This is a genomic window from Baekduia sp. (genome assembly GCF_035996765.1).
GTDB lineage: Bacteria > Actinomycetota > Thermoleophilia > Solirubrobacterales > Solirubrobacteraceae > Baekduia.
On the sequence record NZ_DASYJG010000009.1, the window covers coordinates 54,876 to 105,710 of the forward strand.

Here is a 50,835-nt window from a genome sequence, read left to right on the forward strand (position 1 = left end):
CTCGGCGTCGTCTGGCGCTGGCTCCCAACCGACGGCCTTGATGACCGCGATGGCGTCGCTGAAGATGTCGGCCAGCGCTTCCTGGCCGACCGGGGTGAAGTCCGAGAAGTCCTCGAACGTCTCGTGGTTGAAGACCAAGACCAGCTTGGACTCCTCGCGCAGGACGTCGGCCGTCTGGCGGTCGACGGTAATACGGCAGGCGTAGCTACCCTGGTGGGCACTCATGGGAGATCGGTTCTCCTTGGGTCATGCCCCCGGGCCGTTAGCGCGGTCGCGGGGGTCTTGTTGTTAAGGAAATTGCGCGCGAATGATATCGGATGAGGCGGCGGCGTTGTCAAGTTCCACTGGCTCGCAGGCGAGCTAGCGAGCAACATGTACGTCTAGCTTGCGAGCAAGTCATCGAAGAAGTCCGCCTCCCCCATGCCGGCGTCGACCAGATGCACGTACTGATGGAGCGTGAACGCCGCCGAGTGGTGGCCGAGCCACGCTTGGACCTGCTTGACGTTCTTGCCTCCTCCCCCGCGCTCGGCCGGTGCGAACAACAGCGAAGCGCAGGTGTGGCGGAAGGTGTGGAGGGTCACCCACGGCAGGCCAGCTCGCTTCGCCGCCGGCCCGAAGACGTTGTTGTAGATGTTGCGCCGGTCTACGCGGGTCCCGACGCTGCTGGTGAACACCAGCTCGCCGTCGACCGGCTCGCCGCCCGCGGCAGCAACGAGCCGCGCCACCAAGCGCGGCGACATCGGATATCTCGCTTGCCGTAGCGCGTCTTGGGCTCGCGCACCTGGCCGTCGGCGAACTGCCAGCGCACCCGCAACACGGGCTCGTCGCCGACGACGAGGTCCCGGCCCCAGCGCACTTCGATCATCTCGCCGATGCGCAGCCCGGTGTGGGCCATGAACTCGAAGAACAGCCGCCATTCCGACGGGACCTCCTCCAACAGCGCCCGAAGCTGCACGACCGTCATCGCCTTCTTGCCCTCCACGAGCGGCCGACCCGTGCCCTCGCCCTCTGGCACCGAGACGCGGACGCCGCTCGCCGGGTTCGAGCGGATGACGTCCTCCTCGGTCGCGTCGGCGAGCAGGGCACGGAGCACCGCGACGTGGTGGCGGATCGACTCCTTCGCGAGTTTGCGGCCGGGCCGGCGCGGGTCCTCCTGCTCCAACAGCCAGACGATGAACGCCTTGACGTCGCGCGGGCGGATGTCGCCGAGGCAGATCCGATGCGAGTCGAAGTACGGGATGATCCGCTGCTCCAGCACCTGGCGGTACCAGCGGCGGGTCGACTCGCGGAAGCCGCTCGACGTACGCCCCTGGTAGGTCAGGATCCAGTGCCGAGCGTAGTCGCCGAACTTGATGTTCTCGACGTCCACGATCAGCCCGCGGTCGGCGTCGGCCTCCGCCTGGCGCTTCGCCTTCCGGGCAGCGGCGAGCGTCGGCGCGCTACCCCATTTCTGCCGCCCTTCGACGCGAGAGACGTAGGCATACATCTTGCCTCGCCGATACACACCCGGCGCGTCGGTACGGACCAGCGTGGACTTGCTCTTAGCCATCTCGATCTCCTGGGTTGGAGTCGAGACGAGCCGAAGGTGCCTCACCGGCGCGGCGGCGCGAGCCATGCGTCGATCTCAGACAACCGGAACAACAACCGCGAGCCGTCCTTGCGAAACGGGATGGCACCGTGACCACGTCGGGAGACGAGGTCGTAGATCCGCTGCCGCCGGCACCCGAGGTGCGCGGCGACCGCTTCGACGCCGACCCAGGGCTCAGCCGCCGGTCGAGCGAGTCGCTCAGCGACGCGCGCCACCAGCACTTCGACGAGCGCTTCGGGCACGGCGATGACCAGACCGTCGGGAGCAGGCATGTGCTCCCGACGGCGCGGCACTTCGCGGCGTCCGGCAGGCGCGTCGTGTTTGCACCCCCGTTTGCAGCGGGGCAATTTCGGGCGTCGCGAGACGCCTCGAAAAGCGCCAAAAGCCCTGCAAACGAGCTATATAGCTGGGCGGGGACTCGAACCCCGGACCTCACGATTATGAGCGGCTATTCCATGGCCACGGTGGCCGCGTTCCACTCGAAGTTGCCCAATACCGGTGTACATCACAACGACAACACATGCACCACGGGCAACAACATCGAGTCGTACAACCGCGTCAACGGCACAGGCGGTCTTCCCCTGTGCTCGTACTGCGCTAACAAGTAGACGTTGACGAGGCGCCGCCGGGAGAATCCCTCCCGGCGGCGCCTCGCCCGCAATCGATTGGCCGAGAGGAAAATTCCAAAGATCATTTTTTCCTTGACTTGACATTTCCAACTGCTCTTGCTATCTTCCTTGCAGCTATTTATTACCAAATGTAAGGAATATTGACAATGGCCGAAGACAACATCACTCCTGACCAACTGGTTGAGCGAGTAGATGATGCTCCAGGAAAAGTTGCGCTCGCAACGCTCCGAGAACTTCGCTCTGCCTACAAGCGCGGGCGTATCACGATCGGCGTGCTAGACGACATCAAGTCTCGACTTGAATCCGACCACCGAATTGGAGTTATCCATGACGGTGCTGAACCTGAGCAGACACAGGAGGTCTACCTCTATAGGCAAGATGCTCCAATCGGTGCCCTCCTTCACGCGGGACACCATCCGTCTGATCCGGGACTCCGTCGACTTCGCGACGTCACAGCGCCCGCGAAAGATGCTGCAGAGGCCGATGAGCGCCTCGCCACGCTGAAGTCCGCTCTGCTCGACGCGACGGTTGCGCTCAACGACTACCTCGGCAAAGACGCCGCGTAACCGACGGCGCAAGGGCGCGACAAGGGCGTTTCGATCGTCGAAGTGTCTTGCCCCGAAAGAGAAAGACCCGCGATTTGCGGGTCTTTCGGCCTATAGCTGGGCGGGGACTCGAACCCCGGACCTCACGATTATGAGTCGTGCGCTCTAACCAGCTGAGCTACCCAGCCGAGGGTGGCGGATTCTAGCGGCCGGTGATGGTGGGCACGCGGCTGGCCTGGCGTGATCAGACCGGTGGGCCCGTACCGCGGTCGCGCCGTGCCGCCTCGTCCGCCGCCCGCTCGCGGTCCTCGGACTGCCCCACCGCGTAGAACGCCGCCGAGATCACGCCGACGAGGCCGATGCCGCCGACGGTGATGCCGATGGAGTCCAGCCACGTCGTCGTCCCGAGCCAGGCGATCAGGCAGCCGAGCACGATCGCGCCGGTGGAGGTGATCGCGATCTGCTTGGGCGTCATCGCCCCGGAGCTTACGCGCGCGAGACGGACGCGATCGGCGGGTAGCGTCCCGGAGGTGACCGCCGACGCGTTGGACCTCTCTCTGCAGCGCCTGCGCGCTGACGGTGCCGGCGAGTCGGTCCTCGCTGCCTTCGCGCGCCGCTTCGCGCAGTTGCAGGACCCCGAAGCCGGTCTGCTCCCCGGCGATGCGCTCGAGCCGGTCGCCGACGTCCCGGCACTCGAGGAGCTCGACGTGGGCGACGACCCGACCGCCATCCTCGACCGTCTCGCGGTCATCAAGCTCAATGGCGGGCTCGGGACGTCCATGGGCCTGCACGGCCCGAAGTCGCTGATCGAGGTCAAGCCCGGCCACACGTTCCTCGACGTGATCGCCCGTCAGGTCCTCGCGCTGCGAACGCGCCACGCCGCTCGGCTGCCCCTCGTCCACCTCGACTCCTTCTCCACGCGCGCACGAACCTTGGAAGCTCTTCCCGCGGCGCTCGCCGTTCCCGGCATCCCGCCGGACTTCCTGCAGTCCCGCGAGCCCAAGCTCCGCGCCGACACGCTCGCGCCCGTCGACTGGCCGGCCGACCCCGAGCTGCAGTGGTGCCCGCCCGGCCACGGCGACCTGTATGTGTCGCTGCACGCCTCCGGCATGCTCGCGACGCTGCTCGGCACCGGGATCGACTGGGCGTTCGTGAGCAACAGCGACAACTTGGGCGCCGAGGTCGACGCGCGCGTTCCGGCCTGGGCCGATGCCCATGGCGTCCCGTTCGTGATGGAGGTCGTGCGCGGGACGGCCGCCGATCGCAAGGGCGGCCACATCGCTCGCCGCGATGGACGGCTCATCCTGCGTGAGACGGCCCAGGCGCCGCCCGGCGACGCGTCGTTCACCGACGTCGACCGCTGGCGTTTCTACAACACCAACAACCTCTGGGTCGATCTCCGGGCTCTGCAACAGCTCCTCAAGAAGGACCCCGCAGGCCCCGCGCTCCCGCTGATCGTCAACCGCAAGACCGTCGACCCGCGCGATGCTTCGAGCCCTTCCGTGCTCCAACTTGAGACCGCGATGGGCGCCGCGATCGGCGCGATCGAGGGCGCCCGCGCCGTGCTCGTGCCCCGCACGCGCTTTGCGCCGGTCAAGACGACCGACGACCTGTTGCTCATCCGCTCCGACGCCTATGCCTTAGACGACGACGGCCACGTCTCTCCCGCCTTTGACGGCCCGCCGCCGGTCGTCGCGCTCGACCCCAAGTACTACAAGACGCTCGCGGATCTCGAACGGCGCTTCCCCGACGGCGCGCCGTCGCTACGCGCCGCGCACAGCCTCACCGTGCACGGCGATGTCACGTTCGGCGCGAGCGTGCAAATTGTCGGTGACGGAAGTGTCACAGGGCCAGCGATCGTGCCGGACGGCTGCATTATCGAGCCATGACCCGCATCAGCGCCTTCGGCCCCGGCCGCGTGAACCTCATCGGCGAGCACACCGACTACAACGGCGGCCTCAGCCTGCCGTTTTCCATCGAGGACGGCGTCATGGTCACCGCCACGGCGATCGCCGGCGATCGCATCGAGGCGATCGCCTATGACATCGACGACGGTGCTCAGGACGCCTTCCCCATGGCCCACCCGCCGCGCGACGGCGACGATGGCTGGCGCGCGTTCGTCCGCGGCGTCGTCGCCGAGCTGACCGCGGCCGGGCACACGCTCGTCCCCGCCCGCTTGGAGATCGCCGGAACGCTGGCGCAGGGCTCGGGCCTGTCGTCGTCGGCTGCGCTGGAGGTCGCGCTCGCGCTGGCGCTGCTCGGTCTCGCCGGCGAGACCGAGCCCGATCGGCTCGCGCTGGCCCGCCTGTGCTCGAAGGTCGAGAACGACTGGGTCGGGGCCCAGACCGGCTTGCTCGACCAGACCGCGTCGCTGCTGGGGAGCGATGGCAATGCGCTGCGGATCGACTTCGCCACCATGGCCACGACGTCTGTCCGGCTCGATCTCGGCGAATGGCGCCTTGCGACCGTGGACTCCGGCGAGACGCACTCGCTGGCCGCCAGCGGCTACAACCAGCGTCGCTCGGAGTGTGACGAGGCCGCATGGCGGCTCGACGTCCACCGGCTCAGCGACGCGACGGCCGAGCAGGTCGCAACGCTCCCGGACCTCCTGCGGCGTCGCGCGGAGCACGTGCTCTCTGAGAACGCACGGGTGGACGAGATGGTGGCGGCGTTGCGCGCGCGAGACCCCGAGGAGGTCGGGCGTCTGCTCGACGCCTCGCACGCCAGCCTGCGTGACTGCTACGACGCCTCGACCAAGGCCGTGGAGCGGACGGTCCGTCGTTGTCTGGACGCCGGCGCGGTTGGGGCGCGGATGGTCGGTGGCGGCTTCGGCGGACACGTGCTCGCGCTCTTCCCGCCGGAGATGAGGTTGCCCAAGGGCGCCTATGAGGTCGCGCCGTCGCCGGGGGCGAGCCTGGTGGAGGAGTAGGGCGACGCGGACGCGCGGCTGCACGGCCGGCGGAGCCGTGAGGCGCCCGCGCCCGCGCGCGGCGCCAGGCCTAGGGCCCGCCCCGCTCCGCCCGCTTGCGCTCCTCTTCCTGCAGTTGCTTGCCCAGCGGACGCAGCAGCGCCCAAGCGATGAAGAAGATCCCCAACGCCAGCATGCCCAGCCCGGCGATCAAGTTGATGTGGACACCCGCGGCCTTCGCGATCTCCTGGTCGGAGTCGCCCAGGCCGACGATCGTCAGCACGATGCCGTAGAGCACGAACAACCCGCCGATGATCCGCCGCAGGTCAAAGAGGTTGGCGGCCTGCGCCTCGCGCGTGCCGGTGCTCTGCTCCGGCGTCTCTCCTGCTCGCTGATCGCTCATCGCGTCACGCTCCTAGAAGAAGATGATGGTCAGGATGACGCCCAGGGCGATTGCCCCGAAGCCCAGCAACTTGGGCGACTCCCACCACTTGTCGTGGGCCGTGGCGGTCGCGGCGTCCTCCTCGTTGGCCATGCCCCACACCAGCCCCTGGAGCTCCTCGACCGGTTTGGGCTTGGTCACCAGGGTCACCGCGACTGTCACGACGGCGTCGACGACGAACGCCGCGCCTGCGCCCCAGAACGACTCGTCGAGGTCGGAGCCGAACGTGAACCAGCCGGCCCACTTGTACCCCACGTAGGTCACCAGCGCCGCGATCGTCCCGGCCACCAGCCCCCACAGGCCCGCCGCCGAGGTCACCCGCTTCCAGAACATCCCGATGATGAACGTGGCAAACAGCGGCGCGTTGAAGATCGAGAAGAGCGCCTGCAGGTAGTTCATCAAGTTCTGGTAGCCCGAGGCGATCAGCGCCGTGCCGATCGCCACCACGACTCCGCCGACCGTCACGTACCGACCGACCCTGATGTAGAACGCGTCATCGCGATCCTTGGCGATGTAGGGCTCGATGATGTCGGTCGTCACCACCGTGTTGAACGCGCTGACGTTCGCCGCCACACCGGCCATGAACGACGCCATCAACCCCGTCAGCGCGATGCCGAGCATGCCGTTGGGCAAGTACTCGTTCATCAACAGCGGGATCGCGTTGTTGTAGGCCAGGTCCGCGTCACCGCCACCCAGGTTCGGGATCTTCCACAGCGCGATCATCCCCGGGATCACGACGACCGCCGGGATCAGCAGCTTGGGATAGGCGCCGATCAGCGGCGTGCGCTGCCCGGCGCTCAGGTCGCGCGCCGACAGCGCCCGCTGGACCTCGGCGAAGTTCGTGGTCCAATAGCCGAAGGACAGGATGAACCCGAGGCCGAAGACGATGCCGATCCAGGTCGCGCCGATGGGGTTGGTCACATGCCCGGGATCGGTCCCCTGGAGCGCATGCAGCCCGGCCTCACCGAGCTTGCTCTGGCCGATCTTGTCCTTCAGCCCGCCCCAGCCGCCGGCGTCGTGCAGGCCGACGATCGTCAGCGGGATCAGCGCGGCCATGATCACGAAGAACTGCAGGACCTCGTTGTAGATCGCCGAGGAGAGGCCGCCGAGCGTGATGTAGGCCAACACAATCCCGGCCGCGATCACGATGCCGAGCAGGATCGGCCAGCCGAGCAGCAGCTTCAACACCAAGGCCAACGCGAACAGGTTGACGCCCGCGATCAGCACGGTCGCCAGCGCGAAGGTCCACGAGTTGAACAGGTGCGAGCGCTTGTCGAAGCGCATCAGCAGGTACTCGGGCACCGACCGCACGCGGGCGCCGTAGTAGAACGGCATCATCACCAGGCCGAGGAAGACCATCGCCGGCACGGCGCCGATCCAGTAGTAGTTGACCGTCGCGACCCCGTACTGCGCGCCGTTGGCGCCCATGCCCAGGATCTCGGTCGCGCCGAGGTTGGCCGACACGAACGCCAGGCCCGTGATCCAGGCGGGCAGGCTCCGACCACTCAGGAAATAGTCCAGGCTCGTCTTGACGTAGCGGCGTGCGATGAAGCCCACGCCGAGAACGACGACGAAATAGACGCCGAGGATCGCGAAGTCCAGCGCGTTCGTGTCCAGGCGCACCTCGGAGGCGGCGAGCATGGCCGATCAGTTCCCGGGCAACGCACGGCCTAAGCATCGGTAGCTTGCGCGAGGTGACCGACGCGCCCGGCCGCCTGCACGCCCGGATCGCCGAGCTGGCGACCTACAACGACGATCCCGCCGCCGGCGGGATCACGCGCGAGATCTACACGCGGACCTACGCCGCCGCGCTCGAGCGCGTCATGGCGTGGATGCGTGAAGCGGGGCTCGAGCCGCGGCTCGACGCCGTCGGCAACCTCTTCGGGACGTGGGCAGGAGCGGAAGGCGACGCGCCGCGCGTGCTCACCGGTTCCCACGTCGACACCACGCTGAACGCCGGCGCCTACGATGGTGTCTTGGGCGTGCTCGGCGCCATCGAGGCGGTCGAGTCGCTGCGCACCTCCGGGTTCGCGCCGCGCCGCACCATCGAGGTCATCGCCTGGGCCGGCGAGGAGCCGCGCTTCGGGACCGGCTGCGTCGGCTCACGCGCCGCGGCCGGCGAGCTGACCCGCGCCGACCTCGACCGGCTGGTCGATCGCGATGGCGTGTCGATGGCCTCGGCGCTGCGGCTGGCGGGCTTCGATCCCGACCGGCTCGCCGACGCGACCATCGACCCGGTCAGCGTGCATGCGCTGATCGAGCTCCACATCGAGCAGGCGATCGTGCTCGAAACCCACGGCGAGCCGATCGGCATCGTCGAGGCGATCGCCGCGCCTCACGACTTCCGGCTGACCTACGAAGGCGCCGCGACGCACGCGGGTGCGACCCCGATGGCCCTGCGCCACGACGCGTTGGTCGGCGCGGCCGAGGCGATCGTCGCCATCGAGCGGCTCGCGACCGGCTCGCCGAGCGGCTCGACCGTCGGCACCGTTGGCGTCGTGCGCGCATGGCCGGGCGCGATCAACGTCGTGCCGGGCACGGTGACGCTCGACGTCGACGTGCGCGACAGCGACGCGCACGCGCGTGAAGCGATTGTCGACGAGATCGTCGCGACGGCGCACGCGATCGCCGCCGCACGTCGCCTCACGGTCACCGTCGACGAGATCGTCGTCGACACACCCGTGGCATGCGACCCCACGATCATCGACGCCTCGGTCGCCGCCTGCGAGGCGCTCGACCTCAGCTTCCGCCGCATGATCTCCGGCGCCTACCACGACGCCATGATCATGGGCCGCCGCATCCCCGTCGGGATGATCTTCGTCCCGTCGCGCGACGGCGTCAGCCACCATCCTGACGAGTACACCTCGCCGGATGATCTCGACCGCGGCGTCGCGGTGCTGGCGGAAGCGCTGGAACGGCTGGCGCGCTGAGGGACCTAGCCCAGGTAGTCCTCGACGGTCCCCTCAGAGCGGAGCTGCGCGGTGTCGGGATCCTCCCCGGCGCGACGTTTGGCCTCGCGCTGGCGCAGAAGGTCCCAGAGCTGGTCGAGCTCGACCTTGATCGCGGCCAGCCGCTCGGCGTCGCGCGCGATGAGGTCGTCGTGGCCGGTCTCGGCGGCCGCGCCCTCTTCGGCGCGCAGCTTGCGCTCCTCGTCCTCGAGGGCCTCGATGCGGGTGCGGATCTGATCGTCGTCCATGGATCCGAGCCTACCCTCGTGCGCGACCGAGGCCGCGAGTTTCGCCCCCTGGGCGAACACTCGCCAAAGGAACCTCGCCCTCTGGGCGAGTGTTCCTCAGAAGCCGTCCCGCCAGGTGTCCTTGTACAACAGGTACTCGGCCGGACCGTCGGCGCTCGCCGTGAAGCCCTGCGGACAGTACGGCGCCATGTAGATGAAGTCCTCGGCGCGGACCTCGTGCTCATCGGCGCCGAGCACGTACGTCCCAGCGCCTTCGGTCATCCAGAGGCCATGCTCCTCGTCGTGGACCTCGATCTTGTCGAGGCCGACGCCGGCGTCGAAGCGCAACAAGGACATGACGAAGTCGAAGGACGGGTCGTCGACGGGCAGCAGCTCCCGCCGGGTGAAGCCGGGCACGGCCGTCTCGGCAAACGACTCGTCATCGCGGTGGCCCGACAGCGCCGCCGGCGCGTCGTGGGCCGCGTGACTCTCGTAAATGCGCTTGACGATCAGCAGACGCGCCTGGCCACCGTCGCCGGCCTGCAACTCATAGGCCATGTCCGACGGCAAATAGGCGAAGCCACCCGCGTTCAGCACCCGCCGCTCGCTCGCCGCGGTGCTCAGCGTGACCGTGCCGTCCAAGACGTAGAAGAACCGCTCGTAGCCCGCACCAACGCGGCGCGCCGTCCCACCACCGGCATCCAACACCACCAAGTACTCCCCGATCCGCGACGGCGCCAGCCGCGGTGTCACGAGCTTGACGACCGGCTGGTCACCGAACTCCGGCAGCCGGCTCGGGTAGTGGTTGGCCGGTGTCACCACCGTGTAGCCGCGGCCCAGCGCACCGCGTGAGCGCTCGGTCATCGCGCCTCCTCCTCATGGACGACAAGATCCTCCGGCCGCACCGGCGCCCGCGTCAGCGCATGGCCCGTGGCCGCCCGCAGGGCAGCGAGGATCGCCGGCGTCGACGAGATCGACGGCAGCTCCCCCACCCCGCGCAGTCCGTACGGCGTGGCCGGATCGCCGAGCTCCAGCACGATCGACGGCACGGGTGCGGCGTCGACAATCGTCGGGATTCGGTAGCTGCCGAACGAGCGCGTCTGCACGAGTCCATCCTCGCCGAGCAGCAACTCCTCGCTCAGGGCAAGGCCAAGTCCTTGGATCGACCCGCCCTCCAGCTGCCCTTCCAAGGCCATGGGGTTGACCACCTTGCCGACGTCCTGCGCACAGGTCAGCTCGACGACGCGCGCGAGCCCCAGCTCGACGTCGACGTCGACAACCGCGCGATGGGCGACGAAGGCAAAGCCGGCATGCGAGTCGCCCTGGCCGGTCTCGGGATCGAGCGCCTCGGTCAGCCCGTGGCGATAGGTGCGGGTGCACGCGATCGGCTCGCCACCAACCACCGCGACCAGCTCCAGGACGCGATCGCCGCCAGACCAGATCGCGCCGTTGCGCAGCGTCAGCGCCGTCTCGCGGTCGCCGAGCACCGCCGCCGCGCGCTCCAGCACCGCGGTCTGCACCGCGGCACAGGCGAGCTTGACCGCTCCGCCGATCATCCACGTCAGGCGCGAGGCCGAGGCCGAGCCGGCGGAGGCGATCGCCGTGTCGGCGGGCAGGACCGTGACCTCCTCGACACCCAACTCGGTGCGCGCGATCTGCTCCTGAACCCCGAGCACGCCCTGGCCGACCTCGGCGGCCGCGGTGGAGACCTCGGCCAGCACGCGGCCCTCGCGCACGAGCAACCGGACGCGCGCGGTGGCGGGATCATCGACGCCCTCCGAGAAGGCGATGTTCTTGAAGCCGGCCGCATAGCCGACACCGCGGCGCACGCCCTCGCCGAGCGTCGCGCCGAAGCTGCTTCCCGGGAGGTCGCGCACGTCAGCCACCGGGCCCGGGAGCGCCCGCGCCTCCAGCGCATCGAGCAACGCCACGGTCGCGACGGGCCCGCGCACCGCCTGCCCCGTCGGCAAGGTCCCGCCCTGCGGCAGCGCGTTCAGCCGCCGTACCGCCAGTGGGTCACGCCCGACCGCCGCCGCCAGCCGGTCCATCTGGGCCTCGTAGGCCACGGCAACCTGCACGGCACCGAAGCCGCGCATCGCCCCGCTCGGGGTGTTGTTGGTGTAGGCGACGATGCCGAGGAGATCGGCGTTGTCGACCGCGTAGGGGCCGACGGCCAAGGTGGTGGCGTTGGCGATGACGGCCGGAGAGGTGGAGGCATAGGCGCCCCCGTCCAGCCAGATCCGAGCGTGCACAGCGATCAGCCGCCCATCGTGATCGGCGTGGTGCTCGTACTCCATCCAGGCGGGATGGCGATGGACATGGCCACCCGCGAACGACTCCTCGCGCCGGTAAGCCATCTTCACCGGCGCGCCGCAGTGCAGCGCGAGCATGCAGGCGTGCAGCTGCATCGAGAGGTCCTCGCGGGCGCCGAACGCACCACCGACGCCGGCCAGGACCACGTGCACGCGCTCGCTCGGCAGACCCAGGCCCGCCGCGATCTGGTCGCGGTCGACATGCAGCCATTGGGTCGCGACGTGGAGCTTGACGCCGCCCTCGCCGTCGGGGATGGCCAACCCGGACTCCGGCCCGAGGAACGCCTGGTCCTGGATGCCGACCTCGTAGCGGCCGCGGATGACCACGTCGCCGCTGGCCTGCGGATCGCCGCGCAGAATCGGGACGCTGCGCAGGCAGTTGCCGCCAGGATGCAGCGCGGGCGCGTCGTCGGCCAGCGCCCGCGGCACGCTGACCAGCGGCTCCAGCCGCTCGTATGCGACAGCGACCAGCGCGGCGGCGCGACGCGCGGTCACTGGATCCTCGGCAGCGACGATCGCGACCGGCTCGCCGTGGTGGCGGACGCGATCGATCGCCAGCACTGGCTGGTCAGGGATGATCGTGCCGACGAGCTTGTCGCCGGGGACGTCCTCGTGGGTCAGAACCGCCCGGACGCCGGGCAGCGCGCACGCCGCGCGCGTGTCGATCGCCCGGACGAGCGCCGATGCGTGCGGGCTGCGGACGGTCACGCCATGGAGCATCCCCGGGACGTGGAGGTCCGAGGAGTACAAGAACTCGCCCGCCACCTTGGCGGGGCCGTCGCTGCGAGGCAGCCGCGCGCCGAAGCGGCCCGTGCTCATCGTGGCGCCACCGCCCGCAGCCGCGCACTCTCACGCCGCAGGTCGGCCGCCAGCGTCAGCGGGTCAGCCGTGCGCAGCTCGCCGTCCTGCACGACGACCTCGCCGCCCACCAGCAGCGTGTCCACGGGACGCGTCGGACCGAAGACGAGCGCCGCGACGGGATCATCGATGCCGGCGAAGCCGACCTCATCGAGATCCCAGAGCGCGACGTCGGCCAGCGCGCCGACGCTCAAGTGCCCCAACTCGTCCTCCCGGCCCAGACAGCACGCGCCGTGGCGGGTGGCCATCGTCAGCGCCTGGCGCGCGGTCAGCGCCGTCGGTCCCGCTTTGGCGCGCGCCAGCACCATCGCGGCGCGCAGCTCGTCGACCAGCTCCCCGCACTCGTTGGAGGCGGCGCCGTCCACCCCCAGGCCAACGGGCACGCCCGCGGCCAGCAGTCCCGGCACCGGCGCGATGCCGGCACCCAGCCGACCGTTGGAGGTCGGGCAGTGCGCGACGCCGGTGCCGGTCGCGCCCATCCGCGCGGTCTCATCGTCGTTGAGATGCACGCAGTGCGCAAGCCAGACGTCATCGCCGAGCCAGCCCAAGTTGTCCAAGTACTGCAGCGGCCGCACGCCGAAGCGCTCCAGGCAGAAGCGCTCCTCGTCGTCGGTCTCGGCCAGATGCGTGTGGAGCCGCACGCGGCGGGCGCGCGCGAGCTCGGCGGTCTCGCGCATCAGCTCCTCGGTGACGCTGAAGGGCGAGGTGGGCGCGAGCGCGATCCGCACGCGCGCCCCCGGCTTCGGATCGTGATGGCGGTCAATCGCCTCGGCACAAGCGGTGAGGATCGCATCGCGGTCCTCGACGACGTCGTCGGGCGGCAGGCCACCGGCGCTCACGCCAAGGTCCATCGCCCCGCGACACGGATGGAAGCGCAGCCCGATCGCGCGCGCCGCGTCGATCTCGACGGCAAGTAGATCGCCCGCCTGGCGCGGGAAGATGTAGTGGTGATCGGTCGTGGTCGTGCAGCCCGAGCGGGCCAGCGACGCGAGCCCTGCCCGCGCAGCGGCGGCGACGACCGCGCCGTCGATGTGCTGCCAGACCGGGTAGAGCGCGACCAACCACTCGAACAACGTGGCCTCCTGCGCGTAGCCGCGCGTGGCCCACTGATAGAGGTGGTGGTGGCAGTTGATGAGGCCCGGCGTGGCGAGCTTGCCGGTCGCGTCGATGCGGCGCGTCGCGCGCTCGCGTTCGTCCGCCGGCGCCGGCCCCGGACCGACCGCGACAAGTCGGTCGCCGTCGATGACGAGGTGGCCGTCGGCGATCTCGGTCGCCGCATCGTCGACGGTCGCGATCGCACAGCCTTCGACCACGGTCACCGTCATCGCGAGCCCTCCCCCTGCGCGGCCAACCGGACCGCCTCGATGATCTTCTGGTAGCCCGTGCAGCGGCAGAGGTTGCCGTTGAGCCCCTCGCGGATGTCGGCCTCGCTCGGGTCCGGGTCGCGTGCCAGCAGGTCGCGCGCGGCGACCATCAGGCCCGGCGTGCAAAAGCCGCACTGCACCGCGCCGGCGTGCAGGAACGCCTCCTGCAACGGATGGAGCGCACCGTCGTCAGACGACGCGAGCGACGCCGCGGTCTCCACGCGCGCCCCGTCGGCCTGTGCCGCGAGGACGAGGCAGGCGCACGCGATCTCACCATCGATCGCCACCGTGCAGGAGCCGCACTCGCCCTGCTCGCAGGCGTTCTTAGCGCTCGTGAGCTGCAACACATCGCGCAGAACCCGCAACAGGCTCTGGCCGCCGTGACCGTCGTCGATCTCATGCGACGTGCCGTCGACGGTGAGCCTCACGGTGCGACCACCACCTCCGCCGCCGCGCGACGCAGCGCGCGGCCGGCCAGCACGCCCGCGATGTGCCGGCGGTAGGCCGCCGAGCCGCGCGCATCCGGGATCGGGTCGACCGCCGCGGCGACCAGCGCGCCGAAGCGCTCAGCGGTCGCCGGGTCGTCGAGCGCGTCCCACGAGGCCGCGACCAGCGCCTCGGCCACGTCCGGCCGGATCGCGGTCGACCCGGCGCCGACGACGCAGGCGCTGACCGTCCGGCGCGCAGGGTGCAGCGCGATCGCCACCGCACAGACCGCGCGCGCCATCGCGTTGCGCGCACCCGCCTTGGCGTAGGCGACGGGACCGTCGGCGACCGGCACCAGCAGCGCGGTGACGAGCTCGTCGGCGCGCAGGTCGCACACGCCGGGCCCGGTGATGAAGCGGTCGGCGGCGACCGTGCGCCGGCCGCGAGGGCCGTGGATCTCGACGTGAGCCTCGGCGGCGCCGAGGGCGGCAAGTGCATCGCCAGAGGGATCGCCGAGGACCAGCGCGCCGGCCAGCGTCGCGCGGTTGCGGACCTGGCGCGAGGCGACGGTCCGGGCCGCGGCGGCAAGCCCGGGCAGGTCGGCAGCGTGATGCTCGAGCACGTCGGTGTAGGTCACGCCCGCGCCGAGACGGACGGTGTCGCCGTCACGCACGGCATCGCGCAGGCCGGCAACGCGGGAGAGGTCGATCAAGGTGGCCGCCTCGACGCCGCCGTTGAGGTCGACGAGCACGCCGGTCCCACCGGCCACGACGGTCGCGTCGGGGTGCGCGGCACGGGCCGCGAGGGCGTCGTCGATGGTGCGTGGTTGCAGGACGGTCAGGAAGCGATCCTCGCCTGACCAAGGCGTCGATGGACGATGAGGCGGAATGTACTGCACGCGGTCTGCGCCATTGCGGCGTGCGTCGGCGACCGGCTACGGTGCTCTCTGGATGACGGACCGAGACGCCTTCGTGGCGCGCTTCGGCGGGGTCTTCGAGGCGTCGCCGTGGATCGCGGAAGCCGCCTGGGAGGGCGGGCCCTACGCCTCGGTCGCCGCGCTGCACGCGGCCATGGTCGCCGTTGTCGACGGTGCTCCGTGCAGCGCGCGTCTGGCGCTCATCCGCGCCCATCCCGAGCTGGCCGGCAAGGCCGCGATCGCCGGCACGCTGACCGCGGAGTCCACGCGCGAACAGGCCGCAGCGGGGCTGGATCGGCTCACGCCCCAGCAGCACGCTCGGCTCCTCGAGCTGACCGCCGCCTATCGCGAGCGCTTCGGCTTCCCGTTCGTCGTCTGCGCGCGCGAGCACACCGCCGATTCGATCATCGCCACCGCCGCCGAGCGGCTGGCACACGACCCTGACACCGAGGAGCGCACGGCGCTGGCCGAGATCGCGAAGATCGCGGCGCTGCGCGTGGTCGACCTCGCCACCGACGACGTTCCGGGAGGGACCTCCGCTTGACCGATGCCCGCATCTCCTACGGCAAGCTCTCCGTGCCGGTCCACCTCGTCCGCGGCGAGCGGCTGCTGGCCGCCGACGTGAGCATGGAGGTCCTCGGCCAGAGCTTCTTACCCGCCTACACCGAGGGCGACAACTCGGCGGTGGTCGCAACCGACACCATGAAGAACGTCATCCTGCGGCGCGCGCACGAGTACGACGGCGCCACGCTGGACGGCTTGTTATACGACTTGGGACGCGGCTTCCTGGCGACCTACCCGGAGATGGAGGGGCTGCGGCTGTGGGCGGTGCAGCAGCCGTGGATCGCGGAGACCGGCCGGCTGTTTCGCCGCGTCGACGGCGACCACGACGTGGTCGAGCTCGAGCTGTCGCAGACCGGCGGCGAGATCGCACTGGTCGACCATCGGGCGGGCCATCTGGGGTTGCGGCTGCTCAAGACGACCGGATCGGCGTTTACGAAGTTCGCGCGCGACGACGACACCACCTTGCCCGAGCGCGGCGACCGGCCGCTGTTCATCCACCTTGATGTCCGCTGGCGCTACGGCAACATCGCGGACGCGATCGGCGAGGACCGCGTCCCGTCCGAGGAGATCCTGGCGCTCGTGCTGTCCACCTTCGACGCGTTCGTCTCCGAGTCGATCCAGCACCTCGTGCACGAGATGGGCACACGGCTCCTCGCTGCTTTCCCGGCGCTGTCGCAGGTCTCCTTCCGCGGTGAGAACCACACCTACGACCCCGTCCCGGGCGCGGAAGACGCCGAGCCGCTGAGCAAGACCTACACCTCGGCCTTCCCCGCTTACGGCCTCATCACGTTGGCCCTGGATCGTTGAGGCACAATCCCTCCATGGCCAAGCTCATCTACGCGGCAATCGCGTCGCTCGACGGCTACACCGAGGACGCCGACGGCGCGTTCGACTGGTCGGCGCCCGACGCGGAGCTGCACGCGTTCGTCAACGACCTCGAGCGACCGATCGGCACCTGTCTCTACGGACGCCGAATGTACGAGACGATGGTCTACTGGGAGACCGCGCCGACGAGCGGGGACGCCGCGGACGCCGTCGTCCACGACTACGCGCGGATCTGGCAGGCGGCTGAGAAGGTGGTGTACTCGACGACGCTCGCGACACCTACCAGCGCCCGAACGCGGATCGAGCGCGCCTTCGACCCCGACGCGATCCGGCAGCTCAAGGAGACCTCGGAGCGCGACATCACCATCGGCGGTCCCGCCCTCGCCGCCGAGGCGCTCCGAGCGGGACTGGTCGACGAGCTACACCTGTTTCACGCACCGATCATCATCGGCGGCGGCAAGCCCGCGCTCCCCGACGGCCTCCGTCTCCCGCTCGAGCTTCTCGACGAGCGCCGCTTCGCCGGCGGCACCGTGCATCTGCACTACCGCATCAGACCGTGAGCGGCGCGGCGGGTGGTTCAATGGCCGCCATGACCGGTGCGCTGACGACCCATGTCCTCGACGTCGCGCACGGGCGCCCCGCGCGCGGCGTGGCGATCGAGCTGTGGCGCGAGGAGGTCCGGATCGCGGCGGCGGTGACCAACGAGGACGGGCGCACCGACGCCCCGCTGGTGGCGCCCGGGGCGCTGGAGGTCGGCGTGTACGAGCTGCGCTTCGCCGTGGGGGCGTACTTCGCGGGCAGCGGTCCGGCCGCCGATCCACCCTTCCTGGACGTCGTGCCGGTGCGCTTCGGGATCGCCGACGCCGGCGCGCACCACCACGTGCCGCTGCTCGTCACGCCGTGGTCGTACTCGACCTATCGCGGCTCCTAGTGGAGGCCGGCGAGCAGATCGTCGAGCGCTGCCGCGAGCTGGCGGGCGTCAGCGAGGAGCAGGGCAGGTTGACGCGGCGCTTCGCGACGCCGGCGATGGCACGCGCCAACGCGATCGTCGGGTCCTGGATGCGCGAGGCCGGCATGACGGTGCGCATGGACGCGGCCGGCAACCTCGTCGGGCGACGGCCGGGGACCTCGGCGCTGGCCGGGACGTTGTTGGTGGGGTCGCATTTGGACACGGTGCGCGACGCGGGTGCCTTCGACGGGCCGCTCGGGGTGATCGCCGCGATCGCGCTCGTGGAGCGGCTGCGCGAAGAGGGCGTCGCGCTGCCGTTCGCCATCGACGTGCTCGGTTTCGCCGATGAAGAGGGGCTGCGCTTCGGCACGGCGTACCTCGGCAGCCGCGCGGTGGCCGGGACGTTCGAGCCGGCGCTCCTCGACATGGTCGACGACGACGGCGTGAGCGTGCGGACCGCATTGCGCTCGTTCGGCGGCGATCCCGGCGCGCTGCCGGGCGCGAGCGGCAGCGCCTCGCGACGCGGCGACGAGCTGCTCGGCTACGTCGAGCTTCACATGGAGCAGGGACCGGTCCTGGAAGAGCGCGGAGCACCCGTGGGTGTGGTGACGGGGATCGCCGGCGCGACGCGTGCGGAGGTCCGCTTCACCGGGCTGGCCGGCCATGCCGGGACGGTGCCGATGGCGTTGCGGCGCGATGCCGCGCCGGCGGTCGCCGAACTGGTGCTGGCCTGTGAGGCAGCGGCGCGAGAGACCGACGGGCTGCTGGCGACCGTCGGGCGGCTGAGCGTCCTGCCGGGGGCGCCGAACGTCGTGCCGGGCGGGGCGATCGCCTTCCTCGATGTCCGCCATGCCGACGATCGCGTCCGCCATGGTGCGGTAGAGGAGCTGCGGGCGCGGGCGGCGGCGATCGCGGGGGCACGCGGGCTGGACATGAGCTGGGACGTGCGCCTCGACAACCCGGCGATCGCGGTTGATGACGCCCTTACCGAGCGCCTGGCGGAGGCCGCGCGCGGGCTCGCGTTGCCGGACGTGCGGCTGGCTAGCGGCGCCGGCCACGATGGCGTCGCGCTGTCGGCGCTCTGCCCGATCGCGATGCTGTTCGTGCGCTGCACGGGCGGGCTGAGCCACAACCCCGCCGAGGCGGTCGCACCGGCGGACGTGAGCGTCGCGCTCGACGTATTGTACGCCTTCGTGCGGGGGCTGGCGAGCGCGCGATGAGCTTCGACTTGATCATCCGTGGTGGGCAGGTCGTCGCGGGCGACGGCGCGCCGGCCACGCTCGATGTTGGTGTGGTCGATGGGCGGATCGCCGCATTGGAGCCCGAGCTGGCGGGCGGCGGCGCCGAGATCATCGACGCCGCCGGGCTGCTCGTCTTGCCGGGCGCTGTCGACGCGCACGTGCACCTCAACGACCCGGGGCGCACCGACTGGGAGGGCTTTGCCACCGGGACCGCGGCGCTGGCGGCCGGCGGGACGACGACCGCAATCGACATGCCGCTCAACGCGATCCCGCCGACGGTGGACGGCGCGGCGTTCGCCGCGAAGGTCACCGCGGCGCGTGGGGTCACGCGGATCGACGTGGCGCTGTGGGGCGGCTTGGTGCCCGGTCCGCTCGACCGCCTCGACGAGCTGGCCGCGGCCGGCGTCGTCGGCTTCAAGGCCTTCATGTCGGCCAGCGGCGTCGCCGAGTTCGTCGCGGCCGATGACCTCACGCTGCTGGAAGGCATGGCGCGAGCGGCGCGGCTCGGGCTGCCGGTGGCGGTCCACGCCGAGAGCGACGTGCTGACCGGGCGGCTCGCGGCACGAGCGCTGGCCGCTGGCCGGATGGGCGTCCGCGACTACCGCGCGTCGCGGCCGGTCATCGCCGAGGTCGAGGCGATCGAGCGCGCGATGCTCTTTGCCGCCGAGACCGGCTGCGCGCTGCACGTCGTCCACGTCAGCAGCGGCCGCGGGGTGACGGCGATTGCCGAGGCACGGGCGCGCGGTGTCGACGTGAGCTGCGAGACCTGCCCGCACTATCTGGTGCTCGATGCCGAGGATGCCGAGCGGCTGGGCGCCGCCGCCAAGTGCGCGCCGCCGCTGCGGCCGGCGGCGGTGGTCGAGGAGCTGTGGGCGCGCCTGCTCGGCGGCGACATCGACCTCGTGGCGACCGACCACTCGCCGTCGCCGGCCGCGCTGAAGGACACCGGCGCTGACCACTTCGCGGCCTGGGGCGGCATCCCGGGCGCCCAGACGCTCGTGGCGTTGTTGTATGACTCGGGTGTGGTGGCGCGAGGGCTGGACGTCGCGCGCCTGGCAGCGCTCACGGCGGGCGCGCCGGCGGCGCGCTTCGGCCTGGCGCCGGCCAAGGGCTCGTTGACCGTCGGTGTCGACGCGGACCTGCTGCTGCTCGACCCCGCACGGGAGTGGCTGGTCACGCGCGACGATCTTCTCGATCGCCACCGCCTCAGCCCATTCGTCGGTCGCACGCTGCGCGGCCGCGTCGTCCGCACGGTGCTGCGCGGTACGACCATCGCCCGCGACGGCCGGCTCGTCGGCGAGCCGATCGGCCGCGTCCTGCGGCGGGACGGCACGCCGGCCTAGTGGAGCCCAGCGCGACCGCTGCCGCAGCGCGCGGCGTGATCTGTTGGCAGCGAAGAGAACGAGCGGGATCGATGCCTCGGGGCGTTGGCTCGTCGTCCGCTAGCGGCCAGGGTGGGTGATGCGGATGCGCCCGGAGGACGGATCGCACTTGGACGTTGGATGTCAACGTTCAGTTGCGATCCGTCCTCGACGCGAGTCCTCTGGATCACTCAGTCCAGTGCTTCGAGATGGGCCAGCGCCTCGGGCGTGTCGGCGTCGTCGGGACGGCCGAGGCCGTTGCAGGCGACGAGGCGGACGCGGGTCGTGGGATCGTCGAGGAGCGTGCGGGCGCCGGTCTCGCCGCGCAGGCGCGAGATGGCGGCGAACGTCGAGGACTCCAGCAGCGTCGGGTGGCCCGGCACGTCGGCGTAGGTGGCGCGGATCGCGTCGAGCTGGGTCGGCGCGCGCGCTGCGATGACGCGGGCGGTGGCGCGCGCGTCGAGCAGCGGCTGGTCGCCGAGGGCGATGACCACGGCCTCGGCGCCGCCGTCCGCGGCCGCCGCAATTCCCGCGCGCAGCGACGCGCTCAGGCCCTCGGCCCACTCCGCGCAGCGCACGATCTCCGCATCACCAAAGGCCGCGCCCGCCGCCACCTCGTCGGCTCGCGCACCAAGAACGACAACAACGCGGTCCACTCCACCCTCGCGCAGCGCCGCCAGCGGCCACGTCAGCAACGGCCGCCCGCGAAACGGATGCAGCACCTTGGGCAAGTCGCCGCCGAACCGCGACCCAACGCCCGCCGCCAGGAGCACCCCAACGACCCCGCTCATGAACGCCCACCGCCGCGATCGTCCCATGACAGTGCTGGTCGAGTTGACCGGCATTGTCCCTGACAACTCGACCCGCGACGAGCGAGGGTTCCGACGACGAGCCTCACGCGCCGCCACCTCGCAAGGGACGCAGGACGTGCAGCGCAACGCCATCGTCCTGCCGCTGCGACACCACGCTGAACGTCCCTCGCGCCGCGGCGAGGAAGTCGCGCGTGCCCGCGCGCTGAGGATCGGCGAGGCGCAGCACGCCGCTCTCGCCCAGCAGCCGCGGCCAGAGCCGCAGCGCGGTCTCGACGTTTGCCCGCGTGTAGAGGACATCAGCGGCCAGGACCACGTCGAACGGCCCCAGCTCGACGAGCGCCTCGCCGTGCGCCGCCCAATCCACGACCGCCACGTCGGCGACGACCTCGTTGAGCGCCAGCGCATGTGCAGCAAAGGCCACAGCATCGGCCGCGCCGTCGGTCGCCAGCACCGCCGCCCCCGACCGCGCCGCCACGACGCTCGGCGCCCCCAAGCCGCAGCCGAGCTCCAGCACCCGCGGGGGTGGGTGGGACCGTCTCACCGGCTCGTCGACCAGTGACGCCGCCAGCGCCAGCCCGCTCGGCCACGGTCGCGCCCAGTACGGGATCGGCCGCCCCGCGCCGCCCTCCTCGTGGCGCAACTGCTCCCACACGCGCGGGAGCACCAGCACCAACTCCTGCGAAGAGACAGCGAACCGCTGCACCACCACGTCCAGCAGCGCCGGCGGCAGCTCGCCGACCGGCACCTCCCGCAGCGCGTTCAGCCGCTCGGCCAGCGACGCGCGCAGCGCGCTCAGTCCATCGTCAGCCAAACGCGATCGGCGTGAGGTCGCCCAGCAGGGCCAGCGTCTCGCCGTACATCCCCGCCTTGATCGCACCGAGCGTCGGCCCGTGCTTGGCCGCCAGCGCGCCCGCGCGCTCGACGGCCTCGGCCAGGACGCGATCCTCGGAGACCGCGGCGTCCACGATCCCGGCAGCCGCCGCGTCGGCGCCGCCATAGCGACGGCCGGTCGTCATCGCCTCATGCGCTGTCGCCTTCGACAGCCGCGCCTGGATCAGCGCGGCCATCGGCGACGTGAACGGAATGTGGATGTCGACCTCGGGCAGGCAGAAGTAGCCGCGGTCGGCGCGCATGACCCGGAAGTCATGAGCAACCGCAAGCATCGCGCCCGCGGCAAAGCAATGTCCTTGGATTGCTGCCACCGTCGGCACCGGGAGCCCGAGCATCTGACCGAAGAGCGCGTGGACGCGCGGCACGAACGCCGGCACCTCGCCCGGGTTCGCGCCCATCCACTCGAGGTCGAGGCCGTTGGACCAGATCTTGCCCGTGGCGGTGGTGACCAGCGCACGCGGCTCGGGCGCGGCCGCGACCTCGTCGAGCAACGCGGAGACCGCGCCGACCCAGTCGGGGTTGAAGCGGTTCTCGTCGTCGCCGAGGTTCAAAACGTAGACATCGCCGTCGCGATCCAAGGTGGGCATGCGCGGCAGCCTATGGGAACGGAACTAGCTGACGTCTGCGCAAAGACAGACGTCCACGCGATCTTTGCGTGTGCGTTACTATTTGCGCCGATGCACACGACCGGCGTCTCCGCAGAGCAGCTGGCCGACGAGATCGCACGGTTCATGAGCACGGCGATGCGCACGGCACAGACCGAGGTCTTCCAGATCGTGGAAGAGCTCGAGCTGTCGATGACCCAGCTCAAGATCCTGCACATCCTCGACGGCACCGGACGCGAGCTCACGCCGTCCGAGCTCGCGCAGTTCGTCGGCCTCTCCCCCGCGGCCGCCGGCCGCGCGGTCGACGTCATCGTCCGCGCAGGGCTCGTCTCCCGGCGCGACGACGACAGCGACCGACGCGTCAAGCGCCTGTCGCTGACCGCGGTCGGGTCCGACGCCATCGCCCGCATCACCGCCGCGCGCCTGAAGGGCCTGACGCGCATCGTCGAGCGCCTCGAGCCCGACCAGCGCGCGGCCCTCAGCACCGCGCTGACCCCGCTCCTCCTCCAAGACCCCGCCAGCCCCGACTGCGCGTCCCCACGCGCCGAGGAACCCGCATGACCTCCACCTCCCCGGAACCCGCAGCCACCCCGCGCGAGAAGGTCTTCGACCGCGCGCTCATCAGCATCTCGGCCGTCGTCGTGCTCGGCACGTTCATGTCGATCCTCGACACGACGATCGTCAACGTCGCGATCAACACCTTGTCCAAGGACTTCAACACGTCCTTGGCCACGATCCAGTGGGTCTCGACGGGCTACATGCTCGCGCTGGCCACGGTGATCCCGCTCACCGGCTGGGCGGCGGACCGCTTCGGCACCAAGCGCTTGTACATGATCTCGATTGGCCTCTTCCTCGCCGGCTCGGCGCTGTCGGGCATGGCATGGTCGGCCGAGTCGCTGATCGGCTTCCGCATCCTGCAGGGACTGGGCGGCGGCATGATCATGCCCGCGGGCATGACGATCCTGTCCCAGGCGGCCGGCCCGCAGCGCATGGGCCGCGTGATGGGCATCGTCGGCGTGCCGATGCTGATGGGCCCGATCATCGGCCCCATCCTCGGCGGCTGGCTGGTCGACGACGTCTCGTGGCGCTGGATCTTCTACGTCAACCTGCCGATCGGCGCCGTTGCGCTGGCCGCCGCCGCGAGGCTCCTGCCGCGCGACGAGCCCGCCGCCCACCAGCGCTTGGACTGGGTCGGACTGATTCTGCTCTCGCCCGGCCTCTCGGCGTTCGTCTACGGCCTAGCGGAGACCTCGTCCTCGGGCGGCCTCGGCGCCACGAAGGCGTGGCTGCCGATGATCGTCGGCGCCACGCTGATCGGCACGTTCATCTTCCACGCCGCGCGCCACGCCTGGCCGCTGATCGATGTGAAGCTGTTCAAGGTCCGGACCATGAGCGCCGCCTCGGCGACGACGTTCTCGTTCGCCGCCGCGATGTTCGGCGCGATGTTCATGATCCCGCTCTACTACCAGGTGGTCCGCGGCCAGTCGGCGCTCGACGCCGGCCTGCTGCTCGCGCCGCAGGGCGTCGGCGCGGCGATCATGATGCCGATCGCCGGCAAGCTGACCGACGAGACCGGACCGGGCAAGATCGTCCTCGGTGGCCTGGCGCTGCTCTTCACCGCCATGGTCGGCTTCACGCAGGTCGGCGCCGTCACCTCCTTCTGGTTCTTGGGCAGCTGCCAGTTCTTGATGGGGTTGGGCATGGGCGCGGCGATGATGCCCGCGATGAGCGCCGCCTACCAGACGCTGCAGCGCCAGCAGCTCGCACGCGCCACGACCGCGTTGAACATCATCCAGCGCGTCGGCGGCTCGATCGGCACCGCGCTGCTGTCGGTCGTGCTGACCCACCAGCTCACCAGCGCCTTCCCTGCCGCCGATGGCGCGGGGCTCGCTGCCGCCCAGTCGGTGCCGGTGGCCGAGCGGGCACAGATCACCCCGGCGCTCGCCGACGCCTTCGGCCACACGTTCTGGTGGGCGGCGGGCATCATCGCGCTCGCCGCGATCCCCGCCCTGATGCTCCCGCGCCGCAAGGCGCCGGCGCCCGAGACCGCAGGCGATGCTCAGGCGCCTGTCGAAGCGCCCGTCCTCGTCGAGGTGTAGTCCTACCGCACGTCGAGCACGACTTTGCCCGTCGCTCCGCGGCCGTCGATGAGCTTCAGCGCATCGGCGGCCCGGTCCAGCGGGAAGCGCTGACCGACGATCGGCTTCACGAACCCGGCGGCGATCAACTCGTCGAGCGCCGCGCCGATCCCGCGGGTCACGTCGGGCTTGGACATGATGTAGGCGCCCCAGCCCGCACCGATGACCTCGGTGTTGTTCAACAACAACCGGTTGACCTTCACCTCGGGGATCGCGCCGCCGGTGAAGCCGACAACGACGACGCGGCCACCCTCGCGCAGCGACCGCAGCGAGTCGGCGAAGCGATCGCCGCCGACCGGGTCGAGGACGAGGTCGACGCCGCCGCCCGACAGCTCCTGGACCTCCTCCTTCCAGCGGCCGGTGCAGCGCACGACCTCGTCGGCGCCCGCGTCGCGCGCGACGCCTTCCTTGTCGTCGCTGGAGACGACCGCGATCGTCTTGGCACCCAGGCCCTTGGCGACCTGCAGCGCCGCCGTGCCGACGCCGCCGGCTGCGCCGTGCACGAGCACGGACTCGCCTTCGGCGAGGCGACCACGGAGCTTCAACGCGAAGTAAGCGGTGTGGTAGTTGAGGACCAACGCCGCGCCCTGGGCGAAGTCGAGCGCGTCGGGCAGCTTGAAGGTCATGAACTCGGGGGCGACGACGACCTCGGCGAAGCCACCGAGCATGCAGAACGCGGCGACGCGATCGCCGGCTTGCACGGCGGCGCCCTCGGGTGCGCTGCGCACGGTGCCGCCGACCTCGCTGCCGGGGATGAACGGCAGCGGCGGCTTGACCTGGTACTCGCCGCGCGTCTGCAGCACCTCGGGGAACGAGACGCCGGCGACCTCGACATCGACGAGGACGCCGCTGCCCGGCGTCATGAAGTGCGACGGCTCGGGCTCGGGAACGTCGACCAGCTTCAGAGCGGTGTCGGGGCCGGTCAGCTCGGTGATCTGCAGGGCGCGCATGGTGCGCACCCTAACTTGGCGCTGGACTACCCATCATCCTGCGAGAAGGCCCAGCGCGTCTCTTCGACGTCGAGCCCCGCCGACAGGCACGCCAGCAGCTTCATCCGGATCGCCTGCGGCGACAGGAAGCCGGCCGGGATGATCTTCGTGCCGCGCAGGTCGCGCTCGGACCCCGCGTAGCCGTAGGTCGCGTTGAGCACGACGCCGCGCTCGGGCCGGCAGTAGGCGACGATCGGGATCTCGCGCGCGGCCTCGGCCCAGATCTCCAGCAGCGCAGGCGTCAGGTGGCCGGCGCCGAGCGTGCCGAGGACGATGCCGTCGGGCGCCGTGTCCAGCGCGGCGCGCGCGAGCGTGCCGTCGTCGCCCGAAGAGGACGGCACGATGTGCACGCGCTTCTCCAGCGACGGCGGGTCGAGCGGCGGGTTGCGCGGGATCCGCGACCAGATCGTCGGATGGCCCTCGGTGACGCGCCCCAGCGGACCGGTCTGCGGCGAGGAGAAGGCGACCAGCGAGGTCGTGTCGGTCTTGCGCGCGCAGCGCGCGTGGTGGATCTCGCCGCCGAAGACGACCAGGACGCCCATCCCGGCGGCCGGAGCGCTGGCCGCGACGCTGACGGCGTCGACGAGGTTGGCGGGCCCGTCGGCGCCGGCGGCGCTGGCCGGGCGGATCGCCCCGGTGAAGACGATCGGTGCGTCAGCGTCGTGGAGGACGTCGCAGAGCATCGCGGTCTCCTCCAGGACGTCGGTGCCGTGGGTGACCACGACGCCGATGCCGCGGCGGGCGGCGTCGCGCGCCGCGCGGCAGATGCGCAGCTGATCCTCGAGCGTCAGGTGCGCAGAAGGCTTGTTGAGAACCGTGATCGCCTCAAGGTCCGGGAAGACCTGCAGGCCCGGGACGCTGGCGACGAGCGCCTCGGCATCCAGCTCCGGCGTGGCACCGCCCTCGCCCATCATCGCGATGGTGCCCCCGGCGGTCAGGATCCGGACGCGCCGGACGGGCGCGGTGCTGCGGTCGGTCGCGGTCAGCATCAACGATCCAGGTTATCGCCGTGGGCATCAGGCATGACGCGGGTCTGAGCTACGCACTTGCGCATAGCTTGCGATTGCGTTTAGCTTGCGCTATTGTGAGGGCCATGCCGACTCTCGCCCAGGATCAAGCCCGAGCGACCGAGACCGCCCTTCACGCCAACGACATCGATGACGTGCTCTCCGCGATCGAGCGCCTCGTGCCGGATGCCGACGTGCGGCAGCTTGCGAGCTCCGCACGGCGCGCGATGCAGGGCAACCGCCCCGCCGTGCGCGACTACGTTCGCCGCTATCGCGAGCTCACAGCCGATGTGCTCGCCGCGACGCACGCGGCGCGGCCCGACATCGTGATGAAGGACGCCGACGGCAACCTGCTGGTCGCCGACGTCGAGGGCCGCCCCGCCCGCGCGCCGCTCGCCGCGCTCGACGAGGGCGCGGCCGGCGCCGTCTTCTCGAACTGGGTCGGCGCCTACGGTCCGGCCAACGGGCTCGCGTTAGACCTCGTCGCCCGCGTCCGCGCGACGCTGCCCGATACCGACGTCCTGACCATCCCGACGCATGCAGGCACCGCCCATTGGGATGTCGACGACACGGCGATGCTGTCGTTCCTCGCCGCCGTCCGCCAGGAGATCGCATCGCCCACGACGCCGCTCGACACGGCAGCCGAGACCTTGGCCCTCAGCGAGACCGAGCTCGGGTCGCTTTTCGGTGTCCGACGTCAGGCGATCTCCCAGTGGCGCACCGCCGGCATCCCGTCCTCGCGCGTGGCGAAGGTCACGACGGTCGCCTCGCTGGCCGACCTCCTCGCCCGCAAGCTGAAGGTCGAGCGCATCCCCGGCATCGCGCGCCGTCCCGCAGCCGCCTACGGTGGCCTCACCATGCTCGAGATGATCGCCGCGGACCGCCATGACGAGTTGCTGGCGCTCGTCCGTGCCTCGTTCGATCCTGCGCAGACCGCGTGAGGCGGCGCCACATCGCACGCAGCGGCCGGTACCTGCGCGTCGCCGACCCGCAGTGGAGCGATCCGCTCGATCCTGAACATGCCCGTGAGCGCGGCGGTCGCTGGAACCCGCCGGGCTCGTTTCCCGTGCTCTACCTCAACCGCGACCGTCAGACGGCGCGGCGCAACGTCGACCGGCTGCTCGCCGACCAGCCCTACGGCCCGGAGGACCTCGACCCCGGCGAGGCGTTTGTCCTCGTTGCGGTTGACCTCGCGGAAGCGCGTTACGTCGACGTGCTCACCGACGCGGGTTGTGCCTCGGCCGGCCTTCCCACGACCTACCCGAAGGACGCCGCGGGCGTGACGATCCCGCACGCAACCTGCCAACCGGTCGGGCGAGGCGCCTATGACGACCGCGAGCCGGGCATCGCCTGCCGCAGCGCCGCACCGGGCACGGCGCGCACCGACGAGGAGCTTGCGCTGTTCGCACGCGATCGCAAGCGGTGGCGCGCCGTGCAGCGCTGGGCATTCGACGACTGGTACTGGGGCGACCGCACATGACCGAGATCGCCGACTTCGCCACCATCGTCCTGATCGCCGCCGGCGGTTTCTCGCTGGCGATCCTCTCCACCCGGATCACGGACCATGTGCCGATTCCGGCGCCGGCGATCTTCCTGGTTGCCGCGGCGATCGCGTCGGATCTGTGGCCGTCGCTTTACGACGTGCCGATCAAGACCGTTGAGCGGATCGCGGTCGTCGCGCTGATCGTGATCCTGTTCAACGGTGGGATGGACATCGGTTGGCGGCGGCTGCGGCGCTCCGCGGGGCCGGTGCTGTCGATCGGGCTGCTGGGGACGTTCGCGACCGCGGGGCTCGTCGCGCTCTTCGCCCATGCCGTGCTCGGCATGAGCTGGATGACCGCCGGGCTGATCGGCGCCGCGCTTGCGCCGACCGATCCGGCGGTGATGTTCTCGGTGCTCGGCGGGCGAGAGATCGAGGGCCGCTCGGGGACGATCCTGGAGGGTGAGGCGGGCGTCAACGATCCGGCCGGGATCGCGTTGATGATCGGGATGATCGAGTTGGCCACCCACGACGACGCGACCGCGTGGGTGATCGTGCGCGAGTTCGGCGTCGAGATGGTCGTCGGCGCGGCCCTGGGCCTGGCGGGCGCCGCCCTGCTGATCCCGCTGCTGCACCGGGTGCGTCTGCCGAGCGACACACTGCACGCCGTCTTCGCGCTGAGTGCGGCCGCGACGCTCTACGGCGTCACGTCGGTCGCGCACGGCTCAGGCTTCCTGGCCGTGTTCCTCTTCGGCCTGCGGCTGAGCGACGTCGAGGTCGCCCATCAGCGCGAGATCGTGCGCTTCGGTGCCACGCTGGCGACGCTGGCCGAGGTGGTGGTCTTCGTCGCCCTCGGCCTCACGATCCATCTCGACATGCTGAGCACCCGTGACTGGCTGGAGGGCGCGGCGATCGCCGTCGTGCTCGGGCTGGTCGTGCGCCCGGCGGTCATCGCCGCCACGCTGGCCCGTGCCGACCTGCGAGGCAACGAGAAGGCGTTCATCGCCTGGAGCGGATTGAAGGGCGCGGTGCCGATCCTGCTCGCCGCCTTCGGGGTGCTGCAGGCGGTCGATGAAGCCGACCGCATCTACGGGATCGTGTTCGTGGTGGTGTTGGTCTCGGTGCTCGGCCAGGGCACGCTCGTGCCGGCGGTGGCGCGGCGGCTCGGAATCCCGATGCACGCCGCGCCGTAGGCCCTCCCAGACCTAATAGCCGCCGGGGAGCGCGAGCTCAGGGACGGACTGGTCCTGGCTGCCGTAGGGGTCAGCCTGCTGGTCGCCGTATGGGTCGGCCTGCTGGCTGCCGTCCTGCTGCTGTTGCTCGAGCTGCTGCTGAAGCTCCTGCTGCAGCTGCTGATCCTGTTGTGGATCAACCTGGCCCTGCTGGGGATCCTGCGGATCCTGTTGGCTCTGCTGCGGGTCCTGCTGGGTCTGCTGCGAGTCGCTCTGGGCCGGCGTGCTCGTCGGGTTCTCGGCGAAGGCCTGCACCAGCTTGGACGGGATCGCGAAGCCGATGCCGACGTTGCCCGACTCGCCCGAGGACGACGTGCCGGCCGAGGCGATCTGCGAGTTGACGCCGACGACCTTGCCGTCAGCATCGAGCAGCGGGCCACCCGAGTTGCCGGGGTTCAACGCGGCGTCGGTCTGGATCGCACCGGGGATCGTGGCGCCACTGGGAGCCTGGATGTCGCGGTTGAGCGCCGAGACGATGCCGCTGGTCAGCGTGTGGTCCAACCCATAGGGGTTGCCGATGGCGTACACGTTGTCGCCGACCTGCATGTTGGAGGAGTCGCCGAAGGAGAGCGCGTGAAGCTTGGTCGAGCCCGGGTCGACCTTGAGCAGGGCGAGATCCTTGGAGGCGTCGGCGCCGAGGACCTGGGCGGTCTGCTCCTTGCCGCTGGTGCCGAGCTTGACGGTCACCGAGGTGGCGCCGTCGACGACGTGCTCGTTGGTGATGATCTTGCCGTCGCTGGAGACGACGAAGCCCGAGCCGGTGGCGGTGCCCTGAGCGGTCTGGGCGCTGATGTAAGCCACGGCATCCTTGGCACCGTCGTAGACGTTCTTGGCGGTGTCATCGGTGGTCGCGGCGACCGGGCGGACGGTGCCGCGATCGGCGGCGGCCGTGGTGGCCATGGAGGAGGTGCCGTGGCCGTCGACGACGACCGCGGCGACGCCCGCGCCACCGGCACCCGCGATGAGGGCGCAGGCGCCGAAGGCGGCAAGCTTTGAGGAGGGGGTCATGGCAACACTGTGCGCCGGTGCGCTTGCCTCAGCATCAAGAACGCCCTAAGCGCGCATAAGTCTCTGTCCTCAGGGTTCTCCCAGCTGTTGCCCACGCCATAGGCTGTCGGCCATGCCCGCCGCCCTCGACGCCCTCCGCGCCCGGCTCGCCGAGCTGGCCGACCTCTCGCTGCTCGGCCACCTCGCCTTCTGGGACCAGCGCACGATGATGCCGCCCGACGGCGGGCCCGACCGCGCCGACCAGGTCGCGACGCTCTCGCGCCTGCACCATGAGCGCGCGACCGCCGACGAGGTCGGTGGCTGGCTCGATGCGCTCGACGCCGCGACCGCCGATCTCGACGAACTGGACCGCGATCTCATCCGGCTCGCGCGCCGCGACTACGACCGCCAGAAGCGCGTCCCGGGCGACCTCGCCGCCGAGCTGGCTCAGGCCTCTGCGGCCGGCCAGGACATCTGGGAGGCCGCGCGCGCGGCCGACGACTACGCCAAGTTCGCCCCGGCGCTGGAGCGCAACGTCGAGCTCGCGCGCGCCTACGCCGACTGCTTCGAGGGCTACGCCGGCCCCTATGACGCGCTGCTGGCCGACTACGACTACGGGTTGACCGCGGAGCGCATCCAGGAGGTCTTCGGCGCGCTGGGCAGCGCGCTGCCGCCGCTGGTCTCCGAGCTGTCGGCGCGCCCGCAGCAGCCGCCGCTGGAGCCGCCGATCGCAGCCCAGGAGCGTGCCGTCGCCGCCGTGCTGCGCCGCTTCGGGGTCCGCGACGGCAGCTGGCGCCTCGACGTCTCCAGCCACCCCTTCTCCACCAACATCGGCCAGCGCGACAGCCGCATCACGACCCGCTACGAGGACGGTCAGCTGGAGTCATTGCTCGCCGCGATGCACGAGTTCGGCCACGCGCTCTATGACCGCCAGATCGCGCCGGAGCTCGCCCGGACGAGCCTCGGCGACGGGACCTCGATGTCGATCCACGAGTCCCAGAGCAAGTTGTGGGAGAACCACGTCGGCCGCCATCCGGCCTTCGCGCGCGTGCTGGCCCAGGAGCTGACCAGCGCCGGCTTTGCCGCCGACGCGACCGCCGTGCACGCGACGCTGACCGCGGTGCGTCCGTCGCTGATCCGCGTCTCGGCCGACGAGACGACCTACCCCTTGCACATCGTCCTGCGCTTCGAGCTGGAGCGCGCGCTGGTCGAGGGCACGCTCTCGGTCGCCGACCTGCCCACGGCGTGGAACGACGGGATGCAGCGGCTGCTCGGCGTCGCGGTGCCCAGCGACGCCGACGGCGTCCTGCAGGACGTCCACTGGTCCTCGGGCGCGTTCGGCTACTTCCCCAGCTACGCGTTGGGGTGCATGATCGCGGCGCAACTGTGGGAGACGCTGGAATCCGAGCTCGGCGCGCAGGACGACGCGCTGGCCGCCGGCGACGTGGTGGCGATCCAGGGTTGGCTGGGCGAGAAGGTCCACCGCCACGGCCGTCGGTTGGACACCGAGCCGATCGTGGAGTCGGCGACCGGCCGCGGGCTCGATCCGGCGCCGTTCCTGCGCCACCTCGGCTCGCGCTGAGCCACCGGCGTCGAGGGACGATTTGTGGGTCTAGAGCGACCATAAGTCGTCCCTCGATGGCCCTTGGTGGTTGGGCGGGTCAGGTTGCCGCGGGCGTGGCGGTGTCGGTGGGCGTCGGGCGCGACGCGGCCGCCGGGCCGGTGGGCAGTCGGACGGTGAAGCGCGCCCCGCCGCCCAGGGCGTTCTCGGCCTGCACCTCGCCACGGTGGGCCGCAACGATGCCGGCGACGATCGCGAGGCCCAAGCCGGAGCCGGCCTTGCCGCGCTCGCGGCCGGATTCGGCGCGCCAAAAGCGCTCGAAGAGCTCACCGTTCTCATCGATCGGCAGACCCGGCCCGTGGTCGCGGACCTCCAGCACACTGCTGGTGCCGTCGTCGCGGACATCGACCTCGATCGGTGTTCCGGGCGGTGTGTGGACGAGCGCGTTGCGCAGCAGGTTGGCGAAGACCTGACGGAGCTGATGCGGATCACCCGGAATCGTGACCTGGCCGCTGGAGCGCAGGTCGATCGCGCGGTCGGGCGCGGTGGCGCGCGCGTCGTCGACGGCGTCGCCGGCCAGCCGCGCGAGGTCGACGTCCTCACGGATCAGATCCCGCACTTCGTCCAGGCGGGCGAGCGTCAGCAGATCCTCGACCAGCACGCCCATCCGCGCGGCTTCTGACTCGATCCGGCGCATCGCCTTCTCGGTGTCGGCGGGGTCGCGTGCCGCGCCGATCCGAAAGAGCTCCGCGTAGCCGCGGATCGAGGCCAGCGGCGTGCGCAGCTCGTGCGACGCGTCGGCGATGAAGGTGCGCAGGCGATCCTCGGAGGCGCGCTGCTTGGCAAACGCCTCCTCAAGCCGCTCGAGCATCCGGTTGAGCGCGAGGCCGAGCCGGCCGACCTCGGTGCGCGGCTCCGCCGGGTCGACGCGGCGCGAGAGGTCGCCGGCGGCGATCGAGCCCGCGGTGACGCCGATGCGCTCCAGCGGACGCAGCCCGATCCGCACCAGCCACCATGCCAGCGCGCCGAGCGCGAGCAGGATGCCGGCGATGACCAGCGCCTCGATGCGCAGGAGCCGGTGCAGCGTCGCGTCGGCGTCGGCCAGCGGGACCGCCGCGCCGCGGATGGTGCCGTCGCTCGTGCGAGGCGAGGTCGCGACGCGGTAGCGCGTACCCGTGTTGGAGGCCTTGATCGTCGTGATGGTGCCGGCCGCGAGCTTCTTGGGCAGCGCCGGCGCGGTGGTCGAGTAGCAGGTGGAGAGGCAGGCCTCGTTCGAGGTCGTCCCGGCCGCGTTCTGCTCGAAGGTCCAGGTCCCGCCGGCGGGCCCGGCAGCCCCGTGGTCATCACCGTCGGGACCGCCACGGCCGGCAGGTGGGCCGTATCCCGAGCCGGCGCCGCCGAAGCCCGGCCCACGTGGCGGCTCGGCGCCCAGCGGCACGCGCCCGGTCGCCGCCTTGGCCTGCTGGTCGACGCGGTCATAGAGGAAGTGGCGCTGCTCGACGTAGGTGACGCCGGCAAGCAACACGAGGCCGACCGCGGCCAGGACGAGGAGCCCTGCGACGAGACGGATCCTAAGCGACACGATCCCGCCGCTACACCCTCGGCGCCCGCAGCGCGTAGCCGACGCCGCGCGCCGTGTGGATCAGCGGCGACCCGTGCCGGTCGATCTTCTTGCGCAAGTACGAGATGTAGGTCTCGAGCACGCGGGCGTCGCCGCCGAAGTCGTAGTCCCAGACCTGGTCGAGGATCTGCGCGCGCGTCAGGACGCGGCGCGGGTTGAGCATCAGGTAGCGCAGCAGCCGGTACTCGGTCGCGGTCAGCTCGATCAGCTCGCCGTTGCGGGTGACCTCGCGCGTGTCCTCGTCGAGCTCGAGGTCCTCGAAACTGAGCCGGCTGGTCTCGGGCTGCGAGAGGCCGGCGCGGCGCAGGATCGTGCGGATGCGCGCGACGAGCTCCTCCAGGCTGAACGGCTTGGTGACGTAGTCGTCGCCGCCCATCGTGAGGCCGCGGACCTTGTCCTCGGTCGCATCGCGGGCCGTCAGGAAGATGATCGGCACCTGAACGCGATCGGCGTTGAGGCGGCGCGCGATCTCGAAGCCCTCCATGTCGGGGAGCATCACGTCGAGGACGAGGAGGTCGGGCTTGAACGACGCCACCGCCTCCAGCGCAGTGCGGCCATCTCCGGCGGACTCGACGGTGAAGCCCTGGAAGCGCAGCGCCATCGAGATGACGTCGGCGATGTTGGGCTCGTCATCGACGACGAGGACGCGGTGGCTCTCTGGCGTGGCGGTGGTCATCACGCTCTTCAGTGTCGACGCACTTCCTCAGAGGTTCCTGGGAAACGTCCGGGAGCCTCCTGCGAAGTGTGATGGTGGACTGCGAGGCCGAGTGTCCTGGCCCTGTTTCGCCGTCATCGCACGGTCCGGCCCCCAGGACACTAGCGGTGATGGCGCGGCACGCCGGCCGCCTGGCCCTGCTTGTCGAAACGCGGACCGCCCGCGGGCGGCGTCCGGTTGACGAGATCGTCGAGGTGGTCGCTGAGCTCTTTGAGGATCTTGTCGCGCTGGTCGCTGGTCAGCTTCTTGTCGGTCACGGCCTGATCGAGCTCTTTGGTGACGCCGTCGGTGATGGCCTTCTTGACGTCGTCGAGGCTCTTGCCCTGGTCCTTGGCGACGTCGGCGATCGACTTGCCGTCGCGGAGCTTGGTGACCAGGTCGTCACGCTGGAGTCCGAGAGCGGTGGCTGCCGCGTCCAGGGCGCCGCCGGGGCCCATCTTGAACATGAGGCCGGGCCCGCCGAAGCCTCGCCCGGGGCCGCCGGGACCGTGACCGCCAGGACCCCCGTGCGGGCCGCCGACACCTGGACCGCCGAGCACGCTTCCGTCCTTCGCCCTGCGCGCCTTGATCGCGTCGGCTTGCGCTTGGGTGAGCTTGCCGTCCGTGACGGCTTGGTCGAGCTGGCTGTCCTCGGCCGCGCCGAGCGCTGAACGCAGCGCGTCCGGTGTGACGTTCAGCCGCTTGGCCGCATCGGTGAGGATCGACTGTTCAGCCTTCTGGCGGTCATCGTCACCTCCCGATGCCGCGATGGCCGCTCCTCCGCCGGCTCCGGCGGCAAGGACGGCGGCGGACACCAGGACATAGCGCTTGACCTTCATCGCGGCAGCATCGCCTACGCGCCTTAAGGGAGCCTGAGAGTTGGATTACCCGAAGGTGAAGGCATACGCCGAGGTGCCTGGTGAGAACGTGAGCTTGAGCCCGTGTCGGCCGCTGGCCGGGAACGAGGCGAGCGTGTACAGCCGCTGCGTGGCGACCGTGATGCGGCGGGGCGGCTCACCGTCGACGCTGACGTCGACCGCGCCCGGCCGTGAGGCCGACGGCGGGCTCAACACGAGGTAGACGAAGCGTGCCTGGACGGTCGCCTCGAGCGTCGCGCCGGCCTGCGCGGTCGCCGGCTCGTCGCCGATCTTCCACGTGCCGCCGAGCGCGAAGCCGTTGACCGGCGGGGCGCTGCTCGGCAGCTTGTAGGTCTTGGTTCCGGACTGTGGCGCGGTCCCGACGAAGCCCTGTGCGCGGGCCGCACCGACGTAGGTCTCCGGCGTGGCCTGCAGGCCGACCGGCGTGATGCCCGTCGGGTGCGAGCGGGCCGCGCTGATCTTGGCGCCGCGCTCGGCCAACAGTGCGCGGATCGCCGACTCCGACTTGCCATAGTCGCCCTCGCCGAAGTGCGTCTCGCGCACCTGACCGTCGGCGTCGATGAGGTACTCGGCCGGCCAGTACTGGTTGCCGTAGGCGTTCCAGGTCGCAAGGTCATTATCTTGGACGACCGGGTACTTGATGTGGTTGCTCGCGATCGCGCGCTGCACGTTGCCAGCGTCGTGCTCGAAGCCGAACTCCGGCGCGTGGACGCCGACGATCGTCAGCCCCGCCGAGCGGTAGCGCTTGTCCCACGCCTCGAGGTAGGGAAGCGTGCGTAAACAGTTGATACAGGTGTAGGTCCAGAAGTCGATCAGCACGACGCGGCCACGCAACGCCTTCAGCGACAAGGGCTGTGAGTTGAACCAGCGCTGTGTTCCGGTGAAGTCCGGGGCGGTCCCGAGATCGGGTAGCGAGGACTTCGGCCCGGTCTCGACCTGCGCCTTGGCGCTCTTGCTCGCGGAGTCGAACTTCGGTGCGCCACGGAGGTCGCGCAGGCGATCCTGGACTGCCGTCGAGGACTCCAGGCCACCGGTCAGCGTGGCCGAGGACGTGTGGCGCGCCAGCGCGGTCTCGAACTGGGTGTCGAGGCCGACGATGAACGCGAGCGCGGTCAGCAGCATCACCGCGCCCAGCGCGCGCTGGACGCGGAGGGCGCCGGCGCGGCGCAGCGGCTCGAGCACCCGCCGGCCGCCGAGCGCGATCGCGCCGAGCACCAGCGCCGAGCCGGCGACGTAGGCCAAGGCGACGGCTACCGTCCGCCCCGTCACCGCCGAGACCGACACCACGGCCGCCAGCACCGGCCCGGCGCACGGCGCATAGACGAACCCGAGCGCGCCGCCGACGACCAGGCCCGACCAGAAGCCGTCGCCCGCGCGCCGCGGGCCAAGACGGCTCAGCGCCGCCAACGGGCGCTCCAGGCGCTCGGCGATGCTCGGGACGATCGCCGCGACGCCGGCGACCACGAGCACCACGATTCCGAGGTTGCGCAACGTCGTGCCGTCGAGGCCGAGGTGGCGCAGCAGCACGCCGCCGCCGATGATCGACACCAAGAACGTCAGCGACAGACCGAGGACGATCGCCAGCGGCCGGCGCCGGCCGCCCGCCGCACCCGCCGACAGCAGCGCGGGCAGGACCGGGAGCGCGCACGGGCTGAGCGCCGTGCCGGCGCCGATCAGCGCGCTGAGGAGGATCAGGATCACCATGTCGTCTCTCGGATCAAAGCGCGCACGACCGTGCGTCTGCGCCGGTCCCCCATCCGTTACGCCCGCTCGCGCAATGTCGCAGCCAGTTGGCGCTGGTGCTGCCATCGGCCGCGCAGGCGCGGTAGCTCTCCAAAAGCTGATCGGACATCCACGCGGACGTGTGGTGTTAACCCCACGTTGCAAAGCTCCGCGGATGGGCACGCTTGAGGTGTGCCCATGAAGCTCCTCATCGTCGACGACCACCCGAGCTTCCGCTCGGCCGCACGCCTCCTCCTCGAGCATGAGGGCTTCGACGTCGTGGGTGAAGCCGAGGACGGCGTCAGCGGTCTTGCCGCCACGACCGCGCTCTCTCCCGACGTCGTCCTGTTGGACATCAACCTGCCCGACCTCGACGGCTTCGACGTCGCCTCGCGCATCTGCATCGACCACGCGGCGCCGAAGGTCGTGCTGACCTCCAGCCGCGACCCGCGTGAGTTCGGGCCGCTCGTCGGCCGCAGCGGCGCCAACGGCTTCATCCCCAAGGGTGAGCTGTCAGCCGCGCGCATCTGCGCACTGCTCTAGACCCCTGCGCTTCTGAAGCTGTGCCCAAAGCTCGACGCCGACCAGCACGATCGCCGGCGGGACCGTGGCCGGCAGCACGTCAACGACGAGGAAGAGCTGGTCCCACGCGAGCGAGACAACGACGAGCGCGAGCATCGGCACGAGCTGCGGACGCTTCTGCGCCGCGAGGATCCCGCCGAGCACCGCAGCGGCAAAGAAGTCGCCGTAGCCCAGGCTCGCGTAGTGGAAGCTCGCCGACTGCAGCTGCGGCAGCCCGGCGCCAGGCTGTGCGGCGACGAGCACCGCGTTGGGCGCTTGGAGCGTGTTGCCGAAGACGAGGATCGCGTCAGAGATCGCCATCGCGATCAACCCGAGCTTGAGCAGGATCAGCGGCGCGGCCCCGGCGAGCAGACGACCGAGCGTGACGCACGAGCCGACGATCAGCACGATGGTCGCAAGCTCACCGATCCGCGTCTCCCGGTCGGCCCAGGCGAGCGCGAGCAGCGGCACCGCCAGCGGCGCCAGCCACCAGCGCGCGCCGCGCATCGCCCAGCCGAGGGCGAGCGCACAGCCGGGCGGGACCAGCAGCAGCGCGACCCACGTCAGGACGTCGGCGCTCTGCGGAACCTCGTTGATCGCCACGATCACGACGACGATGCAGAGCGGCAGGACCAGCGCCCAGGCGCCGCCGCGGAAGCGCTGCAGCGCGCGCGGGACGCCGGCGGCGGGCAGCGCGACGCACGCGGCCTGGGCCACCGTCAGGACCATGTTGTCGGCCTCGAACCACACGGGTGCGCAGGACCGTAGCGGGCGTCCGTGTCGAGCAAAGGGTCCATATGACCCGTTGCTCGACACGCAGCCGCGCTCCCCGCTCCCCGCGCCCGACCGTTACCGTCCCGCCTTCGATGGGCGACCCGACCACCGCACTGACCCCGCTGCGCTCCGTGCGCGCCACGCGCTACGTCACGCCGCTGCGCGAGGGCGGCTCGATGCCGGGCCTCGTCGAGGCCGACGACGACGGGTTGTACGTGGTCAAGTTCCGCGGCGCGGGCCAGGGCCTGAAGGCGCTGATCGCCGAGGTGGTCGTCGGCGAGGTCGCCCGCGCGCTCGGGCTGCGCGTACCGGAGATCGTGCTCGTCGAGGTCGATCCGCTGCTGGCGGCGGCCGAGCCGGACCCCGAGATCCAGGAGCTCGTGCAGGCCAGCGGCGGCAGCAACGCGGCGCTGGACTTCCTGCCCGGCGCGCTGCCCTTCTCCCCCGCCGCGCCGGTCGGTGTAACCGCGGAGCTGGCCGCCGACATCGTGTGGTTGGACGCGCTGAGCGCCAACGTCGACCGCACGCCGCGCAACCCCAACATGTTGATCTGGCACGAGCAGCTGTGGCTGATCGACCACGGCGCCGCGCTCTATCGCCACCACGCCGCGACGTGGCCGCAGGGCGCCGCCACGGCCACGTTCCCGCTGATCGCCGACCATGTCCTGCTGCCGTTCGCCGGCTCGATCGCCGAGGCCGACGAGCGTTTGGCACCGCGGCTCGACCGCGCGGTCTTGGAGCGCATCGTCAGTGCCGTTCCCGACGACTGGCTCGGAGACGACGCGGCGCTCGCGCGCGAGATCTACGTGGACTACTTCGCCAAGCGCCTCACCGCTCCGCGCGCGTTTGCGGTCGAGGCCGAGGAGGCACGCCGTGCCCTCGCCTGACGACGCCTTCCAGTACGCCATCTGGCGCGTCGTGCCCAGCGTCGAACGTGGCGAGGCGCTGAACGTCGGCGTCGTCGTCTACTGCCGCCGGCGCCAGTTCCTGGCGGCGCGGGTCTTGGTCGACGAGGCTCGGTTGCGGGCGCTCTCCCCCGACCTCGACGTCGACGCCATGCGCCGCCACCTCGACGGCATGGTCCGCGTCGCCGCAGGCGACCCCGACGGCGGCACGATCGCGACGATGCCGCAATCCGAGCGCTTCGGCTGGCTCACGGCGGCATCGTCGACGAGCGTCCAGCCATCCCCGATCCACACCGGCCTGTGCGGAGACCCACAGGCGGTGCTGGATCGGTTGTACACGCGGTTGGTCGCCTGACCGGTCAGCGACCGCCAAGCTTCTCTCCGACCCACACAGCGAAGTCCTGCTCGGAGAGCTCGCGCGCTGCCAGCCGCTCGAAGGTCTCGGCGACCTCATCCTGATCAAGATCCGACGGCCATTCCTGACCGTTGCGTCGCAGGAACTCGATCATCGCCAGGAGCGCGAGCCGCTTGTTGCCATCGAGCAGCGGGTGGTTGCGGACGATGCGCGAAGCAAGGATCGCCGCGCGGACGGCGAAGCCATCGTAGAAGTCACGACCGCCGAAGCTCGCGAAGGGTGCCTGGAGGGCCGAGTCGGCAAGGCCGAGATCGGTCGTTCGTGCGAGCACCTCCGCCGAAACGCCAAGCACATCCTCGGCGATCAGCAGGAGATCCTCGACCTGGATCCTCCGCATAAGCCTCGGAATTCGGTATCGAGGTTGCGTGATACCGAGGTGGCTGGTACGGTGCGTTTCTGCATTGGCCGCAACCTGCCAGGAGGGGTGTCACAGATGAAGTCCATGACGTTGCGACTCAGCGACGACATCGCCGCGGAGCTCGACGCTGTGGCTCGCGTCGACGGGACCACCGTCGCCGATCAAGTCCGTTCCGCGATCGAAGATCGCATCGCGGCGCGCCGCGCCGACAAGGAGTTTCAGGCTCGGCGCCGCAAGGCGCTCGAGGAGAACAAGGCCGCGCTCGAACGGCTCGCGCGGTAACGGCGTCGAAACGCGTGCGGCGCACCGCCACCCTCGTGGCGGTGCGCCGAGGCCCTGACCGCTAGGCCGCCGGCTGGACCTCGTGGTTGGCGTGGATGATGTTGTGCGGGTCGTAGGTGGCCTTGACGGCCTGCAGCTCGCGGAAGGTCTCGTCCTCGAACGTGGTGCTCACGTCGGTGGGTGACTCGGCGAAGTTGAGGTAGGCGCCTGGCGCCACCCACGGCGTGAGCGCGCCCTTGAGCTGCTTCAGCGCTCCCGGGATCGCCGCGGCCAGCTCCGGCGTCGCCGGCACGCCGACGGCGAAGAAGACGTATGGCGCGTCGATCCGCGAGCGGGCGCCCGCGCCCGGCGCGATACGGCCCAGCGCGCCGCCGAGCTGACGGAGCTCGACCGCCAGCAGTGGTGACCCCGACTTGTGCCCAGCCAGCTCGATCATGGTGTCGATCGTCTCGGCGGTCACGTCGCTGAGCAGCGCGTGGTCGCCGATTCCCGGGACCGGGTGCTCGGGATCCATGTGAAGGTGGCTGAGCGCGACGGGTGGCGCGGCGGCGAACATGTCGATCTCCGGGCCCAGCGCGCGCAGCGGCGCGAGCACCTCGTTGGCGTAGGCATCGGAGCCGATCACCGCGCCATCGATGACGACGAACTGACGGCCGCGCACGACCTCCGGAATGTCCGGGAACGGCGGGACCTGCAGGATCCGCGCCGCTGTCGTGGCCGTCTCGGGCGCGTCCAGCGTCCACTCACGCCAGGCGTGGAGGACCTCGGACGCCCGCTCCCACGGCCACAGCATCGCGCCGGCGTAGAGCTCGGGCGCGGCGATCAACGTCAGCTCCATGTGCGTGATGACCGCCGGGCTGCCCGTGCCGCCACGCAGCGCCCAGAACAGCTCCGGGTGGTGCTCGGCGTCGACGTGCAGCTGCTCGCCATCGCCGGTGACGACGTCGAAGGACAGGACCGAGTTACAGCACATGCCGAAGGCGCGAGCGAGCCAGCCGATGCCGCCGCCCAGCGTGTAGCCGACGAGGCCGACGTCGGGCGAGGAGCCCGCCAGCGCGGCGAGGCCGAGCTCGGAGGCGGGCGCCGTCAGGTCGGCACACAGCGCACCGGCCTCGACGCGAGCGGAGCGGCCCTCGAAGTCGATCTCGACGCCGCGCATCAGGCGCGTGTTGAGCAGGATCGACTCGTCGACGCCGGCGCGGGCCTGGGCGTTGTGGCCGGTGCCCTGCGGCGCGACGCGCAGGCCCTCTTGGCGGGCGAAGCGCACGACGGCCGCGATGTCGTCGGCCGTGCGCGGCTCGGCGACGAAGACCGGGCGCTGGTCGGCCATCAGGTTCCACGCCATGCGGGCGTCGTCGTACCCGGCGTCGTCGGGGGCGTGCAGGTTGCCGGTGAACTGCGAGCGGAGGGTGTCCAGCGCGACGGCGGGACGGGCGGAAGCGAGCAAGGGAAGACCTCGGGGAGACGGGGTGGGGAGAACTGATGCTGATCCTGGACGCCGTCGCCGGCCGCCGCATCAGGGTTCCCCCTGGTCGCTGCCTGGGGTGCGGACAACCGCACCCGGCAACCTGGCATCTAATTGACGTTCACGTGAAGTAGAAGTTTGGGTATCATCGAACTACCTGATGTCTGAAGTCCTCTCCTCCCCACGTCCCCGTCGCCGCCTCGGTGTCGATGCCGACCACGAGCACTACAAGTGGTGGGCGCTGAGCTGCACCAGCCTCGGCATGCTGCTGGCGACCATCAACTCCGGCACGCTCGTGATCGCGCTGCCCGACCTCGAGAAGGCCCTTGGCGTCGGGCTGCTCACGCTCGTCTGGGTGATCCTCGCGTTCATGATCGCCTCGACGGTGCTGGTGCTGACCTTCGGGCGGTTGAGCGACATCTTCGGCCGCAAGCGCGCGTTCGTCGCCGGCTTCGTCGTCTTCACCCTCGCCTCGCTGGGCGCGGGCTTCGCGACCGGCGGCACCGATCTGATCCTCTGGCGCGTCGTGCAGGGCATCGGCGGCGCGCTGCTGTTCGCCAACGCCAGCGCGCTGGTCACCGACGCCTTCCCGCGCGAGCAGCTCGGCGTCGCGATGGGCACCAACGTGATGGTCGCGGGCGTCGGCCTCGTCCTCGGCCCGGTGCTCGGCGGCGCGCTCGTCGAGATCTCCTGGCACTGGGTCTTCTGGTTCAACGTGCCGTTCGGGATCGCCGGCTCGCTGTGGGCGGCATCCGTTCTGCGCGAGCTCGTCCGCCCCGAGGCCGACCATCGCTTCGACTGGTGGGGCACGCTCACCTTCGTCGTCGGCCTGACGGGGTTGACCTACGGCATCTCGCGTGGCGGGATCGTCAGCTGGAACGACGCGCATACGATCGTCGCGCTGGCGCTTGCCGTCATCCTGCTGCCCGCCTTCATCGTCATCGAGCGCCGCGTGCCGTCGCCGATGCTCGATCTCACGCTCTTCGCCGACCGCGGCTTTGCCGCCGCGACCGGTGCCGCCTTCCTGGCCGGCCTGTCGCGCTTCGCGCTGACCTTCGTCTTCGTTCTGTACTTCCAGGGCGCGCTGGGCGACGACCCGATCCTGGCCGGCGTCAAGCTCGCGCCGCTCGCGCTGGGCATGCTGATCTCCTCGCCGCTGGCCGGCGCCTACGCCGACCGCCACGGCGCCCGCGCGCTCGCGGCGATCGGGATGGTCGTCAGCGCGATCGGCCTGATCGGCATGACGACGCTCGGCACCGGCTCCTCTTATTGGCTGGCGGCCACGTGGCTGCTGATCAACGGGCTGGGCTCGGGCATGTTCAACTCCCCCAACACGGCCGCGATGATGGGCTCGGTGCCCGTGCACCGGCGCGGCATCGCCGGCGGCACGCGGATGATGTTGCAGAACACCGGCTCGGTCCTGTCGATCGCGTTCGTGCTGGCGATCGTCACCGCCGCGGTGCCGACCAAGGTGTTGTTGTCGATCTTCTCCGGCGTCAGCTCTGGATTGTCGGATGCGGCGCTGGCGCCGTTCATCCACAACATGCACGTCGCCCTGTGGGTGCTGGCGGGCACCGCGATCCTCGGCGCCGGCGTCTCGCTGCTGCGGCCTACGCGTGAGGCCCAGGCGCAGGCCGACGCGGTCGCCGAGGCGGCGAGGGTCGCCGCATGATGACCCAAGACCGGACAGCCAACGAGTCCAACATCATGCGGTCAGCCGCATGAGCACCGAGACCGTCAGCGAGCTGCGCATCGGCGAGGTCGCCAAGCTCGTCGGCACCACCACGCGCACGATCCGCTACTACGAGGAGATCGGGCTGCTGACCGGCGGCGGCGACCGTGAGGCCGGGCGCCATCGTCTCTACGCCGACGCCGACGTCGAGCGGCTGCGCGAGGCGCTGCGCCTCAAGGCACTGCTCGGCGTCAGCCTCGACGAGCTCAAGGAGCTGCTCGAGGTCGAGGACGCACGCGGAGCGCTGCGCGACGAATGGCACCACGGCAACCCGGACCGCGACCGCCGCCGCGAGATCCTGGACCAGGCGCTCGGCCACATCGAGCGCCAGCTCGACCTCCTCGCCCACCGCCGCGCCGAGATCGCCAAGCTCGAACGAGAGCTCGAGGAGCGCCGGCGCAGCTTGCGCGCCAGGTTGGCCGAGCACGGCTGAGGCACCGGCGCGCCCGCGCCGAGGTCAGGCGAGCACGGTCGAGGCGCCCGCACTGGGGCGGTGGACGGCCGGGTCACGCTGGTGTTGCCGCGGCCCGGCCGTCCCGCTGGTTAGCGCTGTCGGCGTGCGGCGGCAGCGCTGTAGGCGCCGATGAGGCGGTCTACGGCTGCGGCGGCGTGACGGTCGGCGGTGATCTCGGCCATCAGGTCGGCCGCGATCGGCTCGCCGTCTTCGAGGGCGTCGAGGCGGTCGCGGTTGGTGGCGCCGAGGTCGAGGCGGCGACGGGCGAGCTGCTTGGCGAGGTCGTCGGTCAGGACGATCTCGAAGGTGTCGGCCTTGGCGATGGTGGCATTGGGGTCGAAGGCGACTGTGGTGATGAGGTCGATGGCGTCCTGGAAGCGCATCGCCAGTCCGTACTGGGCTTCGGGGCTGTAGTCGAGGAAGTCCTCGAAGTACTCGTGGTTGAAGACCAGGATGTTCTTGGCCTGCACGCGTAGGACGTCGGCCGTGTGGCGGTCGACGGTCAGCTTGACGCGGGCAGGGGTACGCTGCGGGGTGCTCATGGGAGTTATGGCTCCTTTGGGTCATGCCCCCGGCCGTTGACGCGGCGCGGGGGTGCTGTTGTTTGGATGAGGGCGGAGCGTATCGGGGTGGGTGGATGGATTTTCCTGACTGCGCAGAATCGTTGCGATGTTTGGCAGATGCTGTCCGAACGCCGACATCACCAACAACTGTCTGGTGCTCGCGTGGCGGGTTGGATTCGTGGCGTCAGGGACGTGCGGGTAGCGGACCGCCCGAGACTGACGTCGTGGGGCGCTGATCGCGGGGCGTGCGCTGGTGTGTTGCGAGCGCTCGGGTCGCGCATCTGCGTGGGCGTTCCGCGCAGGCGTTGGTCTGGGTGATGGGCGTGGTCTGTTCGGCATCGAGGGGAGTGAGCGGGATCGGCGGCGCTCGACGTTGACTCGTCGTCCGCTGGCGCCCGGGCGGGCGTTCCTAACGCACTCGAGATCCATGTCGTTTAGACCCCGCATATCGGGGTCTAAACGACATGGATCGATGGCCAGTCGCGCGTCGGAGCGTTGGCAGCGCGAGAGCGTCGGGACGAGTCGGCGATCCGTGATGTCGCCATCCGCGCGACGCCCGTTCGGTGCCCACACAATTGGACGCACGAGGCAGCGCAACACTTTCACCCAACGCCCCAGGCCACACGAGCGTGGTGGCGATCGTCACGGAGCGCCGCCCAGCCAGCCACACCCCGCACTCCACCCCACCAAGCGCCTCTCTCACTTCTCTGTCACGCCGTTCAGGAACCCTTGAGGTCCGCATGGGAGGGTCAACCCGTGACCAGCAGACAACGCGACCGCGGGACGCCGGCCGTCCTGCGCGGCCCGCCCCGCTGGTTCGAGCTGCTGACGATGACCCGCCTGCTCGGCGCGGCGTTGGCGATCGCGCTCCTGCTCGCGCATCGCGTCACCCACCACGACCCGCTGCTGGCGCTGATCACGCTGGCATGGACGCCGCTCAGCCTGCTGATCCTGCGCCAGACCCAGGACGCGCCGTGGGCACCGGCGGTGTGGGCGCTGGACGCGTGCGCCGCGTTTGCGCTCGTGCTTGGCGGCGGCGACTGGCGCAGCCCGTTCTATGTCTTCGCGCTGACGACGCTCGTCCTGCCCGCGACGTCGCCGCCGTGGCGCCGCGCGGTCGCGTGGGGCCTTTGCTTCTCGGCCGCCTACGGCGCCGTCGCGCTGCTCACCGAGAAGCTGCCCGACGACACGCTGACCAACACCATCAGGTTGGAGACCCTGGCCACGCACCTCTTCGTCCCGGTCATCGTCACGACCACCCTCGCCTACTCGAGCCTGCTGCTCGAGCGGCTGCGCGCCGCGCGCGGTCAGTCCGAGCGTCTGGCCCTGCAGGCCGAGCGCCAGCGCATCGCCTGGGAGCTGCACGACTCAGCCAAGCAGCGTGTCCACGCCGCGCACCTGATGCTCACCGCGCTCGACGGCGCGGTCGCCGACGGCCCGCACCGGCAGTTGCTCGACGGCGCCGTCGGCGAGCTGCGCGCCGCGACCTCCGACATGGAGACCAGCGTCGCCGAGCTGCGCACGCCACTCGACGGCCGGCCGGTCGACGTGCTCCTGCGCGAGCGTGCGGCCGAGCTGTCGCAGACGGGCGTGGCGCGCATCGACGTCACGGGCCGCCTCCCCACGCTGCCGCCGCTGGTCGCCGCCCACACCTACCGCATCGCCGCCGAAGCGCTCACCAACGCCGTCCGCCACGCCGGCTGCTCGGCGATCTCGGTGACGCTCAACGGCGCCCCCGACGCCGTCACGCTCACCATCGCCGACGACGGCGTCGGCATGCCCGACGTGCCGCGCCCCGGCGGCAACGGCCTGCGCTCGATGCACGGCCGCGCCGAGACGATCGGCGCACAGCTGCACATCGGTCCCGGACCCGGAGGGCGCGGCACGGCCGTCGCCCTCGCTCTCCCCCACCCCGGAGGTTCCCCATGATCCGCCTGCTCATCGTCGACGACCACCCCGCCATGCGCGCCGGCCTGACCGCGGTGCTACGCGCCGAGCCCGGCATCATCCCGCTCGGCACCGCCTCCTCGGAGGAGGATCTCGCGCCCACGCTGACGCGCACCCGGCCCGACGTCGTCCTGTTGGACTATCACTTGCCCGGTGCCGATGGGCTGAAGCTCTGCCGCCGGCTCAAGCGCGCCGTCCCGGCACCCGCGGTCTTGTTGTACTCCGCCTACGCCGACAGCGCGATGGTGGTCCCCGCGATCCTGGCGGGCGCTGACGGCCTGCTCAACAAGAGCGCACCCGCCCCGGAGCTCTTCGACGCGCTGCGTGCCGTCGCCCGTGGCGACCGTGTCCTGCCGCCCGTCCCGCGGGAGCTGCTGGAGGCCGCAGGCCAGCGGGTCGACCCCGAGGACCTGCCGATCCTCGCGATGGTCATCGACGACACGCCGCTGGGCGACGTCGCCGACGCGCTGCGTGTTCCGGCGCGTGACATCTCGCGCCGGCTCGACGGGATGATCGAGCGGCTACGGGTCGAGATCGCGGCGGTGTAGCGCGAGCTGCCGGCGGATGAGCGCCCGACTCGGGATGCGCACGGCCGCCGGGACGCGACCACTCCCGCGCGCGGCCGTCGCGCCGTGGGTGCTCGGCGCGTAGCGCACGGCGCGCCCGCCGAGGCGGCCGGTCACGGTGCCCTTGGCGCTGATGCGCAGCGTGCCGTCCAGGCGACCGGGACCGTCGACGGTCACGGTCCCGGCGTCCTCGGTCTCTGACGCGCGCAGCACCCCGCTGACGCGCAGGCCGGGCACCAGCTCATAGCGGTGCAGCCGCAGGTGGGCACCGTCCGAGGAAGCCGAAAAGCGCCCACCACGCAGGCCGCCACCCTGGAGGCGCGTGTAGCCGGCATAGAGCGTCTGCAGCGCCGAGATCTGCGCGTCGACGATCGTGTCCAGCGCCGCGAAGAGCAGCCGGCCGCGGTCGCCGGCGACGCCGGGCGCGCGGCGGTAGGCGGCAATCGACTTGGCCGGCCGCGCCAGGACGCCGACCGCGTTGTCCTTGCCCGCGCACGGCGTGCCGATCTCCCGGCCGTCGGCGAAGCGCTTCAGCGCCCGCGCCGCGCAGCCGGTGATGTCGGAGTCGAGCACGTCGTGGCCCGTGCCGGCGACCGTCAGCAGCTGCCCGTGGGGCAACTGCCCCAACAACTCTTTCGAGTTCTCCAGCGGCGTGCGCGTGTCGAGGCGGCCGCTGAGCAGCAGCGCCGGGACGTCGGGCAGCGGCGCGGTCGACGGAGCTGCGGGCATGTCGCCCAGCGGCCAGCGCAGGCAGTCGTGAGCCAGGGACGTGTCCACGACCGCCGCGCGGCTGAACGGCGCGAAGGCGCTGTCGGGCACCCCGTCGACGCCATGGCGCCACAGCGTCCAGCGGTCGGGATAGGGCGTGAGCAAGGTGTAGGGGAGCTTCACGTCGGCGCAGGTCGTGGCGACGTTGAGCGTCGCGCTGAGCTCGCGCACCGGCACCGCCGGCCCCTGCGCCAGCCGGCGCATCCGCAGCAGCGGCGCCGCATCGCCGGCGCCGGCTGCGGCGATCGCGCCCGGCAGCGCCGCCTGCATGAAGGGGTTGAGATCCCCCGACATGATGATCAACAGCAGTTCGGACTCGTCGTGGATCGCCGTCTCGTGCGGCACGCCGCGCAGATCCGGGATCGTCCCGCGCAAGGGCGCCTGGGCCAGCTTGCGCGTCAGCGTGCCGAGGTCGGCGACCGGATCCTTGGTCGCCGCCGCGCAGCGAGCCCCCGCGCACTGCTCGGCCAGGACGCGCGGCAGTCGCTGGAGGGTGTCCAGGAAGTAGGCGTCGATGCCGTCGGGCCCGACGACCGAGTCGAGGATCAGCCCGTCGGTGCTGGCCGGAAACTGGCGCGCGTACTGCACGGCGACGTAGGTGCCGTAGCTGACCCCCATCAGCTCGAGTTTCGGCGCGCCGAGCGCCTGGCGCAGCGCCTCGATGTCCTGCGCCGAGTCGGTCGTGGCGTAGAACTGGCGCGCCGGGCCCAGCGCGTTGGCACACGACTCGACGATCCGGGTGTTGACGACGTCGAGCGTCCCCAGCGCTTGCAGCGGCCCGCAGCGCAGCGCGCCGGAGTCGCCGGTGCCGCGCTGGTCGAGCAGGACGAGGCGCCGGTGCGCCAGCGCCGGGGCGAGCGAGGCGCGGAAGGAGTCGGCGAAGGCGACCGAAGGCTGGCCCGGGCCGCCCGAGAGCGCCAGCAGGAAGCCGTCGGCGCCCTTGCGTGGGCGCTCGACCGCCACCGAGAGGTGCACCGTCCCGGGCACCTTTGCGGAGCGATCCAGCGGGACCGACAGGGTCGCACACCGGAAATCGGTGGCTTTGGGGCATTTGTGCGTCGTCAGCGCCTCAGCGGGATGCGCGCCGGCGACCAGAAAGCCCAACAACCCAATGAGAGCAAGGAGAACGGCGCGCGACATCGAGCGCGCAACCGTACTCGCTGCAACCGCTCAGGATCGACCGCGGCGGTCGAAAGCTCGAGCAATCGACCAACGTCTTGGACGAACGGCCGATTGAGCCCGACGCCCGATCGGTCGATGCCCTCCGCAATGAGGGACGACTTCGCCGTACGCTGCACCGCCTGCGAATTCACCTGGAACACCCCGGCCATGGCCGACGGTCTCCGGGTGTTGGGCGCCTGCCCGAAGTGCAAGGGCGAGCTCGAGTTCCGCGACACGCCAGAAGTCATCATCGCGGCCCTTCCGGCCGACACCGCCGCGGCACCGCACATGGTGTTGGGCATCCCGCGCATCTAGGCGCTCGGGCCACACGCCACTACCCTTCGCCGATGGAGCACGAGGGGAGCACCGGAGCGAAGCTCGCTCCGGCGAACGCCAACGCCAGCAACCGCGAGGCCCTGGCCGGAGAATGGCGGCGTCTCTCACGCGCAGCGACCTTCGTCGCGATCTTGACCAGCCCGGCCTTCATGGCCGTCCTGATCGGCGCCAACGGCTGGTCGTGGTTCTGGGCGCTGCTGCTGACGATCGTGGCCGTCAGCGCCTTCCGCGGCCTCATCGACATCGTCGCGCACCGCTTCATCCCGCGGCCGAGCCTCTACGGGGCCGATCGCGAGGCGCTGATGGACGACGCCACGGCCCGTCGCAGGGTGTGGTTCTGGCGCGGCAAGTACAAGCTGGCGCTGTGGATCGCCGCGTTGATCTTCGGTGGCCTGGGGACCATCGCCCTGATCGCCGGCCAGTCGATCCCGGAGCTGCTTTCGGGCATCTGGGACGCGCTGACCGAGCCGCGGACGCTGGCGACGATCATCACGCTCGGCATCCAGCTGCCGCTGTTCTTCTTGTTCAACTTCCTGATCCTGATGGGGCCGATGCTGTTCTTCGGCCTCAAGCAGATGAAGGGCTACGAGCCCGGCGACGCCGACTGGGGCGTGCGCCTGGAGGACGTGCGCGGCCAGAAGGAGCCCAAGGAGGACGTCACCCGCGTCATCGAGCTCTGGCAGGGCGGCGAGGACTTCCGCAAGGCCGGCGGCAAGCCCGAGCGCGGGCTGCTGTTCATCGGCCAGCCGGGCACGGGCAAGACGATGCTGTCCAAGGCCATCGCCACGTCGTTCAACTCGCCGATCGTGACGATGCCGGGCTCGGGCTTTGCCCAGACGTTCATCGGCATGGACGTCATCGTGGTGATGTTCCTGATCCGCAAGGCGCGCCGCCTCGCTCGCAAGTGGGGCGGCCAGTGCATCATCTTCATCGACGAGATCGACGCGGTCGGCCTGCGCCGCCAGGCACTGGGCAACGCGATGGTCGGCATGCAGCCGCTCTTCTCCGACCTCGACCAGCCGCGCTACTACGGGCCGTGGGGCGCGATCTCGGCCTCGGGCGATCTCATCTGCGAGAACCGCGAGTGGCGCGAGCACCTCTTCGCCAGCCGCGCGCCCGGCACCGTCCAGGTGCTGCCGCCGGCCCTCGCGAGCTTCTACGGCCACATCAACAACTTCATCGGCGGGATCGGCGGCATGGGCGGGATGGGCGGCGGCGGCATGGCGCTCAACCAGCTGCTGATCCAGATGGACGGTGTCGACGAGCCCAAGTTCTGGGCGAAGTTCTGGACCAACCGCATCAACAACCTGCTCGACGCCAGCTACCTGGTCCCGCGCACGCTCCTCGGACGAAGCCTACGGCTGCGGTCGCCCAAGCCACGGCCCGAGCAGATCTACTTCATCGGGGCGACCAACGTGCCGATCGAACGCCTCGACCCCGCCCTCATCCGCCCGGGCCGGATGGGCCGCCACGTCTGGTTCCGCACGCCGAGCAAGCGAGACCGGCTCGACATCTTCGACCTGTACCTGACCAAGGTCTCTCACGACGAGGACCTCGACACCGAGCGCCGCCGCGACGAGCTGGCGCGCGTGACCAACGGCTATTCCCCGGCGATGATCGAGCAGGTCTGCTCGATGGCGCTGACGATCGCCCACCACGACGGGCGGATCGCGTTCAGCTGGGAGGACATCGTCGAGGCGATGACGACGATCGAGTCCGGCACGGCCATCGGCGTCGACTACATCGAGGACGAGACGCGCGCCGTCGCGATCCATGAGGCCGGGCACGCCGCCGCCAGCCACGTGTACATGCACGACGTCCTCTCGAC

Annotated in this window: 54 protein-coding genes and 1 tRNA gene (1 of these 55 cut by a window edge); 26 read left to right on the plus strand and 29 right to left on the minus strand. The window is 70.8% G+C overall.

Annotated elements, in window-relative coordinates; translation table 11 throughout:
- The 4 genes from VGO10_RS01680 to VGO10_RS01695 all read right to left on the minus strand — a co-directional run.
- Positions 1–225, minus strand: the 5' portion of a protein-coding gene (locus VGO10_RS01680; protein ID WP_327464486.1) for a hypothetical protein. It extends 216 nt beyond the left edge of the window; 225 of the gene's 441 nt are visible here — the first part of the coding sequence; its start codon is at positions 223–225; the stop codon falls past the left edge of the window.
- A gap of 155 nt (positions 226–380) precedes the next feature.
- Positions 381–674 (minus strand): tyrosine-type recombinase/integrase, encoded by a 294-nt coding sequence (locus tag VGO10_RS01685; RefSeq protein ID WP_327464488.1) that lies wholly within the window; start codon positions 672–674, stop codon positions 381–383.
- Positions 644–1,549, minus strand: coding sequence for a site-specific integrase (locus VGO10_RS01690; protein ID WP_327464490.1), 906 nt, complete (start codon positions 1,547–1,549; stop codon positions 644–646). The genes VGO10_RS01685 and VGO10_RS01690 overlap by 31 nt, the downstream gene beginning before the upstream one ends.
- Before the next feature lie 41 nt (positions 1,550–1,590).
- A complete protein-coding gene (locus VGO10_RS01695) occupies positions 1,591–1,860 on the minus strand; it encodes a helix-turn-helix domain-containing protein (protein ID WP_327464492.1) in 270 nt (89 codons plus the stop codon).
- A 503-nt stretch (positions 1,861–2,363) separates the two neighbouring features.
- Here VGO10_RS01695 and VGO10_RS01700 point away from each other — a divergent pair.
- Complete coding sequence (locus VGO10_RS01700; RefSeq protein WP_327464494.1) at positions 2,364–2,783, plus strand: hypothetical protein; 420 nt, start codon at positions 2,364–2,366, stop codon at positions 2,781–2,783.
- Positions 2,784–2,876: 93 nt separating this feature from the next.
- Here the strand turns inward: VGO10_RS01700 and VGO10_RS01705 are convergent.
- Positions 2,877–2,950 (minus strand) — tRNA-Met (locus VGO10_RS01705).
- 56 nt (positions 2,951–3,006) lie between these two features.
- Positions 3,007–3,237 (minus strand): hypothetical protein, encoded by a 231-nt coding sequence (locus tag VGO10_RS01710; protein ID WP_327464496.1) that lies wholly within the window; start codon positions 3,235–3,237, stop codon positions 3,007–3,009.
- Between the two features lie 55 nt (positions 3,238–3,292).
- Between VGO10_RS01710 and VGO10_RS01715 the strand changes: the two genes are divergently transcribed.
- On the plus strand, positions 3,293–4,651 hold the full coding sequence (locus VGO10_RS01715) for a UTP--glucose-1-phosphate uridylyltransferase (protein WP_327464498.1): 1,359 nt from the start codon (positions 3,293–3,295) through the stop codon (positions 4,649–4,651).
- Entirely contained in the window at positions 4,648–5,691 is a 1,044-nt protein-coding gene (locus VGO10_RS01720) for a galactokinase (RefSeq protein ID WP_327464500.1), read from the plus strand. Before VGO10_RS01715 ends, VGO10_RS01720 begins: the two co-directional genes overlap by 4 nt.
- Positions 5,692–5,761: 70 nt before the next feature.
- On the opposite strand, the gene VGO10_RS01725 is transcribed toward VGO10_RS01720, so the two are convergent.
- Positions 5,762–6,073: a hypothetical protein gene (locus VGO10_RS01725; RefSeq protein WP_327464502.1), complete on the minus strand. Its 312-nt coding sequence runs from the start codon at positions 6,071–6,073 to the stop codon at positions 5,762–5,764.
- A gap of 12 nt (positions 6,074–6,085) precedes the next feature.
- Positions 6,086–7,753, minus strand: coding sequence for a sodium:solute symporter family protein (locus VGO10_RS01730; protein ID WP_327464504.1), 1,668 nt, complete (start codon positions 7,751–7,753; stop codon positions 6,086–6,088).
- Positions 7,754–7,806: 53 nt separating this feature from the next.
- On the opposite strand from VGO10_RS01730, the gene VGO10_RS01735 reads away from it, so the two are divergent.
- Entirely contained in the window at positions 7,807–9,042 is a 1,236-nt protein-coding gene (locus tag VGO10_RS01735) for a M20 family metallo-hydrolase (RefSeq protein WP_327464506.1), read from the plus strand.
- A 5-nt stretch (positions 9,043–9,047) separates the two neighbouring features.
- On the opposite strand, the gene VGO10_RS01740 is transcribed toward VGO10_RS01735, so the two are convergent.
- The 6 genes from VGO10_RS01740 to VGO10_RS01765 all read right to left on the minus strand — a co-directional run bounded on the left by VGO10_RS01740 (position 9,048) and on the right by VGO10_RS01765 (position 15,145).
- Positions 9,048–9,308: a DUF2630 family protein gene (locus VGO10_RS01740; protein WP_327464508.1), complete on the minus strand. Its 261-nt coding sequence runs from the start codon at positions 9,306–9,308 to the stop codon at positions 9,048–9,050.
- 96 nt (positions 9,309–9,404) lie between these two features.
- Positions 9,405–10,151: a cupin domain-containing protein gene (locus tag VGO10_RS01745; protein ID WP_327464510.1), complete on the minus strand. Its 747-nt coding sequence runs from the start codon at positions 10,149–10,151 to the stop codon at positions 9,405–9,407.
- Positions 10,148–12,418, minus strand: a complete 2,271-nt coding sequence (locus VGO10_RS01750; protein ID WP_327464513.1) for a molybdopterin cofactor-binding domain-containing protein — start codon at positions 12,416–12,418, stop codon at positions 10,148–10,150. Before VGO10_RS01750 ends, VGO10_RS01745 begins: the two co-directional genes overlap by 4 nt.
- Positions 12,415–13,782, minus strand: coding sequence for an 8-oxoguanine deaminase (locus VGO10_RS01755; protein ID WP_327464515.1), 1,368 nt, complete (start codon positions 13,780–13,782; stop codon positions 12,415–12,417). The genes VGO10_RS01750 and VGO10_RS01755 overlap by 4 nt, the downstream gene beginning before the upstream one ends.
- Entirely contained in the window at positions 13,779–14,249 is a 471-nt protein-coding gene (locus VGO10_RS01760; RefSeq protein ID WP_327464517.1) for a (2Fe-2S)-binding protein, read from the minus strand. Before VGO10_RS01760 ends, VGO10_RS01755 begins: the two co-directional genes overlap by 4 nt.
- Complete coding sequence (locus VGO10_RS01765) at positions 14,246–15,145, minus strand: FAD binding domain-containing protein (RefSeq protein WP_327464519.1); 900 nt, start codon at positions 15,143–15,145, stop codon at positions 14,246–14,248. The genes VGO10_RS01760 and VGO10_RS01765 overlap by 4 nt, the downstream gene beginning before the upstream one ends.
- 52 nt (positions 15,146–15,197) lie before the next feature.
- Here VGO10_RS01765 and uraD point away from each other — a divergent pair, with 52 nt between their 5' ends.
- The 6 genes from uraD to allB are packed head-to-tail and all read left to right on the plus strand — an operon-like array spanning position 15,198 to position 20,085.
- The gene (gene uraD, locus VGO10_RS01770; RefSeq protein WP_327464521.1) at positions 15,198–15,707 is read left to right on the plus strand and encodes a 2-oxo-4-hydroxy-4-carboxy-5-ureidoimidazoline decarboxylase; all 510 of its coding nucleotides are present in this window, start codon (positions 15,198–15,200) and stop codon (positions 15,705–15,707) included.
- Complete coding sequence (locus tag VGO10_RS01775) at positions 15,704–16,534, plus strand: hypothetical protein (RefSeq protein ID WP_327464523.1); 831 nt, start codon at positions 15,704–15,706, stop codon at positions 16,532–16,534. The genes uraD and VGO10_RS01775 overlap by 4 nt, the downstream gene beginning before the upstream one ends.
- 14 nt (positions 16,535–16,548) lie before the next feature.
- Positions 16,549–17,112 (plus strand): dihydrofolate reductase family protein, encoded by a 564-nt coding sequence (locus VGO10_RS01780; RefSeq protein ID WP_327464525.1) that lies wholly within the window; start codon positions 16,549–16,551, stop codon positions 17,110–17,112.
- 29 nt (positions 17,113–17,141) lie between these two features.
- On the plus strand, positions 17,142–17,483 hold the full coding sequence (uraH, locus tag VGO10_RS01785) for a hydroxyisourate hydrolase (RefSeq protein ID WP_349258909.1): 342 nt from the start codon (positions 17,142–17,144) through the stop codon (positions 17,481–17,483).
- A complete protein-coding gene (locus VGO10_RS01790; RefSeq protein ID WP_327464529.1) occupies positions 17,453–18,721 on the plus strand; it encodes an allantoate amidohydrolase in 1,269 nt (422 codons plus the stop codon). The genes uraH and VGO10_RS01790 overlap by 31 nt, the downstream gene beginning before the upstream one ends.
- Positions 18,718–20,085, plus strand: a complete 1,368-nt coding sequence (gene allB, locus VGO10_RS01795; RefSeq protein WP_327464531.1) for an allantoinase AllB — start codon at positions 18,718–18,720, stop codon at positions 20,083–20,085. Before VGO10_RS01790 ends, allB begins: the two co-directional genes overlap by 4 nt.
- A gap of 209 nt (positions 20,086–20,294) precedes the next feature.
- Here the strand turns inward: allB and VGO10_RS01800 are convergent, their stop codons facing one another.
- The 3 genes from VGO10_RS01800 to VGO10_RS01810 form a co-directional block, all read right to left on the minus strand.
- The gene (locus tag VGO10_RS01800; RefSeq protein ID WP_327464533.1) at positions 20,295–20,894 is read right to left on the minus strand and encodes a nucleotidyltransferase family protein; all 600 of its coding nucleotides are present in this window, start codon (positions 20,892–20,894) and stop codon (positions 20,295–20,297) included.
- Positions 20,895–20,997: 103 nt separating this feature from the next.
- Positions 20,998–21,726 carry a class I SAM-dependent methyltransferase gene (locus VGO10_RS01805; protein ID WP_327464535.1) on the minus strand — a complete coding sequence of 243 codons (729 nt, stop codon included), beginning with the start codon at positions 21,724–21,726 and terminating at the stop codon, positions 20,998–21,000.
- A complete protein-coding gene (locus tag VGO10_RS01810) occupies positions 21,719–22,393 on the minus strand; it encodes an enoyl-CoA hydratase-related protein (RefSeq protein ID WP_327464537.1) in 675 nt (224 codons plus the stop codon). Before VGO10_RS01810 ends, VGO10_RS01805 begins: the two co-directional genes overlap by 8 nt.
- 90 nt (positions 22,394–22,483) lie before the next feature.
- Here VGO10_RS01810 and VGO10_RS01815 point away from each other — a divergent pair, with 90 nt between their 5' ends.
- Both VGO10_RS01815 and VGO10_RS01820 read left to right on the plus strand, forming a co-directional pair.
- A complete protein-coding gene (locus tag VGO10_RS01815; protein ID WP_327464539.1) occupies positions 22,484–22,972 on the plus strand; it encodes a MarR family winged helix-turn-helix transcriptional regulator in 489 nt (162 codons plus the stop codon).
- Positions 22,969–24,510: a DHA2 family efflux MFS transporter permease subunit gene (locus tag VGO10_RS01820; RefSeq protein WP_327464541.1), complete on the plus strand. Its 1,542-nt coding sequence runs from the start codon at positions 22,969–22,971 to the stop codon at positions 24,508–24,510. The genes VGO10_RS01815 and VGO10_RS01820 overlap by 4 nt, the downstream gene beginning before the upstream one ends.
- A gap of 2 nt (positions 24,511–24,512) precedes the next feature.
- Here VGO10_RS01820 and VGO10_RS01825 read toward each other — a convergent pair whose 3' ends face one another.
- Together VGO10_RS01825 and VGO10_RS01830 are read right to left on the minus strand one after the other, a co-directional pair.
- Entirely contained in the window at positions 24,513–25,499 is a 987-nt protein-coding gene (locus VGO10_RS01825; RefSeq protein ID WP_327464543.1) for an NADPH:quinone oxidoreductase family protein, read from the minus strand.
- Between the two features lie 26 nt (positions 25,500–25,525).
- Positions 25,526–26,527, minus strand: coding sequence for an asparaginase (locus VGO10_RS01830; protein WP_327464545.1), 1,002 nt, complete (start codon positions 26,525–26,527; stop codon positions 25,526–25,528).
- Positions 26,528–26,631: 104 nt separating this feature from the next.
- Here VGO10_RS01830 and VGO10_RS01835 point away from each other — a divergent pair, with 104 nt between their 5' ends.
- The 3 genes from VGO10_RS01835 to VGO10_RS01845 are packed head-to-tail and all read left to right on the plus strand — an operon-like array spanning position 26,632 to position 29,218.
- A complete protein-coding gene (locus tag VGO10_RS01835) occupies positions 26,632–27,486 on the plus strand; it encodes a hypothetical protein (RefSeq protein ID WP_327464547.1) in 855 nt (284 codons plus the stop codon).
- The gene (locus VGO10_RS01840) at positions 27,483–28,025 is read left to right on the plus strand and encodes an RES family NAD+ phosphorylase (RefSeq protein WP_327464549.1); all 543 of its coding nucleotides are present in this window, start codon (positions 27,483–27,485) and stop codon (positions 28,023–28,025) included. Before VGO10_RS01835 ends, VGO10_RS01840 begins: the two co-directional genes overlap by 4 nt.
- On the plus strand, positions 28,022–29,218 hold the full coding sequence (locus VGO10_RS01845) for a cation:proton antiporter (protein WP_327464551.1): 1,197 nt from the start codon (positions 28,022–28,024) through the stop codon (positions 29,216–29,218). The genes VGO10_RS01840 and VGO10_RS01845 overlap by 4 nt, the downstream gene beginning before the upstream one ends.
- A gap of 12 nt (positions 29,219–29,230) precedes the next feature.
- Here VGO10_RS01845 and VGO10_RS01850 read toward each other — a convergent pair whose 3' ends face one another.
- Entirely contained in the window at positions 29,231–30,265 is a 1,035-nt protein-coding gene (locus VGO10_RS01850; protein ID WP_327464553.1) for a S1C family serine protease, read from the minus strand.
- A gap of 112 nt (positions 30,266–30,377) precedes the next feature.
- On the opposite strand from VGO10_RS01850, the gene VGO10_RS01855 reads away from it, so the two are divergent.
- Positions 30,378–31,826, plus strand: a complete 1,449-nt coding sequence (locus VGO10_RS01855; protein ID WP_327464555.1) for a carboxypeptidase M32 — start codon at positions 30,378–30,380, stop codon at positions 31,824–31,826.
- 79 nt (positions 31,827–31,905) lie between these two features.
- Here VGO10_RS01855 and VGO10_RS01860 read toward each other — a convergent pair whose 3' ends face one another.
- The 4 genes from VGO10_RS01860 to VGO10_RS01875 form a co-directional block, all read right to left on the minus strand.
- Positions 31,906–33,387, minus strand: coding sequence for a HAMP domain-containing sensor histidine kinase (locus tag VGO10_RS01860; RefSeq protein WP_327464557.1), 1,482 nt, complete (start codon positions 33,385–33,387; stop codon positions 31,906–31,908).
- A gap of 10 nt (positions 33,388–33,397) precedes the next feature.
- Positions 33,398–34,102 carry a response regulator transcription factor gene (locus VGO10_RS01865; RefSeq protein ID WP_327464559.1) on the minus strand — a complete coding sequence of 235 codons (705 nt, stop codon included), beginning with the start codon at positions 34,100–34,102 and terminating at the stop codon, positions 33,398–33,400.
- Between the two features lie 140 nt (positions 34,103–34,242).
- Complete coding sequence (locus VGO10_RS01870) at positions 34,243–34,959, minus strand: hypothetical protein (RefSeq protein WP_327464561.1); 717 nt, start codon at positions 34,957–34,959, stop codon at positions 34,243–34,245.
- A 45-nt stretch (positions 34,960–35,004) separates the two neighbouring features.
- Positions 35,005–36,702, minus strand: a complete 1,698-nt coding sequence (locus VGO10_RS01875; RefSeq protein ID WP_327464563.1) for a cytochrome c biogenesis protein DipZ — start codon at positions 36,700–36,702, stop codon at positions 35,005–35,007.
- A 216-nt stretch (positions 36,703–36,918) separates the two neighbouring features.
- On the opposite strand from VGO10_RS01875, the gene VGO10_RS01880 reads away from it, so the two are divergent.
- Positions 36,919–37,263 carry a response regulator transcription factor gene (locus VGO10_RS01880; protein WP_327464565.1) on the plus strand — a complete coding sequence of 115 codons (345 nt, stop codon included), beginning with the start codon at positions 36,919–36,921 and terminating at the stop codon, positions 37,261–37,263.
- On the opposite strand, the gene VGO10_RS01885 is transcribed toward VGO10_RS01880, so the two are convergent.
- A complete protein-coding gene (locus VGO10_RS01885; protein ID WP_327464567.1) occupies positions 37,234–38,031 on the minus strand; it encodes a hypothetical protein in 798 nt (265 codons plus the stop codon). The two genes, VGO10_RS01880 and VGO10_RS01885, sit on opposite strands and share 30 nt — an antisense overlap.
- A 116-nt stretch (positions 38,032–38,147) precedes the next feature.
- Here VGO10_RS01885 and VGO10_RS01890 point away from each other — a divergent pair, with 116 nt between their 5' ends.
- Together VGO10_RS01890 and VGO10_RS01895 are read left to right on the plus strand one after the other, a co-directional pair.
- Positions 38,148–38,942 carry a HipA family kinase gene (locus VGO10_RS01890; protein WP_327464569.1) on the plus strand — a complete coding sequence of 265 codons (795 nt, stop codon included), beginning with the start codon at positions 38,148–38,150 and terminating at the stop codon, positions 38,940–38,942.
- Positions 38,929–39,315: a DUF3037 domain-containing protein gene (locus VGO10_RS01895; protein ID WP_327464571.1), complete on the plus strand. Its 387-nt coding sequence runs from the start codon at positions 38,929–38,931 to the stop codon at positions 39,313–39,315. The genes VGO10_RS01890 and VGO10_RS01895 overlap by 14 nt, the downstream gene beginning before the upstream one ends.
- A 4-nt stretch (positions 39,316–39,319) precedes the next feature.
- Here VGO10_RS01895 and VGO10_RS01900 read toward each other — a convergent pair whose 3' ends face one another.
- A complete protein-coding gene (locus VGO10_RS01900) occupies positions 39,320–39,712 on the minus strand; it encodes a type II toxin-antitoxin system death-on-curing family toxin (RefSeq protein WP_327464573.1) in 393 nt (130 codons plus the stop codon).
- Positions 39,713–39,736: 24 nt separating this feature from the next.
- On the opposite strand from VGO10_RS01900, the gene VGO10_RS01905 reads away from it, so the two are divergent.
- Complete coding sequence (locus tag VGO10_RS01905) at positions 39,737–40,015, plus strand: hypothetical protein (RefSeq protein ID WP_327464575.1); 279 nt, start codon at positions 39,737–39,739, stop codon at positions 40,013–40,015.
- Between the two features lie 61 nt (positions 40,016–40,076).
- On the opposite strand, the gene VGO10_RS01910 is transcribed toward VGO10_RS01905, so the two are convergent.
- A complete protein-coding gene (locus VGO10_RS01910) occupies positions 40,077–41,462 on the minus strand; it encodes an FAD-binding oxidoreductase (RefSeq protein ID WP_327464577.1) in 1,386 nt (461 codons plus the stop codon).
- Between the two features lie 178 nt (positions 41,463–41,640).
- On the opposite strand from VGO10_RS01910, the gene VGO10_RS01915 reads away from it, so the two are divergent.
- Together VGO10_RS01915 and VGO10_RS01920 are read left to right on the plus strand one after the other, a co-directional pair.
- Complete coding sequence (locus VGO10_RS01915; protein WP_327464579.1) at positions 41,641–43,152, plus strand: MFS transporter; 1,512 nt, start codon at positions 41,641–41,643, stop codon at positions 43,150–43,152.
- A 49-nt stretch (positions 43,153–43,201) separates the two neighbouring features.
- Positions 43,202–43,645, plus strand: a complete 444-nt coding sequence (locus VGO10_RS01920; protein WP_327464581.1) for a MerR family transcriptional regulator — start codon at positions 43,202–43,204, stop codon at positions 43,643–43,645.
- A 110-nt stretch (positions 43,646–43,755) separates the two neighbouring features.
- Here the strand turns inward: VGO10_RS01920 and VGO10_RS01925 are convergent, their stop codons facing one another.
- Positions 43,756–44,208, minus strand: coding sequence for a hypothetical protein (locus VGO10_RS01925; protein WP_327464583.1), 453 nt, complete (start codon positions 44,206–44,208; stop codon positions 43,756–43,758).
- 777 nt (positions 44,209–44,985) lie between these two features.
- On the opposite strand from VGO10_RS01925, the gene VGO10_RS01930 reads away from it, so the two are divergent.
- On the plus strand, positions 44,986–46,158 hold the full coding sequence (locus tag VGO10_RS01930) for a sensor histidine kinase (RefSeq protein ID WP_327464585.1): 1,173 nt from the start codon (positions 44,986–44,988) through the stop codon (positions 46,156–46,158).
- Positions 46,155–46,724, plus strand: a complete 570-nt coding sequence (locus VGO10_RS01935) for a response regulator transcription factor (protein ID WP_327464587.1) — start codon at positions 46,155–46,157, stop codon at positions 46,722–46,724. Before VGO10_RS01930 ends, VGO10_RS01935 begins: the two co-directional genes overlap by 4 nt.
- Here the strand turns inward: VGO10_RS01935 and VGO10_RS01940 are convergent.
- On the minus strand, positions 46,698–48,650 hold the full coding sequence (locus VGO10_RS01940; protein ID WP_327464589.1) for an alpha/beta fold hydrolase: 1,953 nt from the start codon (positions 48,648–48,650) through the stop codon (positions 46,698–46,700). The two genes, VGO10_RS01935 and VGO10_RS01940, sit on opposite strands and share 27 nt — an antisense overlap.
- A gap of 189 nt (positions 48,651–48,839) precedes the next feature.
- Here VGO10_RS01940 and VGO10_RS01945 point away from each other — a divergent pair, with 189 nt between their 5' ends.
- Both VGO10_RS01945 and VGO10_RS01950 read left to right on the plus strand, forming a co-directional pair.
- Positions 48,840–48,986 carry a hypothetical protein gene (locus tag VGO10_RS01945; RefSeq protein WP_327464591.1) on the plus strand — a complete coding sequence of 49 codons (147 nt, stop codon included), beginning with the start codon at positions 48,840–48,842 and terminating at the stop codon, positions 48,984–48,986.
- A 32-nt stretch (positions 48,987–49,018) separates the two neighbouring features.
- Positions 49,019–50,835: AAA family ATPase (locus VGO10_RS01950; protein WP_327464593.1), on the plus strand; the 1,817-nt coding region annotated here is incomplete at its 3' end.

Coding starts and splice junctions, on each gene's coding strand:
- VGO10_RS01870 (WP_327464561.1), bottom strand. CDS start 34,959: ATGAAGGTCAAGCGCTATGTCCTGGTGTCCGCCGCCGTCCTTGCCGCC.
- VGO10_RS01935 (WP_327464587.1), top strand. CDS start 46,155: ATGATCCGCCTGCTCATCGTCGACGACCACCCCGCCATGCGCGCCGGC.
- VGO10_RS01900 (WP_327464573.1), bottom strand. CDS start 39,712: ATGCGGAGGATCCAGGTCGAGGATCTCCTGCTGATCGCCGAGGATGTG.
- VGO10_RS01725 (WP_327464502.1), bottom strand. CDS start 6,073: ATGAGCGATCAGCGAGCAGGAGAGACGCCGGAGCAGAGCACCGGCACG.
- VGO10_RS01740 (WP_327464508.1), bottom strand. CDS start 9,308: ATGGACGACGATCAGATCCGCACCCGCATCGAGGCCCTCGAGGACGAG.
- VGO10_RS01880 (WP_327464565.1), top strand. CDS start 36,919: ATGAAGCTCCTCATCGTCGACGACCACCCGAGCTTCCGCTCGGCCGCA.
- VGO10_RS01755 (WP_327464515.1), bottom strand. CDS start 13,782: ATGACGGTGACCGTGGTCGAAGGCTGTGCGATCGCGACCGTCGACGAT.
- VGO10_RS01825 (WP_327464543.1), bottom strand. CDS start 25,499: ATGCGCGCCCTGCAGATCACCGAGCTGACCGGCCCCGACACCGCTCTG.
- VGO10_RS01925 (WP_327464583.1), bottom strand. CDS start 44,208: ATGAGCACCCCGCAGCGTACCCCTGCCCGCGTCAAGCTGACCGTCGAC.
- uraD (WP_327464521.1), top strand. CDS start 15,198: ATGACGGACCGAGACGCCTTCGTGGCGCGCTTCGGCGGGGTCTTCGAG.
- VGO10_RS01695 (WP_327464492.1), bottom strand. CDS start 1,860: ATGCCTGCTCCCGACGGTCTGGTCATCGCCGTGCCCGAAGCGCTCGTC.
- VGO10_RS01865 (WP_327464559.1), bottom strand. CDS start 34,102: ATGACCACCGCCACGCCAGAGAGCCACCGCGTCCTCGTCGTCGATGAC.
- VGO10_RS01810 (WP_327464537.1), bottom strand. CDS start 22,393: ATGCCCACCTTGGATCGCGACGGCGATGTCTACGTTTTGAACCTCGGC.
- VGO10_RS01730 (WP_327464504.1), bottom strand. CDS start 7,753: ATGCTCGCCGCCTCCGAGGTGCGCCTGGACACGAACGCGCTGGACTTC.
- VGO10_RS01845 (WP_327464551.1), top strand. CDS start 28,022: ATGACCGAGATCGCCGACTTCGCCACCATCGTCCTGATCGCCGCCGGC.
- VGO10_RS01800 (WP_327464533.1), bottom strand. CDS start 20,894: ATGAGCGGGGTCGTTGGGGTGCTCCTGGCGGCGGGCGTTGGGTCGCGG.
- uraH (WP_349258909.1), top strand. CDS start 17,142: ATGACCGGTGCGCTGACGACCCATGTCCTCGACGTCGCGCACGGGCGC.
- VGO10_RS01920 (WP_327464581.1), top strand. CDS start 43,202: ATGAGCACCGAGACCGTCAGCGAGCTGCGCATCGGCGAGGTCGCCAAG.
- VGO10_RS01855 (WP_327464555.1), top strand. CDS start 30,378: ATGCCCGCCGCCCTCGACGCCCTCCGCGCCCGGCTCGCCGAGCTGGCC.
- VGO10_RS01710 (WP_327464496.1), bottom strand. CDS start 3,237: ATGACGCCCAAGCAGATCGCGATCACCTCCACCGGCGCGATCGTGCTC.
- VGO10_RS01850 (WP_327464553.1), bottom strand. CDS start 30,265: ATGACCCCCTCCTCAAAGCTTGCCGCCTTCGGCGCCTGCGCCCTCATC.
- VGO10_RS01835 (WP_327464547.1), top strand. CDS start 26,632: ATGCCGACTCTCGCCCAGGATCAAGCCCGAGCGACCGAGACCGCCCTT.
- VGO10_RS01915 (WP_327464579.1), top strand. CDS start 41,641: ATGTCTGAAGTCCTCTCCTCCCCACGTCCCCGTCGCCGCCTCGGTGTC.
- allB (WP_327464531.1), top strand. CDS start 18,718: ATGAGCTTCGACTTGATCATCCGTGGTGGGCAGGTCGTCGCGGGCGAC.
- VGO10_RS01750 (WP_327464513.1), bottom strand. CDS start 12,418: ATGAGCACGGGCCGCTTCGGCGCGCGGCTGCCTCGCAGCGACGGCCCC.
- VGO10_RS01875 (WP_327464563.1), bottom strand. CDS start 36,702: ATGGTGATCCTGATCCTCCTCAGCGCGCTGATCGGCGCCGGCACGGCG.
- VGO10_RS01940 (WP_327464589.1), bottom strand. CDS start 48,650: ATGTCGCGCGCCGTTCTCCTTGCTCTCATTGGGTTGTTGGGCTTTCTG.
- VGO10_RS01830 (WP_327464545.1), bottom strand. CDS start 26,527: ATGCTGACCGCGACCGACCGCAGCACCGCGCCCGTCCGGCGCGTCCGG.
- VGO10_RS01690 (WP_327464490.1), bottom strand. CDS start 1,549: ATGGCTAAGAGCAAGTCCACGCTGGTCCGTACCGACGCGCCGGGTGTG.
- VGO10_RS01890 (WP_327464569.1), top strand. CDS start 38,148: ATGGGCGACCCGACCACCGCACTGACCCCGCTGCGCTCCGTGCGCGCC.
- VGO10_RS01945 (WP_327464591.1), top strand. CDS start 48,840: ATGGCCGACGGTCTCCGGGTGTTGGGCGCCTGCCCGAAGTGCAAGGGC.
- VGO10_RS01815 (WP_327464539.1), top strand. CDS start 22,484: ATGCACACGACCGGCGTCTCCGCAGAGCAGCTGGCCGACGAGATCGCA.
- VGO10_RS01745 (WP_327464510.1), bottom strand. CDS start 10,151: ATGACCGAGCGCTCACGCGGTGCGCTGGGCCGCGGCTACACGGTGGTG.
- VGO10_RS01820 (WP_327464541.1), top strand. CDS start 22,969: ATGACCTCCACCTCCCCGGAACCCGCAGCCACCCCGCGCGAGAAGGTC.
- VGO10_RS01780 (WP_327464525.1), top strand. CDS start 16,549: ATGGCCAAGCTCATCTACGCGGCAATCGCGTCGCTCGACGGCTACACC.
- VGO10_RS01700 (WP_327464494.1), top strand. CDS start 2,364: ATGGCCGAAGACAACATCACTCCTGACCAACTGGTTGAGCGAGTAGAT.
- VGO10_RS01720 (WP_327464500.1), top strand. CDS start 4,648: ATGACCCGCATCAGCGCCTTCGGCCCCGGCCGCGTGAACCTCATCGGC.